Source organism: Tahibacter harae, from assembly GCF_024437735.1.
Taxonomy (GTDB): domain Bacteria; phylum Pseudomonadota; class Gammaproteobacteria; order Xanthomonadales; family Rhodanobacteraceae; genus Tahibacter; species Tahibacter harae.
On sequence record NZ_JANFQO010000031.1, the window covers coordinates 1 to 49,699 of the forward strand.

33 protein-coding genes are annotated in these 49,699 nt (G+C 66.8%); 21 read left to right on the plus strand and 12 right to left on the minus strand.

Annotated elements, in window-relative coordinates; genetic code table 11:
• Positions 1–505: 505 nt before the first annotated feature.
• Both NM961_RS22255 and NM961_RS22260 read right to left on the minus strand, forming a co-directional pair.
• Positions 506–1,537, minus strand: a complete 1,032-nt coding sequence (locus NM961_RS22255) for an isoaspartyl peptidase/L-asparaginase family protein (RefSeq protein WP_255916636.1) — start codon at positions 1,535–1,537, stop codon at positions 506–508.
• Between the two features lie 38 nt (positions 1,538–1,575).
• Positions 1,576–2,613 (minus strand): cyanophycinase, encoded by a 1,038-nt coding sequence (locus NM961_RS22260; protein ID WP_255916637.1) that lies wholly within the window; start codon positions 2,611–2,613, stop codon positions 1,576–1,578.
• A gap of 238 nt (positions 2,614–2,851) precedes the next feature.
• On the opposite strand from NM961_RS22260, the gene NM961_RS22265 reads away from it, so the two are divergent.
• The 4 genes from NM961_RS22265 (at position 2,852) to NM961_RS22280 (ending at position 9,586) form a co-directional block, all read left to right on the plus strand.
• On the plus strand, positions 2,852–3,421 hold the full coding sequence (locus tag NM961_RS22265) for an RNA polymerase sigma factor (protein ID WP_255916638.1): 570 nt from the start codon (positions 2,852–2,854) through the stop codon (positions 3,419–3,421).
• Positions 3,422–3,432: 11 nt separating this feature from the next.
• The gene (locus NM961_RS22270; RefSeq protein ID WP_255916639.1) at positions 3,433–4,500 is read left to right on the plus strand and encodes a FecR family protein; all 1,068 of its coding nucleotides are present in this window, start codon (positions 3,433–3,435) and stop codon (positions 4,498–4,500) included.
• A 256-nt stretch (positions 4,501–4,756) separates the two neighbouring features.
• Positions 4,757–7,801: a TonB-dependent receptor gene (locus NM961_RS22275; protein ID WP_255916640.1), complete on the plus strand. Its 3,045-nt coding sequence runs from the start codon at positions 4,757–4,759 to the stop codon at positions 7,799–7,801.
• Positions 7,802–8,104: 303 nt separating this feature from the next.
• Positions 8,105–9,586 carry a TolB family protein gene (locus tag NM961_RS22280; protein ID WP_255916641.1) on the plus strand — a complete coding sequence of 494 codons (1,482 nt, stop codon included), beginning with the start codon at positions 8,105–8,107 and terminating at the stop codon, positions 9,584–9,586.
• Between the two features lie 1,626 nt (positions 9,587–11,212).
• Here the strand turns inward: NM961_RS22280 and NM961_RS22285 are convergent.
• Positions 11,213–12,064, minus strand: a complete 852-nt coding sequence (locus NM961_RS22285) for a hypothetical protein (protein ID WP_255916642.1) — start codon at positions 12,062–12,064, stop codon at positions 11,213–11,215.
• 302 nt (positions 12,065–12,366) lie between these two features.
• Between NM961_RS22285 and NM961_RS22290 the strand changes: the two genes are divergently transcribed.
• Positions 12,367–13,485, plus strand: a complete 1,119-nt coding sequence (locus NM961_RS22290) for a ParA family protein (protein ID WP_255916643.1) — start codon at positions 12,367–12,369, stop codon at positions 13,483–13,485.
• Between the two features lie 3 nt (positions 13,486–13,488).
• Positions 13,489–14,223 carry a RelA/SpoT-related domain-containing protein gene (locus NM961_RS22295; RefSeq protein ID WP_255916644.1) on the plus strand — a complete coding sequence of 245 codons (735 nt, stop codon included), beginning with the start codon at positions 13,489–13,491 and terminating at the stop codon, positions 14,221–14,223.
• Positions 14,224–14,593: 370 nt separating this feature from the next.
• Here the strand turns inward: NM961_RS22295 and NM961_RS22300 are convergent, their stop codons facing one another.
• Positions 14,594–15,106: a JAB domain-containing protein gene (locus NM961_RS22300; RefSeq protein WP_255916645.1), complete on the minus strand. Its 513-nt coding sequence runs from the start codon at positions 15,104–15,106 to the stop codon at positions 14,594–14,596.
• A 108-nt stretch (positions 15,107–15,214) separates the two neighbouring features.
• Here NM961_RS22300 and NM961_RS22305 point away from each other — a divergent pair, with 108 nt between their 5' ends.
• A complete protein-coding gene (locus NM961_RS22305) occupies positions 15,215–15,529 on the plus strand; it encodes a helix-turn-helix domain-containing protein (protein ID WP_255916646.1) in 315 nt (104 codons plus the stop codon).
• A 189-nt stretch (positions 15,530–15,718) separates the two neighbouring features.
• On the opposite strand, the gene NM961_RS22310 is transcribed toward NM961_RS22305, so the two are convergent.
• The 4 genes from NM961_RS22310 to NM961_RS22325 form a co-directional block, all read right to left on the minus strand.
• The gene (locus NM961_RS22310) at positions 15,719–16,702 is read right to left on the minus strand and encodes an IS5 family transposase (RefSeq protein ID WP_255916647.1); all 984 of its coding nucleotides are present in this window, start codon (positions 16,700–16,702) and stop codon (positions 15,719–15,721) included.
• A 550-nt stretch (positions 16,703–17,252) separates the two neighbouring features.
• Positions 17,253–18,095, minus strand: coding sequence for a class I SAM-dependent methyltransferase (locus NM961_RS22315; protein WP_255916648.1), 843 nt, complete (start codon positions 18,093–18,095; stop codon positions 17,253–17,255).
• Positions 18,096–18,278: 183 nt separating this feature from the next.
• Positions 18,279–18,776 (minus strand): dihydrofolate reductase, encoded by a 498-nt coding sequence (locus NM961_RS22320; RefSeq protein ID WP_255916667.1) that lies wholly within the window; start codon positions 18,774–18,776, stop codon positions 18,279–18,281.
• Positions 18,777–18,787: 11 nt separating this feature from the next.
• Positions 18,788–19,582 (minus strand): thymidylate synthase, encoded by a 795-nt coding sequence (locus NM961_RS22325; protein ID WP_255916649.1) that lies wholly within the window; start codon positions 19,580–19,582, stop codon positions 18,788–18,790.
• Between the two features lie 125 nt (positions 19,583–19,707).
• Here NM961_RS22325 and NM961_RS22330 point away from each other — a divergent pair, with 125 nt between their 5' ends.
• From NM961_RS22330 to dusB, 7 genes are all read left to right on the plus strand, one after another.
• Positions 19,708–20,718, plus strand: a complete 1,011-nt coding sequence (locus tag NM961_RS22330) for an AIM24 family protein (RefSeq protein WP_255916650.1) — start codon at positions 19,708–19,710, stop codon at positions 20,716–20,718.
• 142 nt (positions 20,719–20,860) lie between these two features.
• A complete protein-coding gene (locus NM961_RS22335; protein WP_255916651.1) occupies positions 20,861–22,207 on the plus strand; it encodes an ATP-binding protein in 1,347 nt (448 codons plus the stop codon).
• Complete coding sequence (locus NM961_RS22340; protein ID WP_255916652.1) at positions 22,170–22,721, plus strand: response regulator transcription factor; 552 nt, start codon at positions 22,170–22,172, stop codon at positions 22,719–22,721. The genes NM961_RS22335 and NM961_RS22340 overlap by 38 nt, the downstream gene beginning before the upstream one ends.
• A 205-nt stretch (positions 22,722–22,926) precedes the next feature.
• Entirely contained in the window at positions 22,927–24,159 is a 1,233-nt protein-coding gene (locus tag NM961_RS22345; RefSeq protein ID WP_255916653.1) for an efflux RND transporter periplasmic adaptor subunit, read from the plus strand.
• 419 nt (positions 24,160–24,578) lie between these two features.
• The gene (locus tag NM961_RS22350) at positions 24,579–27,710 is read left to right on the plus strand and encodes an efflux RND transporter permease subunit (RefSeq protein WP_255916654.1); all 3,132 of its coding nucleotides are present in this window, start codon (positions 24,579–24,581) and stop codon (positions 27,708–27,710) included.
• Positions 27,707–30,850, plus strand: a complete 3,144-nt coding sequence (locus NM961_RS22355; protein ID WP_255916655.1) for an efflux RND transporter permease subunit — start codon at positions 27,707–27,709, stop codon at positions 30,848–30,850. Before NM961_RS22350 ends, NM961_RS22355 begins: the two co-directional genes overlap by 4 nt.
• Positions 30,851–30,934: 84 nt before the next feature.
• Positions 30,935–31,951, plus strand: a complete 1,017-nt coding sequence (dusB, locus tag NM961_RS22360) for a tRNA dihydrouridine synthase DusB (RefSeq protein ID WP_255916656.1) — start codon at positions 30,935–30,937, stop codon at positions 31,949–31,951.
• Positions 31,952–32,134: 183 nt separating this feature from the next.
• Here dusB and NM961_RS22365 read toward each other — a convergent pair whose 3' ends face one another.
• Both NM961_RS22365 and NM961_RS24070 read right to left on the minus strand, forming a co-directional pair.
• Positions 32,135–32,710, minus strand: a complete 576-nt coding sequence (locus NM961_RS22365) for a hypothetical protein (RefSeq protein WP_255916657.1) — start codon at positions 32,708–32,710, stop codon at positions 32,135–32,137.
• Between the two features lie 198 nt (positions 32,711–32,908).
• On the minus strand, positions 32,909–35,368 hold the full coding sequence (locus NM961_RS24070) for a winged helix-turn-helix domain-containing protein (protein ID WP_305119310.1): 2,460 nt from the start codon (positions 35,366–35,368) through the stop codon (positions 32,909–32,911).
• 117 nt (positions 35,369–35,485) lie between these two features.
• Here NM961_RS24070 and NM961_RS22380 point away from each other — a divergent pair, with 117 nt between their 5' ends.
• From NM961_RS22380 to NM961_RS22410, 7 genes are all read left to right on the plus strand, one after another.
• A complete protein-coding gene (locus NM961_RS22380; protein ID WP_255916658.1) occupies positions 35,486–36,115 on the plus strand; it encodes a CDP-alcohol phosphatidyltransferase family protein in 630 nt (209 codons plus the stop codon).
• Complete coding sequence (locus tag NM961_RS22385) at positions 36,112–36,738, plus strand: lysophospholipid acyltransferase family protein (RefSeq protein WP_255916659.1); 627 nt, start codon at positions 36,112–36,114, stop codon at positions 36,736–36,738. The genes NM961_RS22380 and NM961_RS22385 overlap by 4 nt, the downstream gene beginning before the upstream one ends.
• Complete coding sequence (locus NM961_RS22390; protein ID WP_255916660.1) at positions 36,735–37,670, plus strand: phosphatidate cytidylyltransferase; 936 nt, start codon at positions 36,735–36,737, stop codon at positions 37,668–37,670. Before NM961_RS22385 ends, NM961_RS22390 begins: the two co-directional genes overlap by 4 nt.
• Before the next feature lie 29 nt (positions 37,671–37,699).
• Positions 37,700–38,290, plus strand: a complete 591-nt coding sequence (locus tag NM961_RS22395; protein ID WP_255916661.1) for a DUF4893 domain-containing protein — start codon at positions 37,700–37,702, stop codon at positions 38,288–38,290.
• A gap of 851 nt (positions 38,291–39,141) precedes the next feature.
• On the plus strand, positions 39,142–40,341 hold the full coding sequence (gene metK / locus NM961_RS22400; protein ID WP_255916662.1) for a methionine adenosyltransferase: 1,200 nt from the start codon (positions 39,142–39,144) through the stop codon (positions 40,339–40,341).
• Between the two features lie 392 nt (positions 40,342–40,733).
• Entirely contained in the window at positions 40,734–44,000 is a 3,267-nt protein-coding gene (locus NM961_RS22405; protein ID WP_255916663.1) for a hypothetical protein, read from the plus strand.
• Positions 44,001–44,464: 464 nt separating this feature from the next.
• A complete protein-coding gene (locus NM961_RS22410) occupies positions 44,465–47,713 on the plus strand; it encodes a PQQ-like beta-propeller repeat protein (protein WP_255916664.1) in 3,249 nt (1,082 codons plus the stop codon).
• A gap of 83 nt (positions 47,714–47,796) precedes the next feature.
• Here NM961_RS22410 and NM961_RS22415 read toward each other — a convergent pair whose 3' ends face one another.
• The gene (locus NM961_RS22415; RefSeq protein WP_255916665.1) at positions 47,797–48,777 is read right to left on the minus strand and encodes a Dyp-type peroxidase; all 981 of its coding nucleotides are present in this window, start codon (positions 48,775–48,777) and stop codon (positions 47,797–47,799) included.
• Between the two features lie 44 nt (positions 48,778–48,821).
• The gene (locus tag NM961_RS22420; RefSeq protein WP_255916666.1) at positions 48,822–49,355 is read right to left on the minus strand and encodes a mechanosensitive ion channel domain-containing protein; all 534 of its coding nucleotides are present in this window, start codon (positions 49,353–49,355) and stop codon (positions 48,822–48,824) included.
• Positions 49,356–49,699 lie beyond the last annotated feature (344 nt).

Genomic DNA, 49,699 nt, shown 5'->3' on the forward strand with positions numbered 1-49,699 from the left:
TGGCCTGCATGCGAAAGCTATTGATCATTCTCAATGCGCGTGTGCGCGACGAGCTATCTGCGCTGGCGGCCGTCTAAACGCTTGTTTCGGCGTGAGGGGCAAGACAGTTGCTCTCCCCCAAGCGCGCTCGCGCGCTTGGGGGACAGGGTTGGGTGAGGGGGCAACGCATCGGCCGCGACGGCTTCCGGTTTTCGCCGGCGCTTCGCGCGTTGAAGATTCCGTCGAAAATCCAAACGGATGGGCGCGTTGACCGCCGCCCCCTCACCCCAGCCCTCTCCCCCAAGCCAGCTTGGGGGAGAGGGAGTTTCCCGCGGGATTCTGCGCTTGCGCCGGCGTAGCCGCCGCTTGCGAATTCAGAACCCGATCCAGCGTCCAGACCCGACACGGACGCCTTAGAAACCCGAAACCTGGCCCGACATCCACACCGGAACGCGACAAGCGCTTGAATCACGAATCCGGAATCACGGTCTCACGGCATTTCCAGTTTGCATCCTTGTAGACGGTCTCACGGCATCTCCAGCTTGTCATCCTTGTAGATCGCCACATGCGGCACGCCGTCCGCGCCGATCCAGCCGCGGAACATGCCTTCGGTGTTGAACGGCAGGGCGAAGCGTCCATCGGCGGTGAGGGCGATGGCGCCGCCGTCGCCGCCAGCCTTGGGGATTTCCTGGTTGATGACGGCTTCGGCGGCCTCTTTGACGCTCTGGCCGGCGTACTGCACGCGGGCGCAGATGTCGTGGGCGGCGACGGCGCGGATGTAGAACTCGCCCCAGCCGGTGCCGGAGACGGCGCAGCGCGCGTTGGCATAGGTGCCGGCGCCGATGATGGGGGAATCGCCGACGCGGCCGTAGCGCTTGTTGGTCATGCCGCCGGTGGAAGTGCCTGCGGCGAGCCGGCCCTTGGCGTCCAGCGCGACGGCGCCGACCGTGCCGAAGTGCTTGGCCGTCTCCACGTCCGTATGCGCCTTCTTGTCGGCTTCCTCCTTCAGCGCCTTCTGCAGCTGTTCCCAGCGCTTCTCGGTGCGGAAATACGACGGATCGACCAGGGTCACGCCCACGCTCTTGGCGAATTCCTCGGCGCCGTCGCCGGTCATCATGACGTGGACGGATTTCTCCATCACCGCGCGGGCCAGCAGGATGGGATTCTTGACCCGGTGCACCCCGGCGATGGCGCCGGCGCGCTGGGTGGCGCCGTCCATCACCGCGGCATCGAGTTCGTTCTTGCCGTCATGAGTGAACACCGCGCCGCGGCCGGCGTTGAACATGGGCGCGTCTTCCAGCACGGTGATCGCCGCAGCGACCGCGTCCAGCGCCGGCTTGCCGGCGCTGAGCTGGGCATGGCCGGCGCGCAGGGCTTCTTCCATCGCCGTGCGCGCGGCCTTGTCGTCTTCCGGCGTCATGCCGGCGCGCACCACGCCCGCGCCGCCGTGGATGACCAGCACGGTCTTCGCCGCGGGCGCGGCGGGTTCGGCCGCGCCGGCCAGCGTGGCGGCGGCCAGCAGCGGAGCCGCGACGATGCCGCAAAGTGTATTTTTCATGATCCAGGCTCCGATGGTGAGGTTGCGGTGGCGGGTTTTCAGGGCTTGGCGGCCGCGCTGTCGCGCCGCACGAGGCGCCCGGCTTCCACGTCGTACAGGGCGCTGAAGGCCGGGCGCTCCACGCGGAAGTCTTTCATATGCAGCAAGCTGCCGGTACCCAGGCCGGTGACGGGCACGTTGCGGAAGGTCAGCGGCTGGCCCGGTGCGTACACCTGGGCCTGGCCGCGCGGCTGGAACAGCCAGGCGTAGCCGCCGTTGCCGCTGAACACCCGCGCGGTGCCGTCGCCGTCCACGCACAATGCGGTGTATTCGTCGATGCCCAGGCCGACGAGGTCGCTGCGGCTGTGCTCCCTGGCCAGGCGCGCGAGCATCGCGATCAGCCGTCCCTGGCGCTCGCGCTTGTCGAAATGGCTGTCGGTGATGACCCGGCGCAGCGGCACGAAGTGGAGGAAATCCTCGACCAGGGTCAGCTGCGGGCCGGTCGGGTCCTTCAGTGCATCGGCCGAGACCAGGCTGCCGCCGTCCATGGCGCCGTAGGAGTATTCGCCGAGTATGGCCAGCCCGGCGCTGGTGCCGCCCAGCGGCTTGCCCTTGCGCACGTGTTCGTCGAGCAGGCGGTTCAGCGGCGTGCCCTGCCAGAATCGCACATAGTTGGACTGGTCGCCGCCGGCCAGGAAGATGCCGTCGGCCTTGGCCACGATGTCGAGCACGGCCGGATCGCTGGCCGCGCGGCGGTCGCTGAAGACGATGGTCTGCGCCGCGGTGATGCCGCCGATGTCGTTGAAAAATTCATTCTGCGCTTCAACCGTGCCGGAGGCGCGCAGGATCACGATGCGGCCGTTGCCGGCGCGCTGGATCAGCCAGCGGAAGGCGTCGTACGGCCAGTCGCCGCCGCCGACCAGCATCAGCCCCGGCGCGGTCTTGCCCGGCGCGGCCTTGGCCACGTCGCCGATCTCGAAATACTGATAGCCCTCGCGCGCAGCCGGCGCGGGCGCATCGGCCAGCGCAGCGCCCGATCCGATCAAACCCACGCACAGCAGCGCGCTGTGCAGAAAACCCATCAACGACGAACGCATCCGCTACTCCTCCGGTTGGAGCCCGGCTCCAGGAAAGGTACGCCCGGCGCGCGCGGCGGCCGGCGTCGTATCGCCGCGCCTGGCGCGGGCCCGCCCGGAAATGGCGGCCTGCCGTAGGGTCCGGCTGCGGCGTTGGTCCGAAGCCCCTGTAGACGAACGAGCGGCGGCTATCCCTACGGCGCGCCGACCATGCCTATAGACCCATGCGGCCGGCCCGGCTTGGGGTATTGTCGGCGGCATGGATACCACCCTGGACGCCTGGTTCGTCAGCGAAATCCTGGTCCACGAAGCCGCGCTGGTGCAGTACCTGCGCCGCTGCTGGACGCAGCCCGACGAGATCGTCGATCTGCGCCAGGAGGTCTATGTGCGCGTCTACGAGGCCGCCGCCAAGGCGCGTCCGCAGCAGCCCAAGTCCTTCCTGTTCGCCAGTGCCCGCCACCTGATGACCGACCGGCTGCGCCGCAGCCGCGTGGTTTCGATCGAACCGGCGGGTGATTTCGAGTCCTTGAACGTCTTGGTAGACGAGGTTTCGCCGGAACGCCGCTTCGGCGCCCGGCAGATCCTGCGGCGCCTGGCGGCCGCGTTCGACCGGCTGCCCGGCCGCTGCCGCGAAATCGTCTGGCTGCGCCGGGTGGAGGAATTGCCGCAGAAAGAGGTGGCCCTGCGCCTGGGCATCAGCGAGAAGGCAGTGGAAAAGCAGATCGCCAGGGGCATGCGGCTCCTGGCCGAGTATTACCACGGCGACGATGCGGCGCCGTCCGCGCCCCGGCGCGGCGAGACCGCCCGCGCCGCGGAACCGGCGGATTGAAGGAAGCAGGCATGGAAGGTAGCGGGCAAATCGAGCGCAGGGCGGCCGACTGGCTGGCCCGCCGCGACGGCGGCGAATGGTCGCCGGAGGACGCGGCTGCGCTGCAGACCTGGCTGGCGGCGTCGACCGCGCACCGGGTCGCCTTCCTGCGTCTGGAAGCCGCCTGGAATCAGGCCGGCCGGCTCAAGGCGCTGGGCGCCGGCGTCGCCAGCGGCGTGCTGCCGGCGCGCAATCAATGGGCCTGGGCACCGTTTCCGTCCCGCGCCGCCGCGCCGGCACAGGAACCGGAAGAAGAACCTGCCGCGCCCGTGCCCGGCCAGCGCACCCGCCACGGTGCGACCCGCGCGCGCTGGCCGGCCGCCGCCGCGGCCGTGCTGCTGGCGGCCGCTTCGCTATGGGGCTGGCGCCAGTACGAACAGGTGGAGCCCGAGTCCTACCGCACGGGCGTGGGCGACCTGCGCACACTCGCCCTGAGCGACGGCTCGGCCGCTACGCTGAGCAGCGACAGCGCGCTGCAGGTGCGCATGTCGCGGCACGGGCGGCAGCTGGAGCTTGACCGCGGCGAAGCCTATTTCGACGTGGCCAAGGACGCGGCGCGGCCCTTCGCCGTGCGCGCCGGCGAGCACCGCGTCGTCGCCGTGGGCACGCGCTTCGCCGTACGCCGCGACGGCGACGATGTGCGCGTCGTGGTCACCGAAGGCACGGTGCGGCTGGAATCCGATCCGGTCGACGGCCGCAGCCAGCCGGTCAGCCTGCTGCCCGCCGGCAGCATCGCCGTGGCCAACCGCAACGGCGTGCTGGTGCGCAACGGCGCGGTCGCCGATGCGGAGCGCCAGATCGACTGGCGCCGCGGCTACGTGGTGTTCCTGGATACGCCGCTGGCCACCGCGGCGGCCGAATTCAACCGTTACACCACGCGGCCCATCGTGCTCGCCGACGCCGCCGCGGCGCAGCTGCGCATCGGCGGCAGTTTCCGCTGGTCCAACAGCGAAGTCTTCGTCAGCCTGCTGGAACAGGCGCTGCCGGTACGCGCCGAGCGCGAGAACGACCGCATCGTGCTGCGCAGCCGCGAGCAGTAACCAGGAAGATCCGGGCAGGCGTCCGCAGCGCCGCGCTTGCGCGCGCGCATGTCGTCCCGTCGGATGCCTGCTGCGCAAGCGCCTGGCGAGGTTCTGACCCAAGTTCGCCCCGGAACCCGGTTCCACACTCCGACGTATCCAGCGGCCGTCCGGGCGGCGCGCTGAAAACGGCGGCGGGATTTCGTCGCCTCGTTCGTCTTGACCCCGCGGGCGCGGGTGCGCCCATAGCCTCCGGGGGAATCCGATGCAGCGTGGCATGCGTGTGTTGTTGCTGACTTTGGCCTGTAGCGCTGCGCTCGCAGCCCAGGCGCAGACGGGCGGCGTGGAGAAGATAGACATTCCGCCCGGCGACCTGGTCACCGCGCTGGATGCGCTGGCGCGCCAGTCCGGCGCCCAGTTCGTGTATTCCGCCGACGAACTCAAGGGCCTGCGCACCCAGGGCGCCCAGGGCAGCATGAGCGCCGACGCCGCGCTGGAACGCCTGCTGCGCGGCAGCGGCCACAGCGTGCGGCGCGATGCCTCCGGCGCCATGGTCATCGTCAAGGATCCCGCACCGCCGCCGCCGCGCAGCGAAGCCGATGCGCCGGCCGCGGCCGAGCGCCCGGTGGTGGAACTGGAAAGCGTGCAGGTCACCGGTTCGCGCATACCGCGCGCGCAGATCGAGGGTCCGGCGCCGGTCAGCGTGATCACCGCCGAGGAGATCAAGGCCAGCGGCTTCACCAGCGTACCCGACGTACTGCGCGCGATGACCCAGAACGGCGGCGAGACGCAGAGCCAGCAATCGGCCAGCGGCGCGGACTTCTCGCCCGGCGCGCAGCAGGTGGACCTGCGCGGGCTCGGCCCCAACCACACCCTGGTCCTGGTCAACGGCCGCCGCATCGCCGACTTTCCGATGCCGTTCAAGGGCCGCAGCAACTTCACCGACATCTCGAACATTCCGCTGGGCATGGTTGAGCGCATCGAGATCCTGACCGGCAGCGCCTCGGCCATCTACGGCTCGGACGCGATCTCCGGCGTGGTCAATTTCATCCTCAAGGACAAGGCCGACGGCACCACGGTCGACCTGCGCCTGGGCGACACCACGCGCGGCGGCGGCGAGTCGTATCACCTGAACCTCTCCAGCGGTTTCAGCAGCGACAATTTCAACGCGATCTACGGCGTGGAACTGCTGTCGCAGCGGCCGCTGTGGGCCTACGAACGCAAGATCCAGGATTCGACACGGGACGCGCCCACCGCACGCACCCGCGTCGCCCGCCGCGCCTTCCTGCGCACCAACTGGTATGACGAATACCTCGATCCCGGCGCCGACACCTGCGCCGCGCTGGGCGGCCTCAACGACGGCACCACCTATCACGCCTCGCGCCCGGGCTGGGGCGTGGACGGCGAACCAGGCTATTACTGCGGCAGCGACAATTCCATCGGCTACGGCACCATCATCAGCAAGCGCAAAGGCGCCAACGGCTACGCCTCGCTGGGCTACCGCTTCGACAACGACATGCAGTGGTTCGCCGACGTGCAGGCCGGCTACCACGAACTGGAAATGTTCCGCGACGTGAGCCAGTGGAGCTACATGGCTCCCGACGGCAACGAGGAAGGCTATTTCTACAACCAGGCCACCGAGCAGGTGGAATACTGGCAGCGCCAGTTCTCGCCCGAGGAAATGGGCGGCCTGAATCGCGGCATGATCAAGAACCAGCAGAAGACCTTCAGCCTCACCACCGGCCTCAAGGGCCAGTTTGGCGAGGCCTGGTCCTGGGAAACAGCGCTGAGCCATTCGCAGTACCAGTCCGAAATCAGCTGGCCGCAGATCGTGGCCGAGCGCGCCAACAACCTGTTCCTGGGCCCGCAGCTCGGCGTCGATGAAGACGGCTTCCCGATTTTCAACGCCGACCCGGCGCGCCTGTACCGACCGCTGAGCCGCGCCGAATACGATTCCATTGCCGCGCGCACCACGTACCACCCGCGCTCGCGCACCGACACACTGTCGTTCACGCTGACCAATACCGAACTGTTCTCCCTGCCCGCCGGCGATGCCGGCTTCGCCGCGACCGTGGAAGCGGGCGACCAGTCCTACGATCTCAACCCGGACCCGCTGGCCACGCAGTACTACTACTACAGCTGGCGCGACTCCGACGGCAGCGGCAGCCGCAACCGCTGGGCCACCGCGGCCGAGCTGCGCCTGCCGCTGCTGGAATCCCTCAGCCTGAGCACCGCCGCGCGCTACGACCAGTACCGCTACGACGGCCACTCGGTGGACAAGCCGACCTGGAGCACCGGCCTGGAATGGCGCCCGCTGGATTCGCTGCTGGTGCGCGGCTCCTACGGCACCGCGTTCCGCGCGCCGGACCTGCACTACGTATTCTCCGGCGAAGGCAACCTGGAATCCTCCGGCGTGGACTACTACCGCTGCCGCACCGAGGAACCCGACAGCGACATCAGCGACTGCTCCTACGGCGACGAAGGCGTCATCGTCACCCGCGCCGGCAACCGCCGCCTCAAGCCCGAGACCAGCAAGGCCTATACCGTGGGCTTCGTCTGGTCGCCGCTGGAAAGCCTGGATTTCTCGCTGGACTATTTCAACATCGACATGCGCAACCAGGTGCAGGACCTGCGCATCGACGGCGTACTGCAGGACGAAGCCAGCTGCCGCATCGGCCGCCGCGTCGACGGCACCGCGGTCGACCCCAACTCGCCCACCTGCCTGGACGCCTACGCCCGCGTGCGCCGCTCCAACGACGGCAGCCTGTACGGCGTCTTCGTCAACCCGATCAACATTGCGCGCGAACGCACCAGCGGCATCGACTTCAGCACGCACTACAAGCTGGACACCGCCATCGGCCTGTTCCGCCTCAGCGGCAACTACACCTGGGTGGACAAGCACGAAAGCCAGCAGTACAGCGGCGACCTCACCGAAGACCAGTTCGCCGTCAACAGCGGCTTCGACATCCCGCGCACCAAGGCCAGCGCCAGCGTCACCTGGGAACGCAAGCAGTGGAGCGCCACCCTGCACGGCGAACGCCTGGGCCGCCTGCCCAATTCGGATTCCTACAGCCAGTCCTACGACCCGGAAGACGGCGGCAGCCCGTGGATAGGCGCCACCTACCGCTACAACGCCTCGGTGCAATACCGCTTCACCGACCACGCCCAGCTGTCCCTGTCCGTCACCAACCTGTTCAACAAGATGCCGCCCAAGGACCCGACCGCCACCGGCTATCCGTACTACGACATCTCCTGGTTCGACGCGGTCGGACGGCAGGTGTATCTGCAGTACACGATGAAGTTTGGGGGGAAGGCGCTCTAAGCGCCCCGAGGTAACGCCGAGCAGCCGGTTTTCCGCGGAAAGCCGGCTGTCTGCGCAAAACCGGCATTCATTGCGTCCCACTCTGCGCAGAGCCGTATCGTGATACGGACCTGCGCCACGAACGCCGGCATTGCGCCGGCGTTGCATTTCACTCGCCAGTATCAGTTGGGCCTGGGAGCCTGCTTTTCATCGCCGACCCGGCTTCGCCAACATACCAACCGCACGTCGTCCGGCGTCAGCTTGGCCTCGCTGTAAGTTAACCTGTCCTCATTGCGACAGCAGACATAATCTTTATAGACGGTCTTGAATAAGTCACCGCGACTAGCACTGCTACTTCCTGCGCTACTGGCCTCAACGGCAGCGCAGGCGCTGAGCGCGACTGCGCCGCAGTTGGCCAGTCGAGCCCCACACGGCGACCCCACGTATGGCCCTTGCGGCTTTCCCAAACTTTCCAGCAATGGTCAGTTTATCGCGTTCAGTTGCGCTTCCGACGACCTGCTAGCCGGCGACACCAACGAGCGCTATGACGTCTTTTTGCTCAACCGGCGAACCAGCGTACTGCAGCGCGTCAGCCTTAACGCGGCCAATACCGAACAGAGAAATCATGCCGATGTGGGCTTCCCATCGACTGATGGCAGCCAGGTCGTATTTCTGGGCCAAGGCATGTTTCATCCGGATGTAAGAGGTGATGAAAATCCCAACGGTGATGCGACGGTCGCGAATGTTTTCCTCAGGAACCTCACGGTGCCCAGTACTGAGATGCTGAGTCGCGGCGCCGATGGCGGGGGCAATCCCGGAGGGCGCACTGCGCTGCTTCAGGCTGCAAACCTTCGCCGGCAAGAGGTACTGTTTTCGAGTAGCGGCAATTTTCTCGCCAGTGCCCCACAGATCCTGAATGATGCACAGCTGTTTGCACGCAGCTGGCGAACTGGCCAGATTGAACTGATTTCCGCGCGCCCGGATGGACAGATCAGTCAGCGGAGCGCCGGCAACGCCAGTTGGTCGGGTGACGGCCGCTTTGTGGTGTTCCAGAGCAATGCCGCCGACCTGACGCACGATAACCCGCTGGAGCATCGACAGCTGTTTTTGCGCGACCGGTTGGCAGGTACTACGCAGCGGCTTACACGGCCCTGGAACGGCGGCGAGTTTCCTACCGGTTCAATCTTCTACGGCAAACCCTCACTCAGCCATGATGGCAGGTACATCGTGTTCATGGCAGGGCTGGTAGATGGCATTACACCTGATGATAATCCTGGCGTAAGCGATATCTATCTGTTTGACCGGCACACTCGGACAACACAGCTAGTCACACGTAGCCGTGACAATGTTGCCTCCGATGGCTGGGCGTACTCCCCGGATATCAGCAACGATGGCCGCGTTGTTGCCTATTTCTCGCGCGCCACCAATATGCTTCCGGGCATATCGAGCACACCGGCCGTCTATGTCGAGGATCGTCTTACCGGTGAATTGATCGCCGTCTCCTCTACGCTGGCGCCACCGTTCGGCAACTTCGTTCCTCAGATTGACCTGTCGGAAGATGGCCGCAAACTGGCCTTCAGCTGGCAAGCCGACGACACAGCGGACCCGTCGCTCCGTCGCAGGTACCTGATCTATGTCGTGGATCTTAATGGCCTGGAGCCGCCGGCTTCTAGGGCAGCAGCTGTTCCAAGCACTTCGCCCAGAGCCTTGCTTGTTATTGCCAGCCTGCTGGCTGCTGTTTCCCTCTGCGTATTGGCTGAACGCCGTCGCGGCGGCCGATTGGCCCGACGCCAATCTGACGGGTAGAGTGCGCGCACCGACTGGCTAAAGAGGCCAGGGTAGCTAGGAAATCAGTCGATGCGACGGCCAGAGCAAAGCTCGCCGCTCCGCACACCCCACCCGCACGGCATCCGACGTCAGCTTGGCCTCGCTGTAGGTTAACCTGACCCTGTTGGTTGCATCACGGCGTAGGCGTGAATCGCAACGGCGAAGCACCCGCCCAACAGATGCAGCCGTTCGCGAATCCAGTTTTCCGGTGCTCGAAATCGAGCCGGTCAACTCGTCGTTTCTCATGGAAATGCGCAGCGGACATACCGCTGGACGCAGCAATGGCGTCCTTCAGCGCCTTCCGGCGAGACGATTTGAGCGCGTGAGCGAGCCATGGGGCCAGCATGGCTGACCTGCAGGCCGGCAGCGACAGAAAGGCCGCGGGAAGCTATCGGAAAATTCTGGAGTATGGGTGTCCAGATGCTGCTCGAAAGCTTCGTGGCTAGCGCCTTAGCTTTCAGGAGCCAGAACCTCTCGGGGCTGGCCTGAGCTGGGCGAGCTTTCGAGAAGCACTTTCTATTCGAGCGGTCTTGGCATCCTTGACTGCCTTCGGTGAATGCTGATCGTCGAGAACCGCCCGCTTGGCATAGTGGAGCGCTTCGGCGATTACTTCGATCTCATCTTCTGTCAAGCCAATCATGAGGGAACCTCCGTAGACTGCCCCCGGCTCACGAAGCCGATCCGGCCGGGCTGTCGCTGAATAGTATAGGCGTGGCGCGGGCGAAGCTTTCCGGTCGCATCCCGAGACGCGCCAGGCGCCCCCCCGCGTCTGCCGGCATGCGGCCATGCATGGCTGACTTGCAGGCCGGCAGCGACGGAAAGTTCACGGGAAAGCTGTCGGAAAATTCTGGTGGGTGTCCCAGATGCTTGTGGAAAATTCTGGAGTGTGGGAGTCCCAGAAGATGCGTCACTTAGCAAAGGAGAATAGCAACCCACTCGAGCGGCCCATACCCGGGCGAAATGGGGCGATCCTCAACGGGCCGCTGGCGGCCACGATATCGCCCCACACTGCCATTCACGAGAAATCACAAGATCTCTCGCCACCCTCACCGCAATCGAGAAAATTTCTAGCAGCTGCAGCTGCATTTTTTTCATTCGCACCGAACATCTGAGCGATACAAATCGGTGATAGGATCAAACAGCCGAAAAGCTAAGAAAGGTCTGAACAAGCCTCGAAAGTTGCCTGTCTAAAGGGTCTGCCGACCTGACGAAGGCAATGAAATCGACGCGGAACTCGAAAACAGCCTTGCACAGGCCGCAAACAGCGGCCTTGGTGCCGCATTAGGCGGCCTTCAGACGCAACTCTCCCGTCATCGCCAATAGCCGCTTGCGCGCCATCCACAGGTTCGACAGAAGCAAATCTCTGGGACACCCACCGCAAATCTCTGGGACACCCACAGTCCTGAGCGGTTTGAATGCTTTCCGCGCATTTCCTGTCACCGTAGACCTGAAACTCAGCGCCAGAACAGAACAGCCCGGGCGCAGCATCGAGACGCCACAAAATGTGGCATCAAACTCTCGTGTCCGACAAGCGTCGAAGACAACCTATCAAAGACTTCTACTCCGGCGGAACGCCGGATTGCCTTGCTAAATAGCCGCACCAGCCTAGCTCAGCCGCCAAGCCAGCCGGATGCCCTGCAACCAACGCTGGCCTATTCGCGCGGCGAGGTCAATCAAATCCTGGGCGCCGCCTGCGGCGCGTGCCCAGCCGCCGCGGTAGCTGCTTACTCGCATCGCCCACCGCCGGGCATCCCTGTCGATGACAGCGAGGATTGCAGGAGCGCCTTCAGCGATCCTGCCACGCTTGCCGGGCGCCAGCGCTCTGCCAGTCCAGTCAAGGATCTGCAGATAGTCGGCTGTACTGATGGACAAAGAGGCCGGCAATGTTCCCGCAACGGGACGCAGGAGTTCGGCCGGCGGCAATCCATGACGCACCAGATCAATCCGTTCGCTGGCGCTGGTATGTGCGGTTGCATCCAGCGTGTCCACGACACCGGCACGGATGGGGTTCAGATCAACATAGGCCATGGCGGCGAGCACAGCCCGTTCGTCACAGAGGAGCTGGCATCGGAAACGGCCCTCCCAGAAGCGTCCCGTACAGTGGTCTTCTCGATTGGCACGTCGCGCAATCGGCTCGGCCAGGCACCGCATGAACCAGGACAAGCTGCCTAACCGGGTACGTACCAAGGCGAGCCGCCCGGGATCGGCGAGCAGTGCCTGCCGCTTCAGTGCTCTTGCACTGTCCGAATCCTCGCGTGGCGGAAACAACCGGATCCAGTGCGACGCCGTTTCCTCGTCACTCCACGCCGCCGAAACAGTGGCATTGAACTGCAGGACAATGTGCAGATGATTGCTCATCACGGCGTAGGCGTGAATCGCAACGGCAAAGCACTCGCCTAGCAGATGCAGCCGTTCGCGAACCCAGTTTTTCCGGTGCTCGAAATCGCGCCCTGTCAACGCGTCGCTTCCGCATAGAAATGCGCGGCGGACACACCGCTGGACGCAGTGATAGCATCCTTCAGCACCTTCCGGCGAAACGATTTGAGCACGTGGGCGAGCCATGGAGCCAGCATGGCTGACTCTCAGGCCGGCAGCGACAGAAATTCCGCGGGAAAGCCGTCGGAGAATTCTGGACTGTGGGTGTCCCAGACGCTGCTCTCTCACGACTTATCCATTGACCGCCGCCTAGTGATGAAGTCAACTAGGAGCTGCTGATCGTCCGACTATAGGACATTCAAGATGCTCTACAGGAGAGTCCGATGTCCGTAAATATCATTAGTGTATTCAATAACAAAGGTGGCGTTGGCAAGACTACACTTACCTTTCACCTTGCTCACGCCCTAGCAGCACTGGGAAAAAAGGTTCTCCTTGTCGACCTGGACCCGCAGTGCAATTTAACAATTTACAGCAAACCCGTAGAGGAAATTCAAGATCTATGGGACGCTGAAGTTTCATACATTGACGAACCTGGCTACGGAGAAACACGAAAAAGAGTATCGTTGCGTGACTTTAATGCACTTTGCTCAAAACCCCGCACCATCCATTTCTTACTAAAACCGACAGAAGAGGGTACGGGCGAACTTGATACGCTCCCCCCACCTTATAGATTATCAAACAATCTCGACCTCATTCCCGGGCGATTGACGCTCCACATGTATGAGGAGATGGTCGCGAGGCGATGGAGCGAGGCCTTCGTTGGGCAGCCGCTTGCTATACGCACCCTAAGCGAGATTCGCCGCCTCATCTCTGCTTATGCAGATCAGCATGGCTATGAGTTCGCCATTGTGGATACTTCTCCGAGCCTTGGCCCGCTCAACAAGGTCATCCTGAGTACCGTTGACGCCTTTCTGATCCCCTGCGCACCTGACCTTTTCAGCCTCTACGGCATACGCAATATTGGCAACTCCCTAAGCCGCTGGCGCACAGAGTTGAAAACACTGTACAGCCTCATAGCCCCCAGCCGGAGACCAAATCTCCCGACAAATTTTGTTCGCTTTTTGGGCTATACAATTTACAACGCAAAACTTCGCACAGGGTCCTCAAAATGGGACATGGCAATAGCGCACTATAACTATGCGAAGCAGATACCTGACGTCATTTCCGACCACATTCCCGACGAACTAAGCGCAGGCATTGCGAAGAAGAAACTAAAGCTCCCGATTGGCGGTACTGCTGTGATGCATTCTCACAACACCTATCCCACGCATGCGCAGAAGTACCATACCCCGATGTGGGCTCTTCCAAGTCACCCAAGACTTGAAGCAGAAGACCAGCCCACCATCAGAGGAAACACTCCTAGATATAAGCAAACTAAAGCAGCCTACGAGGCGTTCGCAATTGATATGCTCGATCGCCTTGAACTATCAGAAGGAGGCTGAGTCGTGACCAAGGACGCAGAAAAGAAACCTGGCCGAATTCGCCAGAAATCACCAACCGAGAGACAAGTCAGCGATCTCGTAGCTCACTTCGAAGCAAGACGCGACCAGTTCGAATTGTTTCGAAGACAAGTTGTCGATTTTTTTTCTGCACAAAAACGATTTACATCACCCCCTCTTCCTCTGATTCACTCGGTGAAGTCGCGCCTGAAAGATTCGGGTCATCTGAAAGAGAAAATTCGACGCAAATGGCAGGATGGCGCAATAACGAAAGACACATTATTTAGTCGAATCACTGACTTAGCTGGCGTCCGAGTAATACATCTCTACTCACAACAATTCCCATCAATTCACCGAGCGATCCACCAACATGTGGACGCAGGGGCATGGTCGCTGCATGAGCCCCCGATAGCTTACAGTTGGGATCCGGAAGCAAGCAGCTTCTTCAGGGATTTGGGGCTGGCCGCCGAACAACGCGACTCGTATTACACCAGCATTCATTACGTTGTTAAACCGCAGAGCAGTTCTCAGCTCTGTTGTGAGATTCAGGTCAGAACACTATTTGAGGAGGCATGGGGCGAAATCGACCACGCACTCAACTATCCTGAAAAGACTTCGCTGCTACCATGCAGGGAACAGTTAAGAGTGCTTGCCAAACTTGCTTCAACTGGAACCCGACTTGCTGATTCAATATTTGCAGCAGCAGCAGACATGGGGAAATCGTTCATAAGCAACGAATAGCGCGTTTCGCATCACAACAAACTAAAAATACACACCTTCTGACGTGACGCGAATAGCATTTCAAGTGTGAGAAGCCTAATTGGCATAAGTTAGTTTTACCCCTGAATTTCGGACACTCATTTAAGCGGCGCGCGCTCTCGAACTGCTTTGGGCTGAGGTAGCCCAGCGTCGAGTGAAAGCGGTTTTGAGTGTAATCAACTTCGATGTAACCGAACAACGACAACGGGGCTAGGTTAACTTCCTCCGACGCAGCGGCCGTAGCAGACACACGCCGATTCGCCTATCCGCGCATAGTCCGGTGCCGACTTGGCTTTGCTGCAAGCCAACCTGATCCCGCTAGTCCGGCAACCTCACGCTGGACTTCGTCTAGCTACCTTTCCAATCTCGACTTCTCAGCACCGCCTACTCCACAGAGAGAGACGGGCGCAACCGAACGAGTAACCAAGAAATGATCAACTAAGCGCACGCCGATGTAGTCCAAAGCTTGGCGAAGCTCCGCCGTCAACCCGACATCATCCTTTGACGGAACAGCCCAGTTTGACGGGTGATTGTGCGCAAACGCCACAGCTGATGCATTGGCGTCCAGTGCGGCACGCAATACCTCCCGGATCGGAACGAAAGTCCAGTCGATAGTGCCTTTAAACATTTCCTCAAAAGCAATCAGGCGCAGATGGTTGTCCAGCCACGCCGCAGCGAATACCTCGTGGTCGTATTCAGCGAGCTTCAGGCGAAACCAGTCACCAAGTACACGGGGGCTATTTAGCACGATCCCGGGCTTGCGAGCCCTGAGTTCCAGAGACCGAAGCGCTCGGGCTACCAAGCGCTGATGCCGTGTCTCGGCATCAAACGCTTTGTTCTTGGCGATACCCCGTACGTTGGCCATGAGAGCCTTCCTTGGCATCGAGCTTCCTGTCGCCAAGTATACGAAACATAGCACTTTAGTCAATGAAACAGAGACGACAATTTCAGGGCTTCTCGCGAAACTTCGGCCATGGATACTTTCGGCAGCCGAATGAAAGCCTTGCGCAGCGAGCGCGGCCTCACGCAGGAAGACTTAGCACATGAGGTCGGCGTCACGAAGGGCGCAATTTCCCAGTGGGAACGCGATGGCACGGAACCGAATTTCGCAGCATTGGCGGTCATCGCCCGGACACTCGGGGTTTCCCTCGACGGACTGATCCTCGGTCCGGCCGCTACTTTCACGGCCGAAGCCAGCCTGACAACCAAGGAAGCTGAGCTGCTCGCCCTGTTCCGCAGCCTATCCGCCAAGAAGCGCACCGCTCTCCTTGTCCTGCTGGATCTTTAAGCGTCTTCTCGGACCGCGGGCGCCGTAGGAATTTTCCGATGCCCACTCTGGAGTTTCCTTAGGAAAGGTCTGAACAAGCCTCGAAAGTTGCCTGCCTAAAGGGTCTGCCGACCTGACGAAGGCAATGAAATCGACGCGGAACTCGAAAACAGCCTTGCACAGGCCGCAAACAGCGGCCTTGGTGCCGCATTAGGCGGCCTTCAGACGCAACTCTCCCGTCATCGCCAATAGCCGCTTGCGCGCCATCCACAGGTTCGACAGCGCGAACAACGTCAGGATCTGGCCCGTATTCTTCGCCAGTCCTTTGAAGCGTACTTTCACATAGCCGAACTGGCATTTCAGCACACGGAACGGGTGCTCAACGCGAGCGCGGATGCCTGCCTTGCGCTTCTCTTCCTTCTCGATCTCACGTTTCTTGTCACCCCCCGGCAACGCTTTCACGCTGCCGCGCTTTCGGGCAATCTGCCAATCCAGGCCTTTGCGTGCGGTGCGCTTATCGGCACCCGTGTAGCCCGCATCGGCGTGCACTACCGACTCCTTGCCGTGCAGCAGGTAGTCCGCTTCGTTGACATCCGCCTCATTGGCGGGCGTCGTCGTCACCGTGTGCACCAATCCCGAATCGACATCCACGCCGATATGCGCCTTCATGCCGAAGTACCACTGCTCGCCTTTCTTGGTCTGATGCATTTCCGGATCGCGCTCCCCGTCCGCATTCTTCGTCGAACTCGGTGCTGCGATGATCGCCGCATCCACGATCGTTCCACGCTTGAGCATCAATCCTTTACGCGACAGATACCCGTTGACCCGTGCCAGAATGTCGGCACCCAGCTCGTAGGTTTCCAGCAGCCGCCGGAAGTTCAGGATCGTTGTCTCGTCGGGGATCGGCTTCGTCAAGGACAAGCCGGCGAACTGACGCATCGACGCGATCTCGTACAGCGACTCCTCCATCGCCGGGTCGCTCAGACCGAACCAGTTCTGCATCAGGTGTACCTTCAGCATCACTTTCAGAGGATAGGGCGGCCGGCCGTTACCCGCCTTCGGATAGAACGGCTCGATCAGGTTCAGCAGGATCGTCCACGGAATCACCTGCTCCATCTCTGCCAGGAACGTTTCCCGGCGTGTACGCTTGCGCTTGCTCGCATATTCGCCGTCACCGAAGCTCATCTGGTCCATCGCCTGCGTTCCTGCCTGGGGTTGGGCTATCTCAGCACATTTAGGCAGGCTTGTTCAGACCTTCCTTAGCCTGCAGCAACCGCAATGCCGCTAGCCTTTCCTGCAGCGACCACACCCCGGATTCAAGCAGCGAGGAGTGAAAGCCGGTCGGACATTTGCGCTCGTGGTCGGCACTGTCCGGCTGGCGCCAAGAGCTTTTCGGGGCCGCCGAACCGCCCTTCCGTTCGCCGTCATTCCCTATCAGGAAACGCTTTTTTGGACTCCGCAGACGCGAAAAGCGCTTCCCGTCGGGCTATTTGCCTTGTGGTCGACACTTTCCGGCTATCCCGAGGGGCTTTTTGCCTCTCCGTTGACGCTTTTTTGCCCAACGGAAGCGCTTTCCGGGTTTCCTGAGGCGCTCAAAGCCTCTCCACTCGGGCTTTTTGGCCATCCGCCAGCACTTTCAGCGCCTCGATTGACGCTTTTTTGCTCAACGGAGCGGCTCTCGCGCTATCCCTCGGCGCTTTTTCCGCCAACGCAAGGGCTTTCCGGGTATCCGCTGGCGCTCCGTTCAACGCCGCACCGCCAGTACGCCATCCAGCGCCAACTGCGCCTTGAACCCCGCCTTTTCCAGCCGCTTTTCCACTTCCCGCGGCACATCGCGTCCGCTGGTCAGTTTGTTCGGCCTGCCGGTGTAGTGGAACAAGCGGCCGCCGCGGCGCAGGACGCGGGCGAGGTGGTCGTAGAAGGTTTGCGAATAGAGTTCGCCGGCGATGCCGAAGCGGGGTGGGTCGTGCAGCAGGGCGTCTACGCTGGCGTCGGCAATTTGGAGGATGGCCTGGGAGATATCGGCGTGGGTGAGTTGCAGGCGGCCGCTGCTGGATGGCGCGTCCGGATCGGGCGACCACGGGTTTAATGTGCGCAGCCAGAGGACGTCAGGATTTTTCTCGAAGGAGAGAATGCGCGCGGCTTGCGCTTCGAGGCAGCAGGCGGCGAAGTAGCCCAGGCCGCCGCAGGTGTCGAGTACGGTCTTGCCGCGCGGCTCGATCAGGGCGACCTTGCGGCGCGCGTCCTCGAACGGGGATTCCCTGGACGTCGGCAGCATCTTGATGCCGTCGATCTCGAAGGTGGGTGCGCCCCATTCGGTAGGCACCAGCTTGATCAGCGAACCGGAGAAGCGTGCGGCGGGCGAGAAATCCTCACCATCCCAGTAGTAGAGAGTGCGGTCTTTCAGTGCCGGCGGATAGGGATAGCGGCGCTCATGCCAGTGCCAGCCGTCCGCGTCCAGTCGCGCTTCGCCTTGCGAGCGTTCCAGATCCAGCGAACCGCTCCAGTTTTCGGCACCGGCTTGGCGCGCAGCGAGCAGCGCCTTGGCGCTGGCCTGGGTGAGCAAAGGGCCGGTGTAGTGCGTCACTGGAAAACTCCCGCGAAATAGGCTGACCGACCCCGCATTGAAGCCGACGCATCGCCAGTATCTGTACCATCATGCGCACGGCCGGCACTTGCCCAGTCCTGCGCCGGGGCGACGCTTTCGCGCAACGCCCGGCATGCCGGCAACATCGGGCAGCGAAGCATCAACGCGCACCGCTCGCGCGGCTCACTTCGCCCGCTCGAATTCCACAAATTCAAAACCTGCCGCATGCCGCGCATCGGCCGGATGCGCAATGCGCGAGACTTCGCGCCAGTGCGTCGGATCCAGCGGCGGGAACCAGGTATCCGCATCCGCTACCTGCGTATCCACTTCGGTCAGATACAAGCGCTGCGCCTCGGCCAAGGTCAGGCGATAGACCTCGCCGCCGCCGACCACCATCAGCTCATCGCCGCCGGCAGCGGCAATGCGTTGCTGCGCTTCGGCCACGGATGCAACCGTTTCCTGACCTGCGAACGGCGCGGCAGCGCTGCGCGTAAGCACGAGATTGCGCCGCCCCGGCAAGGCGCGGCCTATGGAAAGCGCCGTCTTGCGTCCCATCAGCACGGGCTTGCCCAGGGTCACGCGCTTGAAGTGCGCCAGATCATCGGGCAGATGCCAGGGCATGGCGCCAGCTCGGCCTATGGCGTGGTTGCGATCCAGCGCCACGACCAGGCTCAGGCGCACCGCCGCGGCGTTCATACCGCGACCTGGCCCTTGATCGCGGCGTGGGACTGGTAATCCTCGATCACGATGTCTTCGTAGCGGAAGTCGAACAGCGAGCGCACCTGCGGATTCAGGCGCAGCCGCGGCAGCGGCAGCGGCGCGCGGGTGAGCTGCTCGCGTACCTGGTCCAGATGATTCAGGTACAAGTGCGCATCGCCGAAGGTATGCACGAAATCGCCGGGCTGCAGATCGCACACCTGGGCGATCATGTGGGTCAGCAGCGCATAGCTGGCGATATTGAACGGCACGCCGAGGAAGACATCGGCGGAACGCTGGTAGAGCTGGCAGGACAGTCGGCCGTTGGCCACGTGGAACTGGAACAGCGCGTGGCAGGGCATCAGCGCCATGCGCTCCAGCTCGCCCACGTTCCAGGCGCTGACGACCAGGCGGCGCGAATCCGGGTTGCGCCGGATCTCGTCCACCACCCAGCGGATCTGGTCGATGGTGCGGCCGTCGGCGCCTTCCCAGGCGCGCCACTGCTTGCCGTAGACCGGGCCGAGATTGCCCTCGGCATCGGCCCATTCGTCCCAGATGCTGACCTTGTTGTCGCGCAGGTAAGCGATGTTGGTATCGCCGCGCAGGAACCACAGCAGTTCGTGCACGATGGCGCGCAGGTAGAGTTTCTTGGTCGTGACCAGCGGGAAACCCTGGGCCAGGTCGAAGCGCAGCTGGCGGCCGAACACGCTGAGCGTGCCGGTGCCGGTGCGGTCGTCCTTGCGCACGCCGTGGTCGAGGATGTCCTGGATCAGGTCGAGATAGGCACGCATAGGGCCGGCATGGTAGCCGAGGACGCCGCCCCGGTCAGCCGCCGACAGTGCAGGCAGTCCTACCTGACGCCGTCATGCGCTGGGCTTACACTCGCGCCTCCTACACCATTCCGGAGCGGTACGCCATGGCGCAGTGGTTCTTCAATTACAACGGCCACCAGATCGGTCCGCTGGAGGATGCCGCCGCACGCGAACAGGCCCGGCGCAATACCGGCGGGCATTGCTGGCGCCAGGGTTTCACCGATTGGCTGCCGATTGCCGAAGTGGCCGAACTCAAGGACAGCCTGGCCCCGGCCGCCCCCGCAGCCGCCGCGCCGCCGGTGCTGCGCAAGGCCGGCCAGCGCGGTTCGGACGAGATTGACTACCGCATCTTCGGTTCCGACATGCAGTTCGTCGAAGTGGAGCTGGACCCGGGCGAAAGCGCCATCGCCGAGGCCGGCTCCATGATGTACAAGGAAGCCGTCGTGCAGCTGGACACCGTGTTCGGCGACGGCTCGCAGCAGAACAACAGCAGCGGCTTCATGGGCAAGCTGCTTTCCGCCGGCAAGCGCGTGATTACCGGCGAAAGCCTGTTCACCACCGTATTCACCCACGGCGGCAGCAGCGGCAAGGCCAAGGTCGCGTTCGCGGCGCCCTACCCCGGCACCATCGTGCCGATGAAGCTGAGCGATTTCGGCGGCCGCCTGATCTGCCAGAAAGACAGCTTCCTCTGCGCCGCGCGCGGCGTGTCCATCGGCATCTTCTTCCAGCGCAAGATCCTCACCGGCCTGTTCGGCGGCGAGGGCTTCATCATGCAGAAGCTGGAAGGCGACGGCCTGGCCTTCATCCACGCCGGCGGCACCATCGTCGAACGCCAGCTGGCACCGGGCGAGCGCCTGGACGTGGACACCGGCTGCGTGGTCGCGCTGACCGACGGCGTGGGCTTCGACGTCAAGCCGGTCGGCGGCATCAAGAGCATGCTGTTCGGCGGCGAAGGCCTGTTCCTGGCCACCCTGACCGGGCCGGGCAAGGTCTGGATGCAGTCGCTGCCGTTCTCGCGCATGGCCGGGCGCATGCTGGCCGGCGCCCGCGGCGGCAAGGAGGAGGGTTCCATCCTCGGCGGCCTGGGCGACCTGATCTCCGGAGACCGCAGCTGAGCCAGGCCGCGCCAGGCAGGCCGCGCCGCACGGTGGCGGCGCGCGCTGTTGGCCTGTGTGGCGCAAGCCTGCGTGGCATCGGCCTTTACGGCACGCGCCCGCGCCGCACAGGCCTGCGCGGCGTGCACCCGGGAGCGGCCGCATGAACGTGCGCCGCCCCGAATTCGGCGTCCCCGCGGTCGCGCGCACCCTGGCCTGGCTGCGTTTCTCCGCCGTGATCGGCCAGACCGCGACGGTGCTGTTCGTCACCCGCGGCCTGGGCATTGCGCTGGACCAGCGCCATCTCTATACCGGCATCGCCGCGCTGGGCGTGTTCGCCCTGCTGGTGGCCTGGCGCCTGGGCCGGGACTGGCCGGTGAGCGCGGCCGAGCTGATGTTGCACGTGGCCATAGACACCATCGTGCTCGGTTGGCTGCTCTACCTCACCGGCGGCGCCACCAACCCCTTCGCCGCGCTGCTGCTGATGCCGATTACCCTGGTCGCCACGGCACTGAGCCCGCGCCACGTGATCGCGGTGGCGCTGATGTCGCTGGGCACCTACGTCGTGGTGCTGCGCTGGAACCAGCCGCTGCCGCCCCTGGGCGCCAGCCTGCATGTGCTGGGCATGGCCATGTCCTTCCTCATCAGCGCCGCCCTGCTGGGCTGGTTCATCTCGCGCCTGGCCCTGGTGCTGCGGGACAACCAGGCCCTGGCCCAGCGCATCCGCGAACGCGCCCTGCGCGACGAGGGCATCCTGGCCATCGCCACCCAGGCGGCCGGCGCCGCGCACGAGCTGAACACGCCGCTGTCGACCATGCGCACCCTGATCACCGAGCTGCGCCGCGAACATACCGAAGGCGTGCTGGCCGAGGACCTGGCCCTGCTCGATTCGCAGATCGAACGCTGCCGCGACAGCCTGCGCGAGCTGGTCGCCGTGGGCAAGGCGCAGCTGGCCCAGGCCAGCGAACGGCGCCGGCTCGGCGATTTCGTGGCCGAATGCAGCCACCGCTACGGACTGCTGCGGCCGGAGGTGAGCCTGGCGGTGGAGCTGCCCGAAACCACCGCCGAGCTGGCCCTGAACCTGCCGCCCGGCCTGCGCCACGCCCTGCTCAACCTGCTCAACAACGCTGCCGATGCCTCGCGGGCGAACGGGGCGGACCGCATCGGGCTGCAGGTCAGCCAGGTCGGCGACAGCATCGAATTCCGCGTGCGCGACCAGGGCGCCGGCTTCGCCGCCGGCATGGACGCGGCGCTGGGCAATCCCTTCCACAGCAGCAAGAGCACCGGCCTGGGCATAGGCCTGGCCCTGGCCGATGCCACGGCCGAGCGCCTCGGCGGTACTCTCTATGCGCGCGAAACTGGCGGCGCCGGCGTGGAAACCGTGCTGGCCTTGCCGCTGCGGCCGCTGCTGGCCGACAGCACCCGCGATACCGTTGCCTCCCCTTCACCCGCTGCTGTGGACACTGCTGCGCATGGACAAGCCCGAACGCCTGCTGCTGATCGACGATGACGAAACCTTCGCCCGGGTGCTGGCGCGCGCGCTGGGCGCCCGCGGCTTCCAGGTCAGCGTCGCGCACGACGCGGCCAGCGCGCTGAGCCTGCTGCGGCGCGAACATCCCACGCATGCCGTGCTCGATCTCAAGCTGGGCGCCGACAACGGCCTGACCCTGATCCCGCAGCTGCTGGCCATAGCGCCGCACCTGCGCATCCTGCTGCTGACCGGCTATGCCTCGATCGCGACCGCGGTGGAGGCGATCAAGCGCGGCGCCCACGACTACCTGGCCAAGCCGGTCGACGCTGACGCCATCGTGCGCGCCCTGCGCGACGACGAAGGCGCCGAGCCGGAAGCCGCCGCGCCGGCCGGCGAACATGCGCCGCCGCTGCGCCGGCTGGAGTGGGAACATATCCAGCGCGTGCTGGTCGAGAGCGAGGGCAATATCTCCGAGGCCGCGCGCCGGCTCGGCCTGCACCGCCGCACCCTGCAGCGCAAGCTGGCCAAGCATCCGGTGCGTGAACGCGGCTGAGGCCGCGCGCGACCGCCGCCGGCCGCCGCTCATCCAACCACCGGCCATCCAGCCGTAACACGTATCCAGACAATCTCCAGGCCAGACCGCAACGCTATCCAGGCAGTGCCGTAGCGCCTGTCAACCGAATCTCCGCCGCGGCGTTGGGCTTCCGGGGAGGTTCGCGGCAGGCCGAACCGGAACGACATAACCCAAGGAACCAGGCATGTCCCGCGGCAAGATCATCGTCATCCTCATCGGTGTGGCACTGGCCGGCTTCGTCGGCTACCGCATGTACAGCGGCAGCGGCGGCGGCGCATCCCCGGGCGCCGGCATGCGTCGCGGCGGCGGTGGTGCTGACGCGGATGCCCCCATCCCGGTCACCGCGGTGGCCGCGGCGGTGGAGAACGTGCCGCTCAACCTCGACGCCCTGGGCACGGTGCAGGCGCTCAACACCGTCAGCGTGCGGCCCCAGGTCGGCGGTCAGATCGAGGCCGTACTGTTCCGCGAAGGCCAGGAGATCGCCAAGGACGAGGTGATCGCGCGCATCGACGCCCGCAGCTACCAGGCCCAGCTCGACCAGGCCGTGGCCAAGAAAAAGCAGGACGAGGCCCAGCTCGGCGGCGCGCGTTCCACCCTCAAGCGCTACGAGGAACTGATGCAGAAAAACTTCGTCGCGGCGCAGGACCTGGAAAACCAGCGCCACACCGTGCGCCAGCTCGAAGCCCAGGTCGCCGCCGACGAAGCTGCCATCGCCAATGCCCGGGTGCAACTGGGCTATACCACCATACGCGCGCCCATCGCCGGGCTGGCCGGCATACGCCAGGTCGATGTCGGCAATATCGTGCAGGGCGGGCAGAGCGACGCCATCGTCGTGCTGACCCAGGTGCATCCCATCAATGTGATCTTCACCCTGCCGGAACAGCAGCTGGAGCGGGTGCGCGCGGCCGGGCCGGATCTGAAGGTCAGCGCCCGCGACCGCGCCGACAACCGCGTCGTGGCCGAGGGCCGCCTGAGCGTGATCGACAACCAGATCGACGCGGCCACGGGCTCGTTCAAGCTCAAGGCCGAATTCAGCAACGATGCGAACACCTTGTGGCCGGGCCAGTTCGTCAACGTGCGGCTGGAAGTCGGCGCCCTGGCCAACGCCCTGACCGTGCCCAGCCAGGCGCTGCAGCGCGGCCCCGACGGCGCCTATGTCTACGTGGTGAAAGAGGACTCCACCGTCGCCCTGCAGCCGGTCAAGGCCGGCGCCGAGACGGGCAACGGCAAGACTGTTGTAATGGAAGGCCTGCAGGCCGGCGAGCGCGTGGTCAGCGAAGGCCAGTTCCGCCTCAAGCCCGGTGCCAAGGTGCTGGCCCTGGCCCCGGGCGAGGCACCGCCCGCACCGGCTGCGCCGGCGGCAGGCGAAGCCGGCCAATCCGGCGAAACGCCGCGCCGACGGCGCAGCGGCGGCTGAGCGGACACGCCCATGCACGGCCGCAGCGCTTCAATTCCCCCTCCTCCGGCCCCGCCGGGGACGAGAGCTGGGACGCCCTGCTCCCTCTCCCCCGACCGCGTCGGGGGAGAGGGTTGGGGTGAGGGGGCGACGCGGACGATGGCGGCGCGGCGAGGCTTTCGCCGCGCTATCGGCGCGATTACCGGGGCGAAAAGGCATTTCGTCGTAGTGCGCGCCGGTTCCGCCGAAAACCTGCCGGTGCGGAAAACTGAAACACCGCCCCCTCACCCAACCCTCTCCCCCAAGCGAGCTTGGGGGGTGAGCGGGACGTCGCTCAGAACCGCAGGTTCTGACGTCCCCGAACGCCCAACGGGCCGGAGAGGGCTTGAGCGCAAGCCAGCTGATCGCACCGACGCCCAGCCTCAGCGGAACGAAACGTAATGTCATTTTCCACACTTTTCATCCGCCGCCCCGTCGCCACCTCGCTGCTGATGGCGGCGCTGGTGCTGCTGGGACTGCTGGGCTACCGCAAGCTGCCGGTGTCGGCGCTGCCGGACATCGATGCGCCCAACCTGCAGGTGACCACGCAGTATCCGGGCGCCAGTCCCAGCACCATCGCCGCGCTGGTGACCACGCCGCTGGAGCGCCAGTTCGGCCAGATCTCGGGCCTGACCCTGATGACCTCGGACAGCTCCGCCGGCCTGTCCACCATCAACCTGCAATTCCATGTGGACCGCGATATCGATGCCGCCGCCCAGGACGTGCAGGCCGCGATCAACGCCGCGCGCGGCACCCTGCCCTCAGGCCTGCCGTATCCGCCGGTATACAACAAGGTCAATCCGGCCGATGCGCCGATCATGACCCTGATGCTGTCCTCGCAGACGCTGCCTTTGCGCGAAGTGAACAATTACGCCGACAGCATCCTGGCGCAGAAGCTGTCCCAGGTCAGCGGCGTGGGCCTGGTCAGCATCGCCGGCAATGTGCGGCCGGCGGTGCGCATCCAGGTCAATCCCGGCCAGCTGGCCAACCTGGGCCTGACCATCGAGGACGTGCGCAGCGCGCTGACCCAGCTCAACGTGAACGCGCCCAAGGGTTCGCTCAACGGCACGGTGCAGTCCTTCAGCATAGGCACCAACGACCAGCTGCGCGATGCTGCCGCCTACCGCGACGCCATCATCAGCTGGCGCGACAACGCGGCGGTCCGGCTCAAGGATGTCGCCACCGTCGCCGACGGCGTGGAGAACGACCAGGTCTCGGCCTGGGCCAACGGCAAGCCGGCGGTGCTGCTGGATATCCGCCGCCAGCCCGGCGCGAACATCGTCAGCACCGTGGAACAGGTGCAGGCCATCCTGCCGCAGTTGCGCGCGGTGCTGCCGGCGGGCGTGGAGCTGGACGTGTTCGCCGACCGCACCGTGACCATCCGCGCCTCGGTGCACGATGTGCAGTTCACCCTGGTGCTGACCGTGATCCTGGTGGTCGCGGTGATCTTCGTCTTCCTGCGCCGGCTCTGGGCCACCGTGATTCCCGGCGTGGCCGTGCCACTGTCGCTGCTGGGCACCTTCGCGGTGATGAGCTTCGCCGGTTTCTCGCTGGACAATCTCTCGCTGATGGCGCTCACCGTCGCCACCGGCTTCGTCGTCGACGATGCCATCGTGATGATCGAGAACATCGTGCGCTACCTGGAGAAAGGCCACGACGGACGCAGCGCCGCGGAGATCGGCGCACGCGAGATCGCCTTCACCGTGATCTCGCTGACGGTGTCGCTGATCGCGGTATTCCTGCCGCTGCTGCTGATGCCCGGCGTCACCGGCCGCCTGTTCCACGAATTCGCCTGGGTGCTGACGATTGCGGTGGCGCTGTCGGCCCTGGTCTCGCTGACCCTGACGCCGATGATGTGTGCCTACCTGCTGCGTCCCGGCGAAGTGCACAGCGACGACGAGGAACACGACCGCAGCGGCTTCTACGGCCGCGTGCTGGATGCCTACGACCGCAGCCTGGTCTGGGTGCTGGATCACCCGCGCTTCACCATGGCGGTGGCCGCGGCCTCGGTCGCGCTGACCGCGCTGCTGTACCTGGCCATTCCCAAGGGCCTGCTGCCGGAACAGGACACGGGCCTCATCACCGCGGTGGTCGAGGCCGACGAGAACATCGCCTTCCCGCTGATGCAGCAGCGCGTCGAAGCCGCGGCGCAGGCGCTGCGCGGCGTGCCCGACGTGGCCGGCGTGGCCGCCTTCGTCGGCGCCGGCGCGATCAACCCCACCTTGAACCAGGGCCAGCTCAGCATCGTGCTGAAGCCGCGCGGCCAGCGCCGCGGCCTGGATGCAGTGGTGCCGGCGCTGCAGCAGGCCACCGCGCGCATTCCGGCCATCGCGGTCTATCTCAAGCCGGTGCAGGACGTGGCCCTGGACAGCCGCGTGGGCGCCACCGAATACCAGTACACGCTCAGCGGCGTGGATGCGAACGAGGTCGGCGACGCCGCCGCGCGCATGACCGCGGCGCTGCGCCAGCGCGCCGAGCTGGCCGACGTGGACAACAACCTCGCCAGCAAGGGCCTGCAGCTGCTGCTGAGCATAGACCGCGACCAGGCCAGCCGCCTGGGCGTAGCCATACAGAGCATCGACGACACCTTGTACAGCGCCTTCGGCCAGCGCCAGGTGTCGACCATCTTCACCGAGCTCAATCAGTACCGCGTGGTGCTGGAAGTGGCGCCGCAGTTCCGCAGCAGCGGCGATCTGCTGGACAAGCTCACCGTGCGCGCCAGCGGCGGCGGCGCCGTCGCCGGCAGCAGCGCCGGCAGCGGCACGGTGCCGCTGTCGGCGGTGGCCCGCGGCAGCGTGACCAATGCGCCGCTGGTGATCGCGCACCAGGACCAGCTGCCCGCCGTCACCATCGGCTTCAACACTGCGCCGGGCCATTCGCTGTCGCAGGCAGTGGAGGCGATACGTGCAGTGGAGGCGCAGCTGCGCATTCCTGCCTCGATCCGCACCGGCTTCGTCGGCAAGGCGGCGGAGTTCTCCGCCTCGCAGGCGAACGAGCTGCTGCTGATCCTGGCCGCGGTGCTGGTGATCTACATCGTGCTGGGCGTGCTGTACGAGAGCTACATCCACCCGCTGACGATTCTCTCCACCCTGCCGCCGGCCGGCGTGGGCGCGCTGCTCGCGCTGTACCTGTGCGGCATGAGCCTGTCCATCGACGGCATCGTCGGCATCATCCTGCTCATCGGCATCGTCAAGAAGAACGCGATCATGATGATCGACTTCGCTATCGAAGCGCAGCGCGGCGGCCTGGCGGCGCGCGCGGCCATACACCGCGCCTGCCTGCTGCGCTTCCGCCCGATCATGATGACCACGGCCGCGGCCCTGCTCGGCGCGCTGCCGCTGGCCCTGGGCAATGGCATAGGCGCGGAGCTGCGCCGGCCGCTGGGCATTTCCATCGTCGGCGGCCTGCTGCTTTCGCAACTTGTCACCTTGTACACCACGCCGGTGATCTACCTGTACCTGGAGCGCGTCAACGACTGGCTCGCGCGCCGGCGCGAACGCCGCGCCGCCGCGGCGGCGGCGGTGGCGCCGTGAGCCTCTCGGCGCCGTTCATACGCCGCCCCATAGGCACCTCGCTGCTGGCTGCCGGCCTGTTCGTCGCCGGCATGATCTGCTACGGCCTGCTCGGCGTGGCGCCGCTGCCGAACGTGGAATTCCCGGCCATCTTCGTCTCCGCCAGCCAGCCCGGCGCCGACGCCGGCACCATGGCGACCACGGTGGCCGCGCCGCTGGAACGGCACCTGGGCCAGATCGCCGGCATCGACGAGATGATGTCCAACAGCAGCGAAGGCAGCGCCTCGGTCAACATCATCTTCGACGCCGGGCGCAATCTCGACAGCGCCGCGCGCGACGTGCAGGCGGCGATCAACGCGGCCGCGCCGGACCTGCCCAGCGGCCTGCGCACCGCGCCGACCTACCGCAAGGCCAATCCCAACAACGCACCCATCATCATCCTCGCGCTGACCTCGCCCAGCCGGCCGCTGGGCGAGCTGTTCAACTACGCCGATTCGCTGGTGGCGCAGCGCCTGCGCCAGCTGCCCGGCGTGGCTGACGTGGACATCGCCGGCGGCGCCACGCCGGCGGTGCGCGTGGACATCAACCTGCGCGCGCTCAATGCGCGCGGCATTTCCGCCGACGACGTGCGCCGCGCCCTGGTCGCGGCCAACGTGACCACGGCCCAGGGCTTTCTCAGCGACGGCCGCACCACCATGGCCATCGCCTCGAACAATTCGCTGCACGAGGCCGAGGAATTCGCCGATCTCATCGTCGCCGTGCGCGACGGCACGCCGGTGTTCCTGCGCGACGTTGCCAAGGTCACGGCCGGCCAGGAAGACCGCTACCAGGCGGCCTGGTTCGATGGCCAGCGCGCCATCCTGCTGTTCGTGCGCAAGCAGGCCGAGGCCAACGTCATCGCGACGGTGGATTCGGTCAAGGCCATGCTGCCGGAACTGCGCACCTGGCTGCCCAGCGATTCGGTGCTGACGCCGTTCCTGGACCGCACGCCGACCATCCGCGCCTCGGTGATGGAAGTGCAGGTCGCGCTGCTGATCAGCCTGGGCCTGGTGATACTGACCATGCTGCTGTTCCTGCGCCGCATCGCGCCGACCCTGATTGCCGGCCTGGCCGTGCCGCTGTCGCTGGCCGGCGGCTTCGGCATCATGTACGTCCTGGGCTTCACCCTGAACAACCTGTCGCTGATGGCGCTGGTCATCGCGATCGGCTTCGTCGTGGACGACGCCATCGTCGTGATCGAGAACATCGCGCGCCACCTGGAGCAAGGCAAGCCGCGGCTGCAGGCGGCGCTGGACGGCGCGCGCGAGATCGGCTTCACCATCGTCTCCATCACCCTGTCGCTGCTGGCGGTGTTCATCCCGCTGATCTTCATGGGCGGCTTCCTCGGCCTGATGTTCCGCGAGTTCGCCATCACCCTGGCGGCGGCGGTCGCGGTCTCGGCCGTGGTCTCGCTGACGGTTACGCCGTCGCTGTGCGCGCAGTTCATGCACCCGCACGGAACGCGCGAGCCGAACTGGCTGGAGCGGCGCATCGACGCCGGCCATGCCTGGAGCGTCGAGGTGTACCGGCGCTGCCTGGACTGGTCGCTGGCCTGGCCGCGGCTGATGGCGACCTTGCCGGCGCTGCTGCTGGTGCTGACCGTCTGGCTCATGATCCTGGTGCCCAAGGGCTTTTTTCCGCAGCAGGACACCGGCCAGCTGCAGGGCTCGACCAATGCCGGCTCGGACGTGTCCTTCGAGGTGCTGGTGGAACGCCAGCAGCGCATCACCGACATCGTGCGCGCCGATCCGGCGGTGGAAAGCGTGGGCGTGCGCGTGGGCGGCGGCCGCTTCGGCGGCGGCGGCGGTTCGGGCACGCTGTTCATCAATCTCAAGCCGCTGGGCGAAGGCCGCAGCGAATCCACCTTCGCGGTGATGACCCGCCTGTCGGAAAAGGCCGGCAAGGTACCCGGCATCCGCCTGCGCCTGCGCCCGGTGCAGGACATCGGCGGCGGCGGTGGAGGCGGCGGTGGCGGCGGCGCGCAGTACAACTATTCCCTGTACGGCACCGACCTGGGCCAGCTGCAGGAATGGACGCCGAAACTGGTCGAGGCGCTGAAGAAACTGCCGCAGCTGCGCGACGTCGGTTCCGACCTGGAAGACGCCGGCCTGCGCCAGAACCTGGAGATCGACCGCGACACCGCCGCGCGCCTGGGCGTCAGCGTGGCCGCGATCAACAGCGCGCTTTACGACGCCTTCGGCCAGCGCCAGGTGTCGACCATCTATTCCGACATCAACCAGTACAAGGTCGTGGTCACCGCCGATCCGGGCCAGGCGGCGACGCCGGCCGCGCTGGAGCGGCTGTACGTGCCGTCCAGCAGCGGCGCCATGGTGCCGATCACGGCGCTCACGCGCACGCGCGATGGCATTGCACCCACATCGGTGCAGCACCGCGGCCAGCTGGCGGTGATGGACGTGTCCTTCGGCCTGGCGCCGGGCGTGGCCATGAGCGATGCGACCAAGCTGATTGCACAGACCATGGCCGGCCTGCGCATGCCCGGCGATATCCGCGGCGATTTCGGCGGCGATTTCCGCCGCTTCCAGCAGCAGCAGAGCGATACGCCGCTGCTGCTGCTCGCGGCGATACTGGCCGTCTACCTGATCCTGGGCATGCTGTACGAGAGCCTGATCCACCCGCTGACCATTCTTTCCACCCTGCCCTCGGCCGGCGTCGGCGCGGTGCTGGCGCTGCTGGTGACCAATACCGAGCTGTCGATCGTCTCGGTAATCGCCATCGTGCTGCTGATCGGCATTGCCAAGAAGAACGCGATCATGATGATCGACTTTGCCCTGGTGGCCGAGCGTGAACACGGCCTGGGCCCGCTGGAGGCGATACGCGAAGCCTGCCTGGTGCGCTTCCGCCCGATCATGATGACCTCGCTGGTGGCCATCTTCAGCGCCCTGCCGCTGGCCATAGGCTTCGGTGCCGGCGCGGAAATGCGCCGGCCGCTGGGCATCGCCATGATCGGCGGGCTGCTGGTCTCGCAGACCCTGACCCTGCTGACCACGCCAGCCATCTACCTGCTGCTGGAGCGGCGCGCCCAGCGCCGCCGCGCCGCCGGCGGCGGCTGGCTGACCCGCCTGCTGCGGCGCGGCGCCGGCCCCGCCGCAGCCGGCCGCTGAAACGCGGCGGCGAATTTCGCCGGACATACCTGGAAATGCAGCGGCGAATTTCGCCGCTGCGGCGGGCACGGGTAAACTGGCGCGATGCACATAGGCCCGCACCGCATAGAACCGCCGCTGATCCTCGCGCCCATGGCCGGCGTGACCGACAAGCCGTTCCGCCAGCTGGCCAAGCGCCTGGGCGCCGGCCTGGCAGTGTCGGAAATGACCACCAGCGACCCGCGCCTGTGGCATACGCGCAAATCCCTGCACCGCATGGACCACGCCGGCGAACCGGCGCCGGTCAGCGTGCAGATCGCCGGCTACGACCCGGCCATGCTGGCCGAGGCGGCGCGCTACAACGTCGCCCACGGCGCCCAGATCATCGACATCAACATGGGCTGCCCGGCCAAGAAGGTGTGCAACGTCTACGCCGGCTCGGCCCTGCTGCAGGACGAGGCGCTGGTCGCGCGCATCGTCGCGGCGGTGGTGCAGGCGGTGGACGTGCCGGTGACGCTGAAGATCCGCACCGGCTGGAACCGCGACAACCGCAACGGCGTCGCCATCGCGCGCATCGCCGAGGACGCCGGCATCGCCGCCCTGGCCGTGCACGGCCGCACCCGCGCCGATCTCTACGAAGGCGAGGCCGAATACGACACCATCGCCGCGATCAAGCAGGCCGTGCGCATTCCGGTACTGGCCAACGGCGATATCGATTCGCCGCAGAAAGCGCAGGCCGTGCTGCGCCACACCGGCGCCGACGGCCTGCTGATCGGCCGCGCCGCCCAGGGCCGGCCCTGGATCTTCCGCGAGATCGCCCATTTCCTCGCCCACGGCGAGCTGCTGCCCGCACCGACGCCGGACGAAATCGCGGCGATCCTGCTGGAGCATCTGCAGCAGCTGCATGGCTTCTATGGCGAACTCCAGGGCGTGCGCATCGCGCGCAAGCACCTGGGCTGGTATGCCAAGGACAGGCCCGAAAACGCCGCCTTCCGCGCCGTGGTCAACCGCGCCGAGACGGCGGCCGAGCAGATACGGCTGACGCGGGAGTTCTTCGAGGCGGGGATCCGGGACGAGGGGATGCGGGATCCGGCGGCGGAGCGTTCGCGCACTGCGGCGTGAAGCCGGGGGCCGGCTTGGGGATTTGCAAGCAGAACCGCGGCTGAAGTCGTTGCGCCGGGGCGGCTGAAAGCAGGCCGTCCCGCGCAACTGCTGCGGACTTCTTGTCCGCCGGATAGCGGATGCGGAAGTTCGGGGCGCACCCGGGACCGAAGCCGCGGCCCGGCGGCACTGAGGCATGCCGTTTCACGCTGCCAGCGTGCCTTCCGCATTCATTCCCGCTGCCGCCATACCGAATCCCGGCCGCGCCGCCGCGGCATTGCGGATGACCGACTGGGTGACCTCGGGGCTACGTGCGCTGCCGTCGCCGGCCGGCAAGTCGCTGCGGCAGGTATCGAATCGGCTCGTTGCGCGGGTACCGGTGACAAAGGCGGCCGGGAGGCTGACGGCCGGCTGGGCGGCGTGGCGGGGTTCGCCGGGGAAAGTCGCTGCCGATTCAGCGCCGATCCCTTCATCGTTGTGGGTGTCCCCAAACGTTCTGTCCCGGAACGCTACGACGGCGGGACGGAGTGCATTGTGGGTGTCCTGAATTACCTCCACGGCTGAACTGGTGGTGCGACGGGGCGTAACGTGGGTGTCCTCAATTGCCTTGGCTGCACCGCGAAGCCCGCGGTGGGTGTCCTGAATGGCTTCGGCGGCAGCTCCGGCGACGCGGCGGAGCAAAAGGTGGGTGTCCCGAATCGCCCCATCGCCCGCGGAACTGGCGGAGAACGCCGGTACGGCCGCCAGCAGTACGGCCAGCAGACAGCAACGCAGGAACATGGATCGGCTCCGGCACGGGCGCCGCACGGCGCGAAGCCGTCACTACAGCCGCTGCGCCCGGGGCAGGCTTGAAGCCGTCTTCAAGAATTCCTTAATTCCCATCAAGGCATTGTTTTGGGAATGGAAAACCTGCGCTCCGGGTGCAACCGGACGCGCTTTCGCCACGCCTCGGCGCAGCCGTGGTCCCGCCTTCCGGAGCTACAGTCCCGCCGCCTCCCCAGCGCCGAATCGCTGCTCCGCCGGCAGCTGCGCATCCAGTTCCAGCCGGCGGGCCTGCAGCGCGGCCGCCGCAGCCTGGTCGCCGCGGGCGCGGCGCCAGCGTTCGGCCAGGGCCAGGGCATCGCCGGCGGTGTCGTTCTCCGCGTCCAGTTCGAGCAGGGCGGCGCCGGCGGCGTCCAGCCGGCCCAGTTCCAGTCCCAGCCGCGCGCGTTCGCGTGCCAGATGGCCGGCGCCGATGCGGTCGCCGGCACCCAGGGCCTGCAGGCGCGCATCGGCCAGCCGGGTCAGGGCAGGATCGATGGCACCCAGCGCCGCCGCGGCCTCGGCCTGGGCCGCTGCCGCGTAGGCCTGCAGCGAAGGGTTGCGCGCCGCGTCGGCCAGTTCCTGCGCATGCCGCGCCGTGGCCTGGGCGGCCGCGGCGTCGCCGGCCTGGCGCTGCAGGCGGGCCAGGCCGGCGGACAGGTAGATAACGCGCGGAATCTGCCCCGTCTGTTCGCAGTCGCGCAGCGCGGCTGCGAACAACGCCAGCGCATCGGGCTGCTGCGTGGCCGCGGCCACCTGGGCCAGCGCCGCCCTGGCGATGGCCTGCATGACCTGGTCGCCCACTTCCGTGGCCAGCGCCAGGGCGCGCTTTGCATAGGCCTGCGCGATGGCGCTCTGCCCCAGGGCGTTGCGCGCGCCGGCCAGCTCCAGCAGCAGCACGCGCTCGGCGCGCACGTCGCGCGGTGCCGGCGGCTGCAACTGGTGCAGCGCCTGCTCGCCCAGGCGCAATGCCTCGCGGTGCATGCCCTGGGCCACCTTGAGCTGCACCAGGTTGGCCAGGAACAGCGACTGCTGCCAGGGCACGTCGCGCTCGCGCGCGATCGCCAGCGCACGCAACAGCGCGGCCTCGGCGGCGTCGCCGCGGCCGCGCATGCGTTCGAGCACACCGATATTGGCCCAGGATGCCGCCACGCCGAGGTGGTCGGCCACACTCTCCGACAGCACTCGCGACTGCTGCAGCCGCTGCGCGGCCAGGTCGTAGTTGCCGCGCCGCGCCGCCACCTGGGCCAGACCGTCCAGGCCGGCCGAGCGCAGGTCGACATCGGCCGCCTGTTCCGCCACCTGGCCGAACGCCGCCTCGGCCGCATTCAGCCGGCCCAGCTGCAATTGCACATAGCCCAGCTGGCGCTGCGCGCTCAGCGCCAGCGCCGGCTGGGCAGCTGCGACGGCGCGGCGGCTGACTTCCTCGACCAGGGCCAGCGCGCGTTCGACCTTGCCGTATTTCAGTTCCAGGCCGGCCAGTTGCAGACGCGGCTGCAAGGCGTCCGGGCGGCGTTCCATACACAACTCGAAATAGCGCCGCGCCGCGTCGATCTCGCCGCGCAGGTGCGCGTCCACGGCCAGGGCATAGGTCTGCGCGACTTCGCCGGCCAGATCGGCCGCCGCCGCGCCGCGGCTGCGCGGCAGCAGCCAGTCGCGAACGACGCCGGCCATGTCCAGCGCGAGCCGGCCCGGATCCTCGCCGAACAGGCTGCGCCGGCGTTCGCCGTCCACACCGTCCAGCACCGCGTCGAGGCGGTACAAGGTCCCGGTACGCCCCAGTTGCAGCGCCAGCGAATGACTGGCGCCGGCGTTCTCGCGCCAGATGCGGCGCCTGGCCGAATCCTCGACCGCGCCGTCGAGCCGGCGCGCGGTCGCGGTCTGCACCAGGCCCAGTTCGGCGTTGCTCTGCAGCTCGTCGGCGACCAGGCCCATCAGGCCCAGACGCGCCCAGTCCAGGCCGTCCGCATCCGGTGCCAGTTGCAGCGGCAGCACCAGCAATCGCGGTGCGGCGCTGGTCTGGCGGCCCTGCCATTGCGGCAGCCAGACCGCCGCGGCGAAGAGGGCCAGCAACGCGAGCAGCAGCACGGCCAGGCGGCCGCGCCAGGGAATAGGTCGCGCGGCTGCAGATGCAGATGCCGGCGCCGATGTCAGCACCGATGCCGATGCCGATGAGCGTGCAGGCGCCGCAGCGGACAAACCCGCGCTGCCTGCCGCCGCTGCGTCGATGACAGCTTCCGCAGCCGCTACGGCAACCTGTTCCGCGGCAGTATCGGTACCGCAGTCCGCGCCCGCGGCGGCAACCGCTTCCGCCGCCGTCTCCGCCTCCACCGCCGCAACCCAGCGGAAGCCGCGCCCGTGCACGGTCTGCACGAACTGGCGCTGCGCGCCGTCATCGCCCAGCGCCTTGCGCGCCTTGTATACGAGTTGCGAAAGCGAGGCGTCGCTGACCGGCCGCCCGCCCCAGAGCGCCTCGACCAGTTCCTGCTTGCCGACCACGCGCTCGCGCTGCCGCAGCAGCAGCACGATCAGATCGAACACGCGCGTCTCGCACTCCACCGCCGCGCCGCCTACCTGCAGCGAACGTTGCGCGGTGTGGATGACGATGTCGGCGCAACGGTAGACGAGTGCGTGCATGATCGGCCGATTATCCCTCAGCGCGGCGCCGCCGCGGACGAGGTGCGTTGCGCGCCGCCGCTTGACAAGGCCGCCAGCCACTCGCTATCCACGGCGAAGCCTTCCGCCGGACCCGATATGAACGACAAGGACGCCAATCGCCGCCCCATCGCCGCGCGCAGCCTGGCGTCGATGCAACGCATCGCCGCCGCACTGGCGCGCAGTGGCATCACGCCGAATGCGATTTCCGTCGCCAGCATCGCCTTCGCCGCGGCCGGCGCGGCGGCGCTGCTGTGGCTGGCCGCGCCCTGGGGCGCCTGGCTCTGCGCCGTGGGCATACAACTGCGCCTGCTGTGCAATCTGTTCGATGGCATGGTCGCGATCGAGGGCGGCCGGCAGACACCGGCCGGCGCGCTGTACAACGAAGTGCCCGACCGCGTCGCCGACAGCGTGCTGCTGGTGGCGCTGGGCATTGCCGCTGGCCAGCCCTGGCTGGGCTGGCTGGCCGCCCTGCTCGCCGCGCTGACGGCGTATGTGCGCACGCTCGGCGGCGCACTGGGGCAGGCGCAGGATTTCCGCGGCCCCATGGCCAAGCAGCAGCGCATGGCGCTGATGACGCTGGCCTGTGTGCTGGCGCCGCTGGAAGCCTGGCTGTGGCACAGCCGCCACGCCCTGCTCGCCGCTGCCGCGCTGATCGCCGCCGGTTCGGCGCTGACCTGCATCACGCGGCTGCGCGCGATCCGCGTCCGTCTGGAGGCCGGTGCATGATGGAACGTCTCGCTGCGGCCGGCCTGGTCGGCTTCACCCGCCTGCTGGTCGGTGCCCGGGCCGACTGGCGCGCGCCGCCCGCCCAGGGCCAGTGCCTGTATTTCGCCAACCACAGCAGCCACCTGGACACGCTGGCCATCTGGAGCGCGCTGGATCCGCCGCGCCGCGCCGCCACGCGCCCGGTGGCCGCGCGCGACTATTGGGACAAACCCGGCCTGCGCACGTACTTCTCCGGCCGCGTGCTGCGCGCCATCCTGATCGAACGGCGCCGCGACGCCCAGGCCGCCGATCCGCTGATCCCCGTGTTCGCGGCGCTGGAACAAGGCGATTCGCTGATCCTGTTCCCCGAAGGCACGCGCGCGGCGGAACGCCTGCCGCAGCCCTTCCGCGGCGGCCTGCACCGCATCGCCGAGGCCTTTCCGCAACTGTCCCTGGTGCCCGCCTATCTGGACACCTTGCACCGCAGCCTGCCCAAGGGCTCGCACATACCGCTGCCGCTGTACTGCAACGTGCGCTTCGGCGCCGCACTGGCCCGGCCGGCCGGCGAGACGCGCGCCGAATTCCTCGCCCGCGCCCACGCCGCCGTGGTCAATCTGGCCGAAGGCCGCGAGGCGTCCGCATGAATCCCGCACAGAAACTGAGCTGGGTGTTCGGCGGCATCGTCGCGCTGCTGGTGCTGGCTTCGCTGATCGGCTGGCTGCTGCAGCGGCGCAAGGGGCCGACCGAAGTCATACGCAACCTCAACGCGCGCGTGAACGCCTGGTGGGTGATGGTGGCCGTGCTCGCCGCCTGCTTCTGGCTGGGGCCGCTGGCGACGCTGCTGGTGTTCGCCTTCATTTCCTTCTTCGCCCTGCGCGAATTCATCACCCTCACGCCGACCCGCGCCAGCGACCACAAGCCCCTGGCCGTCGCCTTCTATTTGCTGGTGCCGCTGCAGTACTGGCTGATACAGCAGGAGTGGTACGGCCTGTTCGCCATCTTCATCCCGGTCTACGCCTTCCTCGGCCTGCCCGCGATCGCGGTGCTGGCCGGCGATACCGAGGACTTCCTCGAACGCACCACCAAAATCCAGTGGGGCGTGATGCTGGCGATCTACTGCATCAGCCATGCGCCGGCCCTGCTCATCCTCAACCTGCGCGGCTTCCAGGGCCAGGGCGCGCTGTTGCTGCTGTATCTCATGCTGGTGGTGCAGATCAGCGACGTCCTGCAATACGTCTTCGGCAAGCTGTTCGGCCGGCACAAGCTGGCACCGAAGGTGAGTCCGTCCAAGACCGTCGAAGGCCTGATCGGCGGCGGCCTGGCCGCGGTCGGCGTCGGCACCGCGCTGTGGTGGATCACGCCATTCACGCCGCTGCAGTCGGCCGTGATGTCGCTGATTATCGTGATCTGCGGCTTCCTCGGCGGCCTGGTGCTGTCGGCGGTGAAACGCAGCCTCGGCGCCAAGGACTGGGGCCGCATGATCGAAGGCCACGGCGGCATGATGGACCGCATGGACTCGGTCACCTTCGCCGCGCCGGTGTTTTTCCACATTGCCCGTTATTACTTCAGCGGCTGAAGCGCCGCGTCCGTTGCGCAGGAGTCTGCATGTACGTCCTTACCCGCCTCGCCTCCGCTGTGTTCCTCGCCGCCGCCGGCAGCGCCGCCGCCGATGCGCGCCTGGAACAGTTCTGGCCCGAACACCAACAGCGCCTGCACCAGGCACCCGAACGCGCCGCGGCGATGAACACTGCCGCCAAGGTCGAAGCCAGCGATGCCGACGCAAAAGCCATCGTCGAGGAACTGTTGGCCGAACCGCACCAGACACCGGATGCCGCCGCCCTCACCGGCGAATGGCGCGTGCGCTCGCTGCAGGGCGGCCGCTACGGCATCTATGCCTATCCCTGGTTCAAGGCGCGCATCGAGGAACGCGACGGCCGCCTGTTCTTTGAAAAGACCAGCGGCTCCCAGCGCCGCAGCGGCTGGCTGCTGCCGCCCTCCGACGGCAAGGGCGACTGGTATTTCCAGGGCGGCGCGACCGTGAACGAGGATCCGCAGGTCGGCTACAGCAAAATCGGCGACGGCGGCCCGCGCGAGAGCGACAGCGTCGGCACGGTCTGGGGCATCAGCGAAGGCCGAATACTGATGCTGTTCGACGTCAACGAAACCGGCTACGAGATCTACCAGCTCAAGCGCTGAGATCCGGCGCGGGGGGCGGGATCCAGCCATCCAGCCATCTATACAGAGAAGATTTCCATGCATGGCCAGCCCGCGACATCGTCCCCGCTCCGCACGCTGCTGCCGACGCGGGACGCCATCGCCGCCCTGCGGCAGACGCGGTCTTCACCACCGGCTTCGAAAGCACGAACTGAACTTAAGCGCAGGCCCCACCCACATCTGCATTTCACCCGCCGATGTCCCGGTTTCGTTTTGAAAACTCCTGCCGCCCACGTGCCCGCGCCTTGGCCGTAGCGTGCTCCCGCTTTTAGCTGTTGCCGTTGCTGTTGCCGTTGCTGTTGCCGTTGCCGTTGCCGTTGCCGTTGCCGTCGCTGTTGCCGTTGCCGTTGCCGTCGCTGTTGCTTCTGCGCGCAGGGATGCGCGCCGCCTTACCGGGGCCCCATAAGCCGCGGCGAGGCGGCGTAGGACCTGCCCGCGCACCGCGCGGGTCGCGCCCAGGGATGGGCGCGAGTCCGCTGCAGGGCCAGGATGGCCCTTCAGCGGACCCCGTAGCCGACTCGCGCAGCCGGAGGGCAGGATGCCCGCAGGCCGCGGCTTCTGGGGTGTGTTTTCTTTGCCTACTTTCTTTTGCACAAGCAAAAGAAAGTAGGTCGGCCGCCGCAGGCGGACGAAACCGCCTTAAAAATCAACAAACTAAAAACAGCCCGCGCACACAGCCAGCGCGACAACACCAAACCCGACAGAACCCCTCAAAACCCCAAGCTAAACAACAACAAACACCCCTCCCACCCCAAGATGCAATCTCCCCCAACACCCGTTATCATCCGCGATCCCCAATCAATCCCTTCATCCGCATTAAAGGATATGCCGCGATGAGCAGCTACCTGTTCACCTCCGAATCGGTGTCCGAAGGCCACCCGGACAAGATCGCCGACCAGATTTCCGACGCCGTCCTCGACGCGATCCTGGCCAAGGACAAGCGCGCCCGCGTGGCGTGCGAGACACTGGTGAAGACGGGCGCCGCCATCGTCGCCGGCGAGATCACCACCGACGCCTGGGTCGATTTCGAAGAGCTGACCCGCAAGGTCATCAACGACATCGGCTACGACAATTCCCAGGTGGGCTTCGACGGCCATACCTGCGCCATCATCAACATGATTGGCAAGCAGTCGCCGGACATCAATCAGGGCGTGGACCGCAAGAAGCCGGAAGAACAGGGCGCCGGCGACCAGGGCCTGATGTTCGGCTACGCCACCAATGAAACCAAGGACATGATGCCGGCGGCGATCTACTACTCGCACCGCCTGGTCGAGCAGCAGGCCAAGGTGCGCAAGCACAAGAAGTCGCCGCTGCCGTGGCTGCGTCCGGATGCGAAGAGCCAGGTCACCCTGCGCTATGAAGACGGCAAGGTCGCCGCGATCGACGCCGTGGTGCTGTCGACCCAGCACGATCCGGGCGTCAAGCAGAAGGACCTGATCGAAGCCGTGCGCGAGCACATCATCAAGCCCGTGCTGCCGGCCAAGTGGATCCACAAGGGCACCAAGTTCCACATCAACCCGACCGGCAAGTTCGAGATCGGCGGCCCGGTGGGCGATTGCGGCCTGACCGGCCGCAAGATCATCGTCGACACCTACGGCGGCTGGGCCCGCCACGGCGGCGGCGCGTTCTCGGGCAAGGATCCGTCCAAGGTCGACCGTTCGGCCGCCTACGCGGCGCGCTACGTGGCCAAGAACATCGTCGCGGCCGGCCTGGCCGACCGCTGCGAAATCCAGGTCTCCTACGCCATCGGCGTGGCCGAGCCGACCTCGATCTCGGTGACCACCTTCGGCACCGGCAAGATCGCCGACGACAAGATCGAAAAGCTGATCCGCAAGCACTTCGACCTGCGTCCGTACGGCATCATCCAGATGCTGGACCTGATCCACCCGATGTACCAGCAGACTGCGAGCTACGGCCACTTCGGCCGCACCCCGCAGCTGGTCAAGCTGCCCAACGGCGAGACCTACACCACGTTCTCGTGGGAAAAGACCGACAAGGCCGACGCGCTGCGCGCCGACGCCAAGCTGAAGTAAGCGACTCGCGGCACCGCCAGCCGCGGCGCCGCGCAGTCCGTCCCATACGGGCCGCTAACGCGCGGCCTGCTACAAGACGGACTGCCCATCAGTCTGCTGCACGACCGGGGCCGCCATGTGCGGCCCTTGTCGTATCTGCGGTCCGCCGCGGCCCCGCCCCCCTGGAATCGGGGGAGTCGCCGCCGTTCTGCGTCCAGCACACTGTCGGCAGGTTACGGCAGGACGAACCGGGGACGGGCAGCCCCGGTTTCGATCGCCCAGGCACCGGGTCCGCGCCGCCGAGGCGCCGGCCGCGCCTGCGCCGCCGGACGGGAAAACGCCTGCAAATCCGTTTTCCGACACAGCGCCAGACACCGATCTCCAAGCAATCGCCATTTTCAGGAAGCCGTTCCATGAAACATCTGCCGCGTCCGCCCCACTCTCCCGCGCTATGGTCCGCCGCCGCCCTGCTGGCCGGCCTGGGCGCAGCATCCGCCCAGGCCGCCAGTTGGGACCTGTCCCTGCCCGACCAGGGCAGCCGCAGCGTGCTGGTGGCCAATGCCGTCATCTCCGGCGCCAACCGCTGGGTGCTGGGCAGCCAGGGCGAAGCCACGCTGCTGCTGCGCGAAAGCGGCGGCATCTCCAACGAGGTGACCCGCAGCATCGCCGAGGCGCGCCTGCTCGCCATGCCCGAAGGCGGCGTGCTGGTGCTGGAGACCACCGGCCTGCGCAGCAGCCTGCGCCGCCTGGACGGCCAGGGCCTGCCGCTGTGGCAGCGGGAAATGCCCAACGTGCTGCTGGCCCTGACCGACGCCGGCGGCGCGCTGTGGCTGGAAACCGTGGAAGGCTGGCAGCGCCTGGCCGCCGACGGCACGCCGCGCAGCCTGCTGCTCAAGCGCCAGCAGCCGGTGCTGGAACGTACCGTGCCGGAAACCCAGCAGGACCAGCCCAGCTACCAGCGCCCGCAGCGCGCGGTCAGCGCCGACGGCGGCCTGTTTGCCTCGGGCTGGAGCCAGACCGCCGGCGCCGGCGTTGCCCAGGTCACGCGCTACAGCTACGACGGCCGCCTGGCCTGGAGCTGGCAGGACGCCGGCGGCACCGAGAACCTCGAATTCAACGCCGTCGGCATAGGCCCGGCCGGCACGCATTGCGCCGCCGGCCGCGCGCGCAGCGGCGGCACGCTGCTGCGCCGCTGCTTCTCCGCCGATGGCCAGCCGCTGTGGAATTCCCGGTCCGAAGCCGGCGCCGACGCCAGCACGCCGCTGATCGCCGTGCGCGCCGACGGCAGCCTCTACGCCCTGGACCGCCTCGACGCCGACACCGCCCGGCTCGCCCATGAGGGCCCCAATCCCGCGCAGCGCTGGACCCGTCCGCTGCCCGCCAACGTGGCCGACCTCTGCGCCACCGCCGTGCCGGGCTGCGCGCTGCGCGTGGATGCCGCCGGCAACGCCGTGGTCATCGCCTACGGCGCGCGCGTGGCCGGCGGCAGCCAGCGCCTGCGCCTGATCAGCTACGCGGTGGACGGCAGCCTGCGCTTTGACCAGGAACTGCCGTTCTCCACCATCTCCGGCATCAGCCAGGACAGCCGCGGCCACTATTTCGCGGTGGGAACGCGCGTGGCCGGCGCCTGGCGCCTGATCGAGCTGGATACCCAGGGCCGCGTGATCGCCGACAACCTGGAAACGCAGACCCGCAACTACAGCCGCGTGCTGGCCCTGGGCGCCGCCGCGCCCGGCGACACCTACGAGGCCAGTTATGGCGAGGGCGATACCTACGTGGTCGCCGCCGCCGACGGCGCCGAGAGCTACCGCCTGCGCCGCGTCGACGGCGCCGGCGCCACGCGCTGGGAGCGCGAGCTGCCCGGCCACCTCGACGCCGCCCAGCTGACCAGCTCCGCCGCGCGCGTCTGCGTCGCCGAGATCGAGACCCGCAGCGGCCGCCCGGTCAACCGCATCCGCTGCCTGGACGCCGCCGACGGCAGCGAGAAATACCTGCGCCCGTCCACCGCGCCGATCAGCTTCCGCACGCGCGATCCGCAGCCGGCCAGCCTGTTCCGCCTGCTGCCCGGCGAGCGCCTGGTGACATCCTTCCCCTACGACGGCATCCAGTTCTACAACGCCAGCGGCGCGGCCGAAGTACGCTACGGCACCGACGAGATCACGCCGCTGGGCGACGTCAACGACATCGGTGCCAGCGTCATCGTCGAGCGCGTGCTGGCCGACTACCCCGACAGTGACGACGGCCAGATGATCCGCCGCACCGCCAGCGGCCGCGTGGCGTTCACGCTGGACCTGCGCACCGAACGCCTGCAGCCGCTGCAACTGGTGTATTCCGGCCAGGCCATCTACGTGCTGGGCAAGGAAAGCCAGGCCGCCGGCGACTACTACGTCTGGTCGCTGGATGAATCGGGCTTCCACAACTGGAAGCGCCGCCTGGTCGGCGCCTCCGGCCTGGCCAATATCGCCGTCGACGGCGACGAGGTCATGGTCGTGCGCCGCATCAACCCAGGCACGGCCGATGCGCAGCTGGACATCGAAATCCTGCGCACCGAGGACGGCAACCGCGTCTGGCGCAAGACTTTCCGCGGCGACCAGGCCGTGCTGGACGCACCCGCCCGGCGCATCGCCGCACTGCGCGCCGGCGATTCGCGCTGGAGCCTGCGCAGCCTGGCCCTGGCCGACGGCGCCGAGACGCCGGAGATCGTCTATCCCTGCAGCCGCCAGGACTGCGGCTTCAGCCAGATCCTCGCCCACGCGGGCAGCCTGCGCGTGGCCCGCGCCGAACAGGTCAGCGCGCGCAACTACGTGCAGATCACGCCGATCCGCCTGGACCAGGCCGGCATCGGCGGCGCCTGGGGCCCGCTCTACGGCGAAGGCGAAGGCCTGGTGATCGACTGGCTGGGCCATGCACGCCTGGCCTTCGCGCCCTGGTTCACCTTCTCCCGCGGCGGCGGCAACGATCCGGCCCAGCTGCGCTGGTACGTGGCCCAGGCCGGCAATGTGGAGCCGGGCGCAAAAATCGCCAATCTGGAAATCTATACAAGCGCCGGCGGCGTGTTCGACACCCCGGGCGACCGCCGCGTCACCCGCGTCGGCACCGGCACGCTGCAGTTCAGCGACTGCAGCAACGGCCAGCTCAGCTACCGCTTCGACGAGACCTTCAACGACGGCGCCAGCGGCAACGTCAGCCTGACCCGCCTCACCCCGGCCACCGAACCCTGCGAACTGGCCGACGGCAGTATCCAGGCCGCGGCCGGCGCGCGCCCGCCGTCCAAGGGCTTCGATGCACGCCAGAGCGGTTCCTGGTACGAGCCGGCCACCGGCGGCCAGGGCCTGCAGATGACGGTACAGCCCGACGGCCCGTTCTTCGGTGCCTGGTTCACCTATGACGTGCCGGGCCCTGGCAACGATCCGGAGCGCCAGCACTGGTTCACCCTTTACGGCAACCTGGCGCAGGCCGTGAACGGCCGTATTGAGCTGCTGGTGGTGCAGGGCATAGGCGGCGCCTTCGACCGCACGCCCACGCGCAACCGCTATATCGTCGGCAAGGCCACGCTGCAGATGCACGGCTGCGACAGCGCCACGCTGCAGTACCGCTTCGACGCCAGCGAACTCGCCGGCCCCTACGCCGGCCGCAACGGCGACATCGCACTGATCAAGGAAGGCGGCTGCAGGCCGTGACGCGGAACCCCGGGAAGCGGCCAGGAGCCGCTTCCCGGAACAGTGAGCACCACCGAGGCGGACTGGCGCCGCCTCTGCAGCACTGACCAGCGTCGCAACAGCCAAGCACTGGTTGCCGGAGCACCGCCCTCCTCGAAGCGGCCGCACGCCGCTTGCGGGAACACTCACGCTGGTTCGAGCGCCCAGCCGCCGCTTCCCGCGACACGCGCCTCGTTTCGCCCGCGTTGAACGCACCGGTCTACGGCAACGGCGCGCAAAGCTCGCCAACGCCCGGCAGTGCGGTTGCAGCTGACCGGACTGCGCGGCACAAATCCCGCGCGCCGCCCGCGGCGGGTGACAAACTACGCCGAAGCCGCTATCACTCCGCCTCCCGGCCGAAGCGGCGCTGGCCTGCGTCCACTCACCGGACAGGCCCGCGCGCGCCGCGCTGACTCCGTTCTGGACGCTTTTCCGATTGGGGCATCATGATCAAACCCACCGCCGCCCTCGCCCTGCTGGCCATGTGCGCCAGTTCCGCCGCCTCCGCCTGGAGCTGGGTCCGCAACACGCCCGCCGAAACCACCTCGCCGCTGCTGCTGTGGCTGGCGCAGACGCCCGACGGCACGCTCTGGGGTGCCGACCTGGAAAACCTGCACCGCCGGCCGCCGCAGGGCGCGCCAGGCAGTGCCTATCTGCCGGGCAACCTGCAGCTGGCGCCTGGCGGCGAAGTGCTGCAGCAGCGCGTCGACAACAGCGGCAACTATGACTTGGTCTGGCGCGACGCCCAGTTCCGCGCGCGCTGGCAGTTGCGCCGCCCCATCGGACTGGACAGCATCGTGTTCAAGGCCGACGGCAGCAGTTGGATATCCAGCGCGAGCGATCTGCTGCGCCTGGATACCCATGGCCGGCGCAATCCGGCCACCTTGCCCGCAGGGCAGCAATTGACCGTGCCGTTCTTGCGGCGCTTCCAGCTGGCGGAAGGCGGCGACGGCGTTCTGCTGCGCAGCCCCGTGTTCAACAGCGACGAAAGCCTGCTGCTGAGCCTGCGCGACGACCTGGGCCTACAGCGCTGGGAATGGAACGCCGGCAGCCAGCGGCCCTACATGATCAGCCGCGATCCCCTGACCGCCGACGGCGACATCCTGCTGGTCATCAGCGAACCAGCACCGCCGCAGCGCGACCGCAGCGTATTCATACGCCTGTCCGGCGCCGGCGAGCAGCGCTGGCGCCAGACCCTGGCGCAGATTCCGCCCACCGTGGGAAAAGCCGTCTGGCAACAGGACGGCAGCATCTACCTGCTGTACCGCAACTACGCTGCCACGCCGCAGCAGCTCCTGTGGGCCGTGGCCAAGCTGGATCGCAGCGGCAATCTGCTGTGGACGCGCGACGCGGCGAGTGTGCGCCAGAGCCTCAACCCCACCCTGGCCGACCTGCAGGTCGCCAGCAACGGCACGGCCATCGTGCTGTGGTCCGACGATGTCGAGCGCGGCCTGCGCCAGATCGGCGCCGACGGTACGGTGTCAGCGGTGCTGAACCTGCCCTTCGCACGCATCGCCAGCAGCCTGCTCACCACCGACGGCCGCCTGCTGGCCTCGGTCACCGACAGCGTCGACGGCCCGGGCCGCCTGGTGGAAATCCAGCAGGACGGAACCTCTTCCACATTTTCACAGGAATGGCCGCAGCGCCCCGCCACCAGCGCGGCCCGGGCCTTCCACACCCTGGCCGACGGCAGCAGTTACGTGCTCAGCGCCGCGGACGAATACCCCGCGCTGCGCCGCTACAGCCTCAGCCGCTACGGCGCCGACGGCAGCCTGCTCTGGACCCGGCCCGGCGAGGCGCTGCTGTCGCCCATCAACAGCAACCTGGTCGCCGACGCCAGCCGCGTCTGCATAGGCGGCGGCATCCAGGAGGGCGGCGGCTACCGCCAGCGCGTGGACTGCTTCGCCGCGGCCACCGGAGCCTTGCTGTGGTCGCGGCCGTTGCAGCTGACCAGCGCCAACCGCGATGTCTTTGCGCTGCGCCTGCTCCCCGACGGCAAACTGGTCGCGCTGTACAACCGCGGCGCCCAGGCGGGCCCGGAGGAAGCGATCGAACACGCCGTCATCGACAGCAGCGGCGCGCTGCTGAGCCAGCGCACACTGCCCGGGAATATGCCGCCCACGCGCGGCGGAGACATCGACAGCCAGGGCCGCGCCACCTACGTGCGCTGGACGCCGACCGGCGAATACCTGGACCTGACCCGGCTGGATGCCGACGGCAGCACGCGCTTTACCCGCACCATCGAGCAGCTGGGCCTTAAACCCTCGCGCATCCAGGCGCTGGATGACGGTTCGGCCCTGCTGTCCGGCTTGAATGCCCAAGGGCAATGGCGGGTCGCCCGCCTGACAGCCAGCGGCAGCATTGCCTGGATCAAGCCCATGGATCCGGCCTGTTTCACCAGCTTCACCGTTGCCCGCAACGCGATCTACGGACGCTGCCTGATCAGCCCACCCGGCGACGAGGTGAACGCAGCGCGGATCAGCCGGCTGGATCCAGCCACCGGCGCGGTCAGCTGGGCGCGCGACCTGTCGCTGTTCCGTCCCAGCGTCTGGAACGGCTCCGGCCTTTCCCTGGGCGTGGCCAGCGACGGCCGCAGCCTGGTCGTGGCGCAGGGCTGGTTCACCAACAAGATGCGCCTGTTCCAGCTGGATGCCGCCGACGGCAGCGTGGTGCGCGACGAATACCGCGCCTGCGAAGCCGAAGCCTGTCTGCCGCTGCTGGTGAGCATGGCGCCGGATGCGGTCGCCCGGGTGCTGGCCATCCGCGCCGATACGGCCTACGGCAAAGCCAGCGCGCTCTACGCCACACCCATGCCCTTCCCGGTGCCCGCGCCAGTGCGCCTGGACCAGCCCGGCATCACCGGTGCGTGGTGGTCGCCCTATGCCAACGGCGAAGGCATCGTGCTGGACTGGTTCCCGGCCCAGCGCACCTTGTTCGGCGCCTGGTTCACCTACACCACGGCCGGCGGCAACGATCCGGCGCAGCTGCGCTGGTACACCATCCAGGCCGGCAACGTTGCGGCAAATGCTACAACGGTACAGCTGCCGATACTGGAAACCACCGGCGGCAATTTCGACGCCGGCCCGCCGGCCTCGCCCGTAGCCATCGGCACGGCGACGCTGAGTTTCGGCGATTGCGACACGGCGACATTGGCCTACGCCTTCGATGCCGGCCACAACGACGGCGCAAAGGGCACGATCACCTTGTCGCGCCTCACGCCGGTCACGGAGTCCTGCATTCTCGCCGACGGCACGACACGCCCCGGCGCCGGTGCGAAACCGCCGCAAGGCGGCTTCGATGCGCGCATGAGCGGCACCTGGTTCGAGGAAGCCACCAGCGGCCAGGGCCTGCAGTTCACCGTGCAGCCCGGCGGCGTGTTCTTCGCACCATGGTTCACCTACGACCTGGAAGGCCAGGGCAACGACACGAACCGCGAACACTGGTTCACCCTGCAGGGCAATCTCGCCAATGCGACGAACGGCAAGGCCGAGGTGCTGATCGCGCAGAGCCTGGGCGGCGTGTTCGACCGCGTGCCGACCTACAACGGCTTCGCCGTGGGCAAGGCCACCATCAGCATGACCGCCTGCGACAAGGCCAAGGTCGACTACCTGTTCGATGACACCGATCTCGCCGGCAGCTTCCGCAAGCGCAGCGGCACGCTGGAACTGAGCAAAATCGGCGGTTGTGCGCCGTGAAAGCGGAAACGTGCGCTGTGTGATGGCGCGTGCGGCGGTTTGTCGGGCGTACGGGCGGGCCGCGAGGGTCCGCCCGTTTGTTTTCAGTGCTGCGCGGGTGCTGGATCGCCAGTCACGGCAGGTTCGCCTTCGACCGCATCGAGAAACGTCGCCGTCGGCACGAAGAACAGCGAACCGGTGACCGGTCTGCTGACATCGAGCAGGCGATCGTAATTGCCCTCGGGCAGGCCGATGAACATGTTGCGCAGCATCTTCTCGATGGTGGACGGCGTGCGCGCGTAGCCGATGAAGTAAGTGCCGTATTCGCCGTCGCCGATGCGGCCGAACGGCATGTTGTCGCGCAGAATCTTCAGCTCGCGGCCGCCCTCTTCGATGCTGGTGAGCACGTTGTGCGCATAGCTCGCCTTTGCCGCATCCGGAAGCTCCATGTCGTCCAGCTTGGTGCGGCCGATGATCTTCTCCTGCACCTCGACCGGGATGGCGTTCCATGCGGCGAGGTCGTGCAGGTATTTCTGCACGATCACGTAGCTGGAGCCGGCGTGCGCCGGGTCCTCGTCGCCGACCAATACCGCCTGTTCGGCCTCGTTGCCGCCGGGGTTCTCCGTGCCGTCGACGAAGCCGAGCAGGTCGCGCGCATCGAAATAGCGGAAGCCGTGCACTTCATCGACGACGGCGACCGCCTCGCCCAGCCGCGTGCGGATCTGCCGCGCCAGCTCGAAGCACAGGTCGATGTGATCGGCCCGTATATGCAGCAGCAGATCGCCGGGCGTGGAAACCGCATGGCGCGCGCCCGCGCGCAATTCCACGAACGGATGCAGGCCGGGCGGGCGCGGCAGGCCGGTGAGCCGATCCCAGGCCGCGGCGCCGATGCCGAGCACGCAGGACAAGCTGCGCCTGGGATCGCGGAAACAGACCGAACGCACGAAGCCGGAAAGATCGGGCAGGAAGGCACGCACCGTGGCTGCACAGGCCGCGTCGGGCCGGATCGTGAGCACCAGGAAAATCGCCGCGCGAGTCAGCGGCGTGGCAACGGGCTGCGGGACGGGAGCATCGTGGGCGGTCATGGATACGGAACCAATGTCGAAGGGCCGTGGGAATCGCTGCTCGCTCAGTCGCCTGCGGCGGCCGGCGGATGGGCTACGCGGATGATCGCGCTGGTCATGATTACGCTGTTGGGCACCAGGACCTCGTTGCCGTCACCGTCCCGCAATCCGGTGAAACCCAGCGAGATGGCATGCACGCGCGCCGTAATCAGGCCTACGGGCGTGTACAGCTTGATGGTATCGCCCTCCCGGACCGTGCCCGACAGCACCAGCGTGAAACCGGCGATCAGATTGCCCAGCGTGTCCTGCGCGGCCAGGCCCGCCACCACCGACAACACGCTGGCACCGGCCAGCAGCGCAGTGGCTAGCGTGCGCAGCGGCGGAATCGCATGGGCATACAGCACCAGCGCCGCCAGGAACACGATCATCTGCGCGAACAGAGTGACGAAGCGCAGCAGGGTGACGTCGGTCAGGCGCGGCTCCAGGCGGCGGGTGAAGCGGCGGATCAGCAGCGCGACGGTGCTGGCAACCGCCAGCGCCACCACGGCCAGGGACATGGCGCCGAGCAGGGTTGTGGTATCGAACAATCCGTGGGACATGGCAGCCGGAATGGACAGGGTCCACGCAGATTAGCGGAAACCGCCGCATTTGCGCCCACCGGGTCGCGGCTGTGGCGCAACCTGCGTGGTTCGTTCGTCCAGGCAGGGATTCCACCCGGCGGCGATGAGCGTAGAGTCATCCCGACCGCTGCCCGGGAGACTGCCGCCATGGCCGAGCACAAGCCCTGCTAAAAGACCTACAACGGCGGCGATGACAGACGTGTACTGACCCAGTGAAAACCTGCTCAGGTGTAACCTTAACCAAGGAGACACCCCATGAGTGCAGTGATGGAAGAAGACATCAAGCGTTGGACGGCGCGGCGCAAGTCAGCGCTGGTGCTGGA

What these genes read in the sequence shown, in the direction of transcription:
- NM961_RS22390 (WP_255916660.1), top strand. Translation starts at nt 36,735, where the DNA reads ATGAATCCCGCACAGAAACTGAGCTGGGTGTTCGGCGGCATCGTCGCG.
- NM961_RS22330 (WP_255916650.1), top strand. Translation starts at nt 19,708, where the DNA reads ATGGCGCAGTGGTTCTTCAATTACAACGGCCACCAGATCGGTCCGCTG.
- NM961_RS22380 (WP_255916658.1), top strand. Translation starts at nt 35,486, where the DNA reads ATGAACGACAAGGACGCCAATCGCCGCCCCATCGCCGCGCGCAGCCTG.
- NM961_RS22340 (WP_255916652.1), top strand. Translation starts at nt 22,170, where the DNA reads ATGGACAAGCCCGAACGCCTGCTGCTGATCGACGATGACGAAACCTTC.
- NM961_RS22260 (WP_255916637.1), bottom strand. Translation starts at nt 2,613, where the DNA reads ATGCGTTCGTCGTTGATGGGTTTTCTGCACAGCGCGCTGCTGTGCGTG.
- NM961_RS22415 (WP_255916665.1), bottom strand. Translation starts at nt 48,777, where the DNA reads ATGACCGCCCACGATGCTCCCGTCCCGCAGCCCGTTGCCACGCCGCTG.
- NM961_RS22255 (WP_255916636.1), bottom strand. Translation starts at nt 1,537, where the DNA reads ATGAAAAATACACTTTGCGGCATCGTCGCGGCTCCGCTGCTGGCCGCC.
- NM961_RS22385 (WP_255916659.1), top strand. Translation starts at nt 36,112, where the DNA reads ATGATGGAACGTCTCGCTGCGGCCGGCCTGGTCGGCTTCACCCGCCTG.
- NM961_RS22275 (WP_255916640.1), top strand. Translation starts at nt 4,757, where the DNA reads ATGCGTGTGTTGTTGCTGACTTTGGCCTGTAGCGCTGCGCTCGCAGCC.
- NM961_RS22265 (WP_255916638.1), top strand. Translation starts at nt 2,852, where the DNA reads ATGGATACCACCCTGGACGCCTGGTTCGTCAGCGAAATCCTGGTCCAC.
- NM961_RS22300 (WP_255916645.1), bottom strand. Translation starts at nt 15,106, where the DNA reads ATGGCCAACGTACGGGGTATCGCCAAGAACAAAGCGTTTGATGCCGAG.
- NM961_RS22350 (WP_255916654.1), top strand. Translation starts at nt 24,579, where the DNA reads ATGTCATTTTCCACACTTTTCATCCGCCGCCCCGTCGCCACCTCGCTG.
- NM961_RS22270 (WP_255916639.1), top strand. Translation starts at nt 3,433, where the DNA reads ATGGAAGGTAGCGGGCAAATCGAGCGCAGGGCGGCCGACTGGCTGGCC.
- NM961_RS22310 (WP_255916647.1), bottom strand. Translation starts at nt 16,702, where the DNA reads ATGGACCAGATGAGCTTCGGTGACGGCGAATATGCGAGCAAGCGCAAG.
- NM961_RS22420 (WP_255916666.1), bottom strand. Translation starts at nt 49,355, where the DNA reads ATGTCCCACGGATTGTTCGATACCACAACCCTGCTCGGCGCCATGTCC.
- NM961_RS24070 (WP_305119310.1), bottom strand. Translation starts at nt 35,368, where the DNA reads ATGCACGCACTCGTCTACCGTTGCGCCGACATCGTCATCCACACCGCG.
- NM961_RS22365 (WP_255916657.1), bottom strand. Translation starts at nt 32,710, where the DNA reads ATGTTCCTGCGTTGCTGTCTGCTGGCCGTACTGCTGGCGGCCGTACCG.
- metK (WP_255916662.1), top strand. Translation starts at nt 39,142, where the DNA reads ATGAGCAGCTACCTGTTCACCTCCGAATCGGTGTCCGAAGGCCACCCG.
- NM961_RS22325 (WP_255916649.1), bottom strand. Translation starts at nt 19,582, where the DNA reads ATGCGTGCCTATCTCGACCTGATCCAGGACATCCTCGACCACGGCGTG.
- NM961_RS22410 (WP_255916664.1), top strand. Translation starts at nt 44,465, where the DNA reads ATGATCAAACCCACCGCCGCCCTCGCCCTGCTGGCCATGTGCGCCAGT.
- NM961_RS22290 (WP_255916643.1), top strand. Translation starts at nt 12,367, where the DNA reads ATGTCCGTAAATATCATTAGTGTATTCAATAACAAAGGTGGCGTTGGC.
- dusB (WP_255916656.1), top strand. Translation starts at nt 30,935, where the DNA reads ATGCACATAGGCCCGCACCGCATAGAACCGCCGCTGATCCTCGCGCCC.
- NM961_RS22345 (WP_255916653.1), top strand. Translation starts at nt 22,927, where the DNA reads ATGTCCCGCGGCAAGATCATCGTCATCCTCATCGGTGTGGCACTGGCC.
- NM961_RS22395 (WP_255916661.1), top strand. Translation starts at nt 37,700, where the DNA reads ATGTACGTCCTTACCCGCCTCGCCTCCGCTGTGTTCCTCGCCGCCGCC.
- NM961_RS22335 (WP_255916651.1), top strand. Translation starts at nt 20,861, where the DNA reads ATGAACGTGCGCCGCCCCGAATTCGGCGTCCCCGCGGTCGCGCGCACC.
- NM961_RS22305 (WP_255916646.1), top strand. Translation starts at nt 15,215, where the DNA reads ATGGATACTTTCGGCAGCCGAATGAAAGCCTTGCGCAGCGAGCGCGGC.
- NM961_RS22405 (WP_255916663.1), top strand. Translation starts at nt 40,734, where the DNA reads ATGAAACATCTGCCGCGTCCGCCCCACTCTCCCGCGCTATGGTCCGCC.